At 68.6% G+C, this 56,095-nt stretch carries 56 protein-coding genes, 1 tRNA gene and 1 pseudogene (1 of these 58 cut by a window edge); 27 read left to right on the top strand and 31 right to left on the bottom strand.

Annotated elements, in window-relative coordinates; genetic code table 11:
• The 3 genes from ACWDNU_RS09635 to ACWDNU_RS09625 all read right to left on the bottom strand — a co-directional run.
• Positions 1–567, bottom strand: the 5' portion of a protein-coding gene (locus ACWDNU_RS09635) for a TMEM175 family protein (RefSeq protein ID WP_449668475.1). The gene continues 129 nt to the left of window position 1, outside the view; only the first 567 of its 696 coding nucleotides appear in the window; the start codon lies at positions 565–567; its stop codon lies off the left edge, out of view.
• A 150-nt stretch (positions 568–717) separates the two neighbouring features.
• On the bottom strand, positions 718–1,671 hold the full coding sequence (locus ACWDNU_RS09630; RefSeq protein WP_449668474.1) for a hypothetical protein: 954 nt from the start codon (positions 1,669–1,671) through the stop codon (positions 718–720).
• Positions 1,668–1,802 (bottom strand): hypothetical protein, encoded by a 135-nt coding sequence (locus ACWDNU_RS09625; RefSeq protein ID WP_370935787.1) that lies wholly within the window; start codon positions 1,800–1,802, stop codon positions 1,668–1,670. The genes ACWDNU_RS09630 and ACWDNU_RS09625 overlap by 4 nt, the downstream gene beginning before the upstream one ends.
• A gap of 234 nt (positions 1,803–2,036) precedes the next feature.
• Between ACWDNU_RS09625 and ACWDNU_RS09620 the strand changes: the two genes are divergently transcribed.
• The 4 genes from ACWDNU_RS09620 (at position 2,037) to ACWDNU_RS09605 (ending at position 5,787) form a co-directional block, all read left to right on the top strand.
• Positions 2,037–2,243, top strand: coding sequence for a hypothetical protein (locus ACWDNU_RS09620; protein ID WP_449668473.1), 207 nt, complete (start codon positions 2,037–2,039; stop codon positions 2,241–2,243).
• A gap of 5 nt (positions 2,244–2,248) precedes the next feature.
• Positions 2,249–3,313, top strand: coding sequence for a serine hydrolase domain-containing protein (locus ACWDNU_RS09615; protein ID WP_449668472.1), 1,065 nt, complete (start codon positions 2,249–2,251; stop codon positions 3,311–3,313).
• 25 nt (positions 3,314–3,338) lie between these two features.
• Positions 3,339–4,400, top strand: a complete 1,062-nt coding sequence (locus tag ACWDNU_RS09610) for a serine hydrolase domain-containing protein (RefSeq protein WP_449668471.1) — start codon at positions 3,339–3,341, stop codon at positions 4,398–4,400.
• Between the two features lie 181 nt (positions 4,401–4,581).
• Positions 4,582–5,787, top strand: coding sequence for an LppP/LprE family lipoprotein (locus ACWDNU_RS09605; RefSeq protein WP_449668470.1), 1,206 nt, complete (start codon positions 4,582–4,584; stop codon positions 5,785–5,787).
• A 31-nt stretch (positions 5,788–5,818) separates the two neighbouring features.
• Here ACWDNU_RS09605 and ACWDNU_RS09600 read toward each other — a convergent pair whose 3' ends face one another.
• The 6 genes from ACWDNU_RS09600 to ACWDNU_RS09575 form a co-directional block, all read right to left on the bottom strand.
• Positions 5,819–6,454 (bottom strand): hypothetical protein, encoded by a 636-nt coding sequence (locus tag ACWDNU_RS09600; protein WP_449668469.1) that lies wholly within the window; start codon positions 6,452–6,454, stop codon positions 5,819–5,821.
• Positions 6,455–6,500: 46 nt separating this feature from the next.
• Complete coding sequence (locus tag ACWDNU_RS09595; protein ID WP_449668468.1) at positions 6,501–7,142, bottom strand: cupredoxin domain-containing protein; 642 nt, start codon at positions 7,140–7,142, stop codon at positions 6,501–6,503.
• The gene (locus ACWDNU_RS09590) at positions 7,139–7,648 is read right to left on the bottom strand and encodes a hypothetical protein (protein ID WP_449668467.1); all 510 of its coding nucleotides are present in this window, start codon (positions 7,646–7,648) and stop codon (positions 7,139–7,141) included. Before ACWDNU_RS09590 ends, ACWDNU_RS09595 begins: the two co-directional genes overlap by 4 nt.
• A 68-nt stretch (positions 7,649–7,716) precedes the next feature.
• Positions 7,717–8,721 carry a cupredoxin domain-containing protein gene (locus ACWDNU_RS09585; RefSeq protein ID WP_449668466.1) on the bottom strand — a complete coding sequence of 335 codons (1,005 nt, stop codon included), beginning with the start codon at positions 8,719–8,721 and terminating at the stop codon, positions 7,717–7,719.
• A gap of 29 nt (positions 8,722–8,750) precedes the next feature.
• The gene (locus ACWDNU_RS09580) at positions 8,751–9,665 is read right to left on the bottom strand and encodes a copper resistance D family protein (RefSeq protein WP_449668465.1); all 915 of its coding nucleotides are present in this window, start codon (positions 9,663–9,665) and stop codon (positions 8,751–8,753) included.
• A gap of 4 nt (positions 9,666–9,669) precedes the next feature.
• A complete protein-coding gene (locus tag ACWDNU_RS09575; protein ID WP_449668536.1) occupies positions 9,670–10,254 on the bottom strand; it encodes a hypothetical protein in 585 nt (194 codons plus the stop codon).
• Positions 10,255–10,358: 104 nt separating this feature from the next.
• Between ACWDNU_RS09575 and ACWDNU_RS09570 the strand changes: the two genes are divergently transcribed.
• A complete protein-coding gene (locus ACWDNU_RS09570) occupies positions 10,359–11,114 on the top strand; it encodes a copper resistance CopC family protein (RefSeq protein WP_449668464.1) in 756 nt (251 codons plus the stop codon).
• Between the two features lie 155 nt (positions 11,115–11,269).
• Complete coding sequence (locus tag ACWDNU_RS09565) at positions 11,270–12,121, top strand: formate/nitrite transporter family protein (protein WP_449668463.1); 852 nt, start codon at positions 11,270–11,272, stop codon at positions 12,119–12,121.
• Between the two features lie 52 nt (positions 12,122–12,173).
• On the opposite strand, the gene ACWDNU_RS09560 is transcribed toward ACWDNU_RS09565, so the two are convergent.
• Both ACWDNU_RS09560 and ACWDNU_RS09555 read right to left on the bottom strand, forming a co-directional pair.
• On the bottom strand, positions 12,174–13,544 hold the full coding sequence (locus tag ACWDNU_RS09560; RefSeq protein WP_449668462.1) for an MFS transporter: 1,371 nt from the start codon (positions 13,542–13,544) through the stop codon (positions 12,174–12,176).
• 129 nt (positions 13,545–13,673) lie between these two features.
• Positions 13,674–14,333: a TetR/AcrR family transcriptional regulator gene (locus tag ACWDNU_RS09555; RefSeq protein ID WP_370935774.1), complete on the bottom strand. Its 660-nt coding sequence runs from the start codon at positions 14,331–14,333 to the stop codon at positions 13,674–13,676.
• A gap of 121 nt (positions 14,334–14,454) precedes the next feature.
• On the opposite strand from ACWDNU_RS09555, the gene ACWDNU_RS09550 reads away from it, so the two are divergent.
• The gene (locus tag ACWDNU_RS09550; protein ID WP_449668461.1) at positions 14,455–15,354 is read left to right on the top strand and encodes a shikimate dehydrogenase; all 900 of its coding nucleotides are present in this window, start codon (positions 14,455–14,457) and stop codon (positions 15,352–15,354) included.
• Complete coding sequence (locus ACWDNU_RS09545; protein ID WP_449668460.1) at positions 15,344–17,149, top strand: TIM barrel protein; 1,806 nt, start codon at positions 15,344–15,346, stop codon at positions 17,147–17,149. The genes ACWDNU_RS09550 and ACWDNU_RS09545 overlap by 11 nt, the downstream gene beginning before the upstream one ends.
• Before the next feature lie 94 nt (positions 17,150–17,243).
• Here ACWDNU_RS09545 and ACWDNU_RS09540 read toward each other — a convergent pair whose 3' ends face one another.
• Positions 17,244–18,110 (bottom strand): LysR family transcriptional regulator, encoded by an 867-nt coding sequence (locus ACWDNU_RS09540; protein WP_449668459.1) that lies wholly within the window; start codon positions 18,108–18,110, stop codon positions 17,244–17,246.
• Positions 18,111–18,185: 75 nt separating this feature from the next.
• On the opposite strand from ACWDNU_RS09540, the gene ACWDNU_RS09535 reads away from it, so the two are divergent.
• A complete protein-coding gene (locus ACWDNU_RS09535; protein ID WP_449668458.1) occupies positions 18,186–19,364 on the top strand; it encodes an MFS transporter in 1,179 nt (392 codons plus the stop codon).
• 6 nt (positions 19,365–19,370) lie between these two features.
• Here ACWDNU_RS09535 and ACWDNU_RS09530 read toward each other — a convergent pair whose 3' ends face one another.
• The 3 genes from ACWDNU_RS09530 to ACWDNU_RS09520 all read right to left on the bottom strand — a co-directional run bounded on the left by ACWDNU_RS09530 (position 19,371) and on the right by ACWDNU_RS09520 (position 22,890).
• Positions 19,371–20,984, bottom strand: a complete 1,614-nt coding sequence (locus ACWDNU_RS09530) for a DHA2 family efflux MFS transporter permease subunit (protein WP_449668457.1) — start codon at positions 20,982–20,984, stop codon at positions 19,371–19,373.
• A 214-nt stretch (positions 20,985–21,198) separates the two neighbouring features.
• Positions 21,199–22,020 (bottom strand): hydrolase, encoded by an 822-nt coding sequence (locus tag ACWDNU_RS09525; protein WP_449668456.1) that lies wholly within the window; start codon positions 22,018–22,020, stop codon positions 21,199–21,201.
• Between the two features lie 93 nt (positions 22,021–22,113).
• A complete protein-coding gene (locus tag ACWDNU_RS09520; protein WP_449668455.1) occupies positions 22,114–22,890 on the bottom strand; it encodes a hypothetical protein in 777 nt (258 codons plus the stop codon).
• Between the two features lie 121 nt (positions 22,891–23,011).
• Between ACWDNU_RS09520 and ACWDNU_RS09515 the strand changes: the two genes are divergently transcribed.
• Positions 23,012–23,878: an SAM-dependent methyltransferase gene (locus tag ACWDNU_RS09515; protein ID WP_449668454.1), complete on the top strand. Its 867-nt coding sequence runs from the start codon at positions 23,012–23,014 to the stop codon at positions 23,876–23,878.
• Positions 23,879–23,960: 82 nt separating this feature from the next.
• Here the strand turns inward: ACWDNU_RS09515 and ACWDNU_RS09510 are convergent, their stop codons facing one another.
• Complete coding sequence (locus ACWDNU_RS09510) at positions 23,961–24,719, bottom strand: SGNH/GDSL hydrolase family protein (protein ID WP_449668453.1); 759 nt, start codon at positions 24,717–24,719, stop codon at positions 23,961–23,963.
• Entirely contained in the window at positions 24,716–25,105 is a 390-nt protein-coding gene (locus ACWDNU_RS09505; protein WP_370935764.1) for a nuclear transport factor 2 family protein, read from the bottom strand. The genes ACWDNU_RS09510 and ACWDNU_RS09505 overlap by 4 nt, the downstream gene beginning before the upstream one ends.
• Before the next feature lie 68 nt (positions 25,106–25,173).
• Between ACWDNU_RS09505 and ACWDNU_RS09500 the strand changes: the two genes are divergently transcribed.
• From ACWDNU_RS09500 to ACWDNU_RS09490, 3 genes are all read left to right on the top strand, one after another.
• Positions 25,174–25,749, top strand: a complete 576-nt coding sequence (locus ACWDNU_RS09500) for a PadR family transcriptional regulator (protein ID WP_449668452.1) — start codon at positions 25,174–25,176, stop codon at positions 25,747–25,749.
• A gap of 57 nt (positions 25,750–25,806) precedes the next feature.
• Positions 25,807–26,634, top strand: coding sequence for a DUF1932 domain-containing protein (locus ACWDNU_RS09495; protein WP_449668451.1), 828 nt, complete (start codon positions 25,807–25,809; stop codon positions 26,632–26,634).
• Between the two features lie 633 nt (positions 26,635–27,267).
• Positions 27,268–27,810 (top strand): hypothetical protein, encoded by a 543-nt coding sequence (locus ACWDNU_RS09490; protein WP_449668450.1) that lies wholly within the window; start codon positions 27,268–27,270, stop codon positions 27,808–27,810.
• Between the two features lie 217 nt (positions 27,811–28,027).
• Here the strand turns inward: ACWDNU_RS09490 and ACWDNU_RS09485 are convergent, their stop codons facing one another.
• Entirely contained in the window at positions 28,028–28,864 is an 837-nt protein-coding gene (locus tag ACWDNU_RS09485) for a helix-turn-helix transcriptional regulator (RefSeq protein ID WP_449668449.1), read from the bottom strand.
• A gap of 101 nt (positions 28,865–28,965) precedes the next feature.
• Here ACWDNU_RS09485 and ACWDNU_RS09480 point away from each other — a divergent pair, with 101 nt between their 5' ends.
• Entirely contained in the window at positions 28,966–29,841 is an 876-nt protein-coding gene (locus tag ACWDNU_RS09480) for an alpha/beta hydrolase (RefSeq protein WP_449668448.1), read from the top strand.
• 33 nt (positions 29,842–29,874) lie between these two features.
• Here ACWDNU_RS09480 and ACWDNU_RS09475 read toward each other — a convergent pair whose 3' ends face one another.
• On the bottom strand, positions 29,875–30,336 hold the full coding sequence (locus tag ACWDNU_RS09475; RefSeq protein WP_370935758.1) for an Lrp/AsnC family transcriptional regulator: 462 nt from the start codon (positions 30,334–30,336) through the stop codon (positions 29,875–29,877).
• Positions 30,337–30,405: 69 nt separating this feature from the next.
• Here ACWDNU_RS09475 and ACWDNU_RS09470 point away from each other — a divergent pair, with 69 nt between their 5' ends.
• On the top strand, positions 30,406–31,302 hold the full coding sequence (locus tag ACWDNU_RS09470; protein ID WP_449668447.1) for an SMP-30/gluconolactonase/LRE family protein: 897 nt from the start codon (positions 30,406–30,408) through the stop codon (positions 31,300–31,302).
• Positions 31,303–31,487: 185 nt separating this feature from the next.
• On the opposite strand, the gene ACWDNU_RS09465 is transcribed toward ACWDNU_RS09470, so the two are convergent.
• The 4 genes from ACWDNU_RS09465 to ACWDNU_RS09450 form a co-directional block, all read right to left on the bottom strand.
• Entirely contained in the window at positions 31,488–32,351 is an 864-nt protein-coding gene (locus ACWDNU_RS09465) for a hypothetical protein (protein ID WP_449668446.1), read from the bottom strand.
• 269 nt (positions 32,352–32,620) lie between these two features.
• Positions 32,621–32,691: transfer RNA gene (locus tag ACWDNU_RS09460), tRNA-Met, on the bottom strand.
• A 328-nt stretch (positions 32,692–33,019) separates the two neighbouring features.
• Positions 33,020–33,946 carry a hypothetical protein gene (locus ACWDNU_RS09455; RefSeq protein WP_449668445.1) on the bottom strand — a complete coding sequence of 309 codons (927 nt, stop codon included), beginning with the start codon at positions 33,944–33,946 and terminating at the stop codon, positions 33,020–33,022.
• A 222-nt stretch (positions 33,947–34,168) separates the two neighbouring features.
• Complete coding sequence (locus tag ACWDNU_RS09450; RefSeq protein WP_449668444.1) at positions 34,169–34,369, bottom strand: hypothetical protein; 201 nt, start codon at positions 34,367–34,369, stop codon at positions 34,169–34,171.
• 148 nt (positions 34,370–34,517) lie between these two features.
• Here ACWDNU_RS09450 and ACWDNU_RS09445 point away from each other — a divergent pair, with 148 nt between their 5' ends.
• From ACWDNU_RS09445 to ACWDNU_RS09405, 9 genes and pseudogenes are all read left to right on the top strand, one after another.
• Complete coding sequence (locus ACWDNU_RS09445; RefSeq protein ID WP_449668443.1) at positions 34,518–35,267, top strand: hypothetical protein; 750 nt, start codon at positions 34,518–34,520, stop codon at positions 35,265–35,267.
• Positions 35,268–35,674: 407 nt separating this feature from the next.
• Positions 35,675–36,973, top strand: a complete 1,299-nt coding sequence (locus ACWDNU_RS09440; protein ID WP_449668442.1) for a DUF4041 domain-containing protein — start codon at positions 35,675–35,677, stop codon at positions 36,971–36,973.
• A 1,154-nt stretch (positions 36,974–38,127) separates the two neighbouring features.
• A pseudogene (locus tag ACWDNU_RS09435) lies at positions 38,128–38,343 on the top strand (ribosomal protein bL12); the annotation flags it as partial.
• Positions 38,344–38,411: 68 nt separating this feature from the next.
• The gene (locus tag ACWDNU_RS09430; protein WP_449668441.1) at positions 38,412–40,151 is read left to right on the top strand and encodes a DUF4209 domain-containing protein; all 1,740 of its coding nucleotides are present in this window, start codon (positions 38,412–38,414) and stop codon (positions 40,149–40,151) included.
• A 689-nt stretch (positions 40,152–40,840) separates the two neighbouring features.
• Positions 40,841–41,299 carry a hypothetical protein gene (locus tag ACWDNU_RS09425; protein ID WP_449668440.1) on the top strand — a complete coding sequence of 153 codons (459 nt, stop codon included), beginning with the start codon at positions 40,841–40,843 and terminating at the stop codon, positions 41,297–41,299.
• Positions 41,299–41,937: a DUF3558 domain-containing protein gene (locus ACWDNU_RS09420; RefSeq protein ID WP_449668439.1), complete on the top strand. Its 639-nt coding sequence runs from the start codon at positions 41,299–41,301 to the stop codon at positions 41,935–41,937. Before ACWDNU_RS09425 ends, ACWDNU_RS09420 begins: the two co-directional genes overlap by 1 nt.
• Positions 41,937–43,316, top strand: a complete 1,380-nt coding sequence (locus ACWDNU_RS09415) for a hypothetical protein (protein WP_449668438.1) — start codon at positions 41,937–41,939, stop codon at positions 43,314–43,316. The genes ACWDNU_RS09420 and ACWDNU_RS09415 overlap by 1 nt, the downstream gene beginning before the upstream one ends.
• Positions 43,317–43,325: 9 nt before the next feature.
• A complete protein-coding gene (locus tag ACWDNU_RS09410) occupies positions 43,326–44,078 on the top strand; it encodes an ESX secretion-associated protein EspG (protein ID WP_449668437.1) in 753 nt (250 codons plus the stop codon).
• Between the two features lie 499 nt (positions 44,079–44,577).
• A complete protein-coding gene (locus tag ACWDNU_RS09405; protein ID WP_449668436.1) occupies positions 44,578–45,066 on the top strand; it encodes a hypothetical protein in 489 nt (162 codons plus the stop codon).
• A gap of 58 nt (positions 45,067–45,124) precedes the next feature.
• Here the strand turns inward: ACWDNU_RS09405 and ACWDNU_RS09400 are convergent, their stop codons facing one another.
• The 3 genes from ACWDNU_RS09400 to ACWDNU_RS09390 form a co-directional block, all read right to left on the bottom strand.
• Positions 45,125–45,274, bottom strand: coding sequence for a hypothetical protein (locus ACWDNU_RS09400; protein ID WP_449668435.1), 150 nt, complete (start codon positions 45,272–45,274; stop codon positions 45,125–45,127).
• Positions 45,275–45,772: 498 nt separating this feature from the next.
• The gene (locus tag ACWDNU_RS09395) at positions 45,773–46,531 is read right to left on the bottom strand and encodes a LytR/AlgR family response regulator transcription factor (RefSeq protein WP_449668434.1); all 759 of its coding nucleotides are present in this window, start codon (positions 46,529–46,531) and stop codon (positions 45,773–45,775) included.
• Positions 46,528–47,709, bottom strand: a complete 1,182-nt coding sequence (locus ACWDNU_RS09390; RefSeq protein ID WP_449668433.1) for a histidine kinase — start codon at positions 47,707–47,709, stop codon at positions 46,528–46,530. Before ACWDNU_RS09390 ends, ACWDNU_RS09395 begins: the two co-directional genes overlap by 4 nt.
• 253 nt (positions 47,710–47,962) lie before the next feature.
• Here ACWDNU_RS09390 and ACWDNU_RS09385 point away from each other — a divergent pair, with 253 nt between their 5' ends.
• Complete coding sequence (locus ACWDNU_RS09385) at positions 47,963–48,658, top strand: GntR family transcriptional regulator (RefSeq protein ID WP_449668432.1); 696 nt, start codon at positions 47,963–47,965, stop codon at positions 48,656–48,658.
• 1 nt (position 48,659) lies between these two features.
• Here the strand turns inward: ACWDNU_RS09385 and ACWDNU_RS09380 are convergent, their stop codons facing one another.
• Genes ACWDNU_RS09380 through ACWDNU_RS09360 form a run of 5 tightly spaced genes read right to left on the bottom strand, consistent with a single transcriptional unit; the run spans position 48,660 to position 54,423 of the window.
• Positions 48,660–49,790 carry an ABC transporter ATP-binding protein gene (locus ACWDNU_RS09380; RefSeq protein ID WP_449668535.1) on the bottom strand — a complete coding sequence of 377 codons (1,131 nt, stop codon included), beginning with the start codon at positions 49,788–49,790 and terminating at the stop codon, positions 48,660–48,662.
• Positions 49,791–49,802: 12 nt separating this feature from the next.
• Positions 49,803–51,557, bottom strand: coding sequence for an ABC transporter permease (locus ACWDNU_RS09375; protein ID WP_449668431.1), 1,755 nt, complete (start codon positions 51,555–51,557; stop codon positions 49,803–49,805).
• A gap of 22 nt (positions 51,558–51,579) precedes the next feature.
• Complete coding sequence (locus ACWDNU_RS09370; RefSeq protein ID WP_449668430.1) at positions 51,580–52,644, bottom strand: ABC transporter substrate-binding protein; 1,065 nt, start codon at positions 52,642–52,644, stop codon at positions 51,580–51,582.
• Positions 52,645–52,649: 5 nt separating this feature from the next.
• Positions 52,650–53,513, bottom strand: coding sequence for an amidohydrolase family protein (locus ACWDNU_RS09365; protein WP_449668429.1), 864 nt, complete (start codon positions 53,511–53,513; stop codon positions 52,650–52,652).
• Positions 53,514–53,532: 19 nt separating this feature from the next.
• Positions 53,533–54,423 carry a hypothetical protein gene (locus ACWDNU_RS09360; protein ID WP_449668428.1) on the bottom strand — a complete coding sequence of 297 codons (891 nt, stop codon included), beginning with the start codon at positions 54,421–54,423 and terminating at the stop codon, positions 53,533–53,535.
• 400 nt (positions 54,424–54,823) lie between these two features.
• Between ACWDNU_RS09360 and ACWDNU_RS09355 the strand changes: the two genes are divergently transcribed.
• Positions 54,824–55,396, top strand: coding sequence for an SRPBCC family protein (locus ACWDNU_RS09355; RefSeq protein ID WP_449668427.1), 573 nt, complete (start codon positions 54,824–54,826; stop codon positions 55,394–55,396).
• 1 nt (position 55,397) lies between these two features.
• Positions 55,398–56,095: HpcH/HpaI aldolase family protein (locus ACWDNU_RS09350; protein WP_449668426.1), on the top strand; the 698-nt coding region annotated here is incomplete at its 3' end.

Here is a 56,095-nt window from a genome sequence, read left to right as displayed (position 1 = left end):
GACATTGAGGTAGCTCTCCTGGTAGAGCTCCTGGAGCGCCTCCGGATCCCGATCGTCCTCGTCCATCAGCTCCGGCGCGGATTTCAGGATCCGCAGCATCCCGAACCGGCACACCATGCCCGCCAGGAGCGTGGCGTAGTAGAACACCGCCACGAACCGGTCGCGGCCGAAGGCGCCGATCATCTCCGTCGGGAGGGGAAGCACGACGACCGACAGCAGCCACCCCATGTTCCACATCGTGAAGGGGCGGGTGACCGTCGCGACCGAGGAGAACGTCCGGTGATGCTCGCGCCAGATGTTCGCGATGACCGCGAAACTCAGCAGGAAACTCCAGATCTGATCGAAGTGACCGGTGATCACCTCGCTGGCGTGTTCGTGGGCGGAGGCGACCTCGGGGACGAGGTCGACCAGCGGCAGGATCAGCAAGGTGATGGAAATCGCCGTCACCGCGTCGGTGAACAGCACCAGCCGCTCCCCGGAGGCGCCGCCTTTGCTTCGGCCCGGCGCGGAAACCGGCGGGCCGGGCCTTCCCGCGCCGGTTTCGTCGGCGGCGTCGCTGGCACTCATCCGTGTCGCACCTTTCCTCTGTCCGGGCTCCCGCGGAGACTGTCACCGCTGGCTGCGAAGATCGCGCCGCGACACGCACGCCTTGCCGCAACTGCCCGGAAGTCCGTTCCCCAGTGGACGAACGGATCCGGAATCACTTCCCGGGGAGGATCACCGCTCCGCGCCGATCCGGCGATAGTCGCGGATTCCGACGACAGTCAGCGCCACCACGATCGCCCCGGCACAGCAGACCTGCGCGAGCACCGTCGCGCCGAACGGAATGATCCCGTTCTTCAGCACCAGGTTCTGGGCCACCGCCAGCGCAATGCACAGAGCCAGCGCCAGCGTCCACCCCGGGCGCGGCTCGATGCGGTGCCGCAACACCAGGCATCCGGCTCCGGCGAGCGCACAAAGCCAGACAAGCGGGGACAAACCGGTGATCCGCTCCGGATCGCCCGGGAGTCCGAATCTGAGCGCGAGGGCGGGAGCGAAGACCAGGCTCCCGCCGATGACCCACCACCACAGCCGCGACGGCGGCAGCGGAGCGTCGACGTGGAAGGCCGCCAGCAACAGCACCAGCGGAAGCCACTGCGGAGCGAAGTACAAGACCGATTCGGGACCGAGGTCGGACGAATGCCTGGCGAGGAACCAGATCCCGCCCGCCGCCAGTATCGTCCCGGCGGCGATTCGTGCCATGCGGCGCCACCCGTCCACCAGCAGCACGAGCGGGATCAGCGAGGCTGCCAGCCGGATGAGCTCCGCGGTCAGACCGGACGTCAGCGTCGCGCGGAAGTTCCCGGGGAAGGGCCCGGAGAAGGAGAAGAGCACCCAGAGCGTCTCGCCGGCTTTGCTCGCGGACCTGAGCACGCCCCAGACCAGGCCGAGGAGCGCGACCTGGCGCACCAAATCCCCGAGGGCGACCGTGCGAGCGGGCGCCGCCCTGCCCGCCAGCCGGGTCCGCATCCCCAGGGCCAGCAACGCCCACACTTCGCTCCACAGCGCCGCACGGTCCCGCTCGCCGTGCAGATCGAGCAGGGTGCCGACCATCTCGTCGCCGCGTTCGGCGCGATACCAGGCCGGGAGCACGCGCACCAACGCGCGGTACTGCGCCTCCGTGCCGATCATGCGCGCACTTCCGCTGAGCGAGACCAGCCGTCGGCGACCAGCCGGTCCAGCACGCCGTCGAAAGTGCTTGCCCGCAGCCGCGCCCCGCGTTCGGACGGCTTCCTCTGGACGACTCCGCCTCGCTCAGCCATGGTCCACATATATCCTAAGACGATATATAGCGGCGTCCGTTGCTTCGTGGTCCGCGAAACTTCCCGAAGCGACCGCGGGGCCGGGTCGGGCGTGCACTTCAGCCGCACCGCCGGAGCACTGCCCGCACCCGGCGGGGCTGACCCAGCCGAACGGCGAAGGTAGCGCAGACACCACCGTGAAGTTGGGGGCTTAAGGCCTGTTGGCGAGCGCCAGCGGTTTTTAGTGTCGTCGGCATGGAAATGGAAGCTTCCCCCAGCCGCCAAGCAGGCGGCCCGGCCGTCACCACTCTGCTCTTCCTGTTCTTCGTCGCCGGTGCCGCGACGAACTCGATCGGCGCTTTCACTGGTCTGGACACCATGTTCCGGATGACCGCGGGCGGGATCGCCGTGGCGTGCCTGCTGATCCTGATCGTGCGCTTCGTCGCGCGCCGCAAGGGCTGACGCCGGTGTTGAACGCCGTGCCCTTGGTGCTGGCCGCGTCGTTGCTCCCGCCCGCGGCGCCGTCCGCTGCGCCGGACCCGGTTCGGGCGGTCGCACAGGACATCGTCTCGTCCGGCGCGACCGGCGTGCAGATCCGGACAGTCCACAACGGACACTCTCGTACCGTCACCGCCGGAGTGTCCGAACTGGACTCCCGAAAGCCGGTCTCGCCCCACGGACGCTTCCGGATCGGCAGCGCCACCAAGATGTTCACGTCCGCTGTGGTCCTTCAACTCGTCGCCGAACACCGCATCCAGCTCGACACCCCGGTCGAGCAGTACCTGCCCGGACTGCTCCCGCACGGCAACGAGATCACCGTGCGCATGCTCCTGCAGCACACCAGCGGGCTCTACGACTACACCGAGTCCCTCCCGCTGCTCGGGGCCGGCTTTGAGAAGATCCGGTTCCAGCACCCTTCGCCGGAGTCGATGGTCGCGGTCTCGACCGCCAAGCCGCTGCACTTCCCGCCCGGCAGCAAACATTCCTATTCCAACACCAACTTCATCGTGCTCGGCATGCTCATCGAGCGGACCACCGGACACGCGTGGGGCGACGAAGCGGCACGGCGCATCCTGCGGCCGCTCGGACTGCATCACACGTCGGTTCCCGGGGACCGGACCGGGATTCCGGGTCCGCACGCGCACGGGTACCAGGAGATGAACGGGAAGCTGGTCGACGTCACCGAACTGAACCCGAGCATGGCCTGGTCGGCAGGCGAGATCATTTCCACCACCGCGGACCTGGACAGGTTCGTCCGGGCACTCGCGGCGGGGCGAGTGGTGCCGCCGGACCTGCTGGCGCAGATGACCGCCCCGCGTTCCGCGACCGAGGAGTACGGGCTCGGCTTGCGCACCCCGGCCACCGCGTGCGGAGCGCGCGTATTCGGGCATACCGGCGGGATTCCCGGGTTCCAGACCGTCGCGTTCACCAGCCCGGACGGGAAACAGCGCGTCGAGGCTTCGGTGACGTTGGGCCGGGGCCCGGACTTCGACTGGACTCGCGCCGTGCTCGACAAGGTTTTTTGCAACTGAGTGCCAACACTGAACAAGGAAACCCATGCTCACTGCTGTGCCCTTTATCCTGACCGCTTCCCTGCTCGCGCCCGCCGCCCCGGCCGCGGCTGACCCCATTCGGACGGTGGCGCAAGAAACGGTCGCGGCCGGCGCGACCGGCGTGCAGATCCGGACAGTCCACAACGGACACTCTCGTACCGTCACCGCCGGAGTGTCCGAACTCGACTCCCGAAAGCCGGTCTCGCCCCACGGACGCTTCCGGATCGGCAGCACGACCAAATCGTTCGTGGCCACCGTGGTGCTGCAACTCGTCGCCGAGCACCGGATCGGGCTGGACACCCCGGTCGAGCGGTACCTGCCCGGACTGCTGCCACACGGCAACGAGATCACCGTGCGGATGCTCCTGCAGCACACCAGCGGCCTCTACAACTACCTCCGCACGATCTCGCTCGCGGGCACCGATCTGGAGAAAGTCCGCTACCAGCACTTTTCGCCGGAGCAACTGGTCGCCATCGCGACCGCGCAGCCGCTCGACTTCCCGCCGGGCAGCGCGTATTCGTACTCCAACACCAACTACACCGTGCTCGGCATGCTCATCGAACGGACCACCGGGCACGCCTGGGGCGACGAGGCGGCCAAGCGGATCCTGCGCCCGCTCGGCATGCACCACACGGTGATTCCCGGCGACCGCACCAAGATTCCGGGCCGGCACGCGCACGGCTACCAGGAGGTGAACGGGAAGCTGGTCGACGTCACCGAGCTGAACCCGAGCGTCGCCGGCGCCGCGGGCGAGATCGTCTCCACCACCGCGGACCTGGACACATTCGTCCAAGCGCTCGCGGCGGGGCGGCTCGTCCCGCGGACGCTGCTGGGGCAGATGACCACCCCGCGATCGGCGACCGAGAAGTACGGCCTGGGGTTGGAGACCCGGACCACGCCGTGCGGGATTCCGGTTTTCGGGCACACCGGCGGAATTCCCGGCTACGGGACGATCGCGTTCACCAGCGCGGACGGGAAGCGCCGGGTGGAGGCCTCGCTGACGTTCGGGCGCGGACCCGGCAACGCCGCCTTCTACTCGTTGATCGACAAGGTGATCTGCGCCTGACCGAGGTACGGCCGGAGACCCGGGCCGTCGCCACGAGCACCGCGGCTCGACGGCCTCGGCCCGGGTCGCGTTCGGACTCGTCCGCGCCGGAGAAGCGATCGAACGGCACGAGTTTTTCACTGCTCAGTAACGCGATCCGGCGCCCCTGCGTCTGTCTTGGTACAGACGAGGAGCTCAAGCGATGACCGATTCCCATTCCGGCGGCCCCGCACCGCGGCCGAGCGCTCCGCCCGCCGCGTTCCCGTGTCCGTACTGCGCGCAACCCGTCCAGGCGGGCGCGGTGCGGTGCTGGCGATGCGGCAACCGGCTGGTTCTCGCGGCCGCTCCGGGCGAGAGCGTTCGGCGGTTCGCCGCCGCGGCGGGGCTGGCCGCGGGCGGCGTGCTGGTCGGGGTGTCGCCGGTCCTGCCCTGGTTTCAGGTGGTGCTGCTGGGGAACGCGAGCCTGTTCGACGTCGCTCGCCTGGCGAGCAGCCGGACCGTGCCGCTCGTCTTTCTTCCCGTGGCTCTGGCGGTCTGCGGGGCCGCCGCGATCGTCGCGGCGGTCGTGCTGCGGGAGGGCGTCGCTGCCCGGGCGACCGGCTTCGTCCTGTTCGGCGTCGCCGGAGTCCTGGGCGGGTTGCTCCTCGTCAGTCTGCTGAGCGGTCTCGCCGACGCCGGCGGCCTCCTGCGCATCGGACTGGGGCCCTGGGTCGCCGTCGCTGGTGCGCTCTTCATGCTCGTCGGCGCGGTGGTGCCGCAGCCCGCCCACCGACCGCCGCGTGCCTCCGGCCGTGCCGTCTTCTCCAGCGTCGCGTGCACGGTCGTCATCGTGGTCGCCGTGCTGGGATTGACGTCCGCCGTCGGCATCGACCGAGCGACTCGCACCGCCGCGGGCAGCACGACAGCCACGCCGGAGCCAACACCGGTCATCCCCTCGTCGCCGGAACCCGTTCTCCCGCCGGTGTCCACCAGCGTCCCGACCGCCACCTCGACCTCGACCGAGGAACCGTCGACTGTCCCGCGCAACCCCCTCGCCGACGCCGAAGCGGTCGTCCAAGGGAAGGGATACCGCCCTTACCCAGGCACCTCGTGGGAATCGTCCGATGGCCTGCAGGTCATCCTCGCCACCATCGCCGAGTCGGCCGACGGCTACGCGAACCGGGCCTTCTTCTTCCACGACGGCAAGTACCTCGGCACCGACACCTCGGCCGACAGCGCCGGAATCCAAGAGGCGTGGTCCACCGACACCACCATCGCCCTCTCCTACGAGCTCTACAACGCCGAAGACCCGCAGTGCTGCCCCACCGGCAACGCGGCGACGGTCCGCTATCACTGGACCGGGACCCGCCTCGTCCCCCTCGACGCGATACCTCCCGCCGACCCCACCGCGAACCCGAGCCGACGCTGAGCCGTTGAGCTCAGCCATGATGAACACAGGCTCAGAGACGGCCTTCGGCCCGGTCGCGCACGCGTTGCCGCAGCCACTCCAGCAGCCTCGGATCGGCGCGTTTCAGGAGGAGATCCTCGATCATCGCCTCCAGCACCTCAGGATTCCCGTCGTCCGCCCGGAGGATCACCTGGCTGAACTTCAGACCGTAACCGCCCACGACCGCGAAGTCGCGACTCGGCCCGCCGTGAGCCGCCATGAGCAGGCCCGCCGGATCCAGGAAACTCGTCCACCGCGGGATCGCCACCGCCCGGAGGTAGTCCTGTACCTGAGGACCGTACTCGTCCATGGTGTCCGGAAGAAAATCCCAGACATAGCCGCCGAGATGCGAACCCGGGCCGCGATCGGGCGGCGACGCCTGCCTCGTCCGGACGAATCCCCAGTCGAACTTCGGCGGTTTCGCCGCCGAGCCGCCTTCGTAGTACTCCCGCAGCACTCGCGGGATCCCGGAGGCTTCCACGTGAAACGCGATCCTCGGATCCATCGGATAGGCGCGGAACTGCACGAAGGCAGCGTTCCCGCCCGGCGAGGACAGCCACCATCGGCGGATCCGGAGCCGTTTGAAGCCCGCTTCCTTCATCAGCGGATCGACATAGCGTTTCGCGAACTCGTCGAGCAGCTCGTCCATCCGCACCCCCGTTTCCGGCTCTTCGCAGAGTAGCCCAGGCTCGTATTCACGCTTTCCGCGAGCTCACGAGCAGGAGGCAGCCGATCGCGACCGCGGTCACGAGACCGGCGACGAGCAGCTTGGGATCGAGACTCGTGGTCGAGGCGGCCTGGGCGACCGGCGGCGCAGCGGCTGACGTCGGAGGGGCGGCCGCCGCACCCTGCTGGCTCGGTGCCGCGGAAGTGGCCACTGTGGACGGTGACGTCGTAGCAGTGGGCACTACTGGAGGCGCTGCCACGGCAGTACGGCTGGGAGCGGCACGCAAAGCTGGTGCGGCAGAAGGGGTTCGAGGGGGCGGCGGCTGGGTGGCGGCCGCCGGTTGGACGATGACCTGCGCTCGCATGTCCGGGTGCACCGAACAGTAATAAGAGTAGGTGCCGGGGGTGCGAAAGGTGTAGTTCCAGCTCTGCCCCTGCGACAGCTGCGGGCTGCGGAACGCGACAGGCGCGCTGGTGGTGACCACGTCGTGCGGAGCGGTGTCGTGCTGAATCCAGGTCACCGTGTCGCCGACGTGCACGGTGAGCGACGCGGGCGAGTAGGCGTAGTCCTGCATCATCACGGTCTGAGTCGCGGCGGCGGCCGGTGCCGTCACCGGAGCAGTGAGCGTGAGCAGCACCGCGGCGGCCAGGAGGGCGAGAAAGCGTTTCACTGAACGAACTCCCCGGCGAACTCGACGCGAATCGGCAGGCGGGCGAGCAGTCGCGCAACCCGGCCGACGGTCTGAAGTGGACGGCGCGGCGGCGGCAATGTCCCGCGCAGCCACAGGATGACGCGATCCGGTCCGGCGTCGCGAAGTTCGCCGCCGAACACCAGATCGCGTGACGAGTCGCCGAAATCGAGCCGTCCGGCGAACTCGACCGGCGGGCGTTCGGCGATTTCCTCGGCGGCGAAGTGCACCTCGCCCAGTTCCCGGGTGACCATTGAGGACGGAAGCAGGAAGACGGACCGGAATGACGAACCGTCGAGTTCGGCGGTGAGGCTGCTGCCTTCCGGGACGCGGGTGAACGTCGCCCGGCGGACGGTCAATCGTCCGCGCAGCACGGGAATCCCGAGCAGCCGCTGCGTCAGCTCCAGAACGCAGCGGTCGGGCCGGATCCGGTGCACGGCATGGTCAGCGGCGGCGGCCGAGGGCAGGAACCGGGTGTCAGTGGGCACGAAGTCCTCCGGGGATCGAGGAGGTCCGGGGCGGGCGCGGCGGCCCGCCCCGGACCGGGTCGGCACGCTCAGCAGGACGCCTGGTTCAGCAGCGGCGTCAGGACGCTTTCGAGCCAGACAGTGTGCGTTTTGATGTACTGGTCCAGATTCAGCAGGTCAGTGACCTGCTGGCCGGGCGACTCCTCGAGATGCGCGGCCTTGATGTGCGCGATGATCGGCGCGAGCGTGTCGGTGACGACCTTGTCGGCCGAACCGTCGAGCACGGGCTTGAGCACGCTTTCCAGCCAGACCGTGTGCGTCTTGATGTACTGATCCAGATTCAGCAGATCGGTGACCTGCTGGCCGGGCGACTCCTCCAGGTGCGCGGCCTTGACGTGGTCGAGGATCGGCTGCAGCACGCCCTTGGGCACGCAGTTTCCGGGCGGCGGGTCGATCGGCATCGGCATCGTGTGCGTCGGGCTGGACGGCGCGGTCGGTGTCGAGGACGAAGACGGCGGGGCGGTCGGCGAAGAAGGCGGCGGGGCGGGAGCGCCTTGGACCGTCACGGTCGCCTTCATGTCCGGATGAATCGAACAGTAGTAGGAGTAGGTGCCCGCCTTGGTGAAGGTGTGCGAGAAGGTGCCGCCGGTCTGCATGGTCGGCGACGTGAATTTCTCCGGGCCGTCGGTGACGACGACGTTGTGCGGCGCGGAATCGTGATTGGTCCAGGTCACCGTGTCGCCCGCGGAGATGGTCAAGCTGGCCGGCGAAAACTTGTACCCGCTCATCTCGACCGACTTGGCCGAGCCAGCCGCCGCGGCGGGAGCGGCGCCTCCTTGCTGCTGCGCGATTCCTTGGTAAAGCGGCACGGCGAGCGGGCTCTGCTTGGCCAGCGCCGCGAGGTCGACCTGCGGCGAGGCAGGCGCGGCGACCGGGGCGGTCTGCTGTCCCGTGCGCAGGGTGGTGAGACTGACCAGGGCCAGCGCCAGTGCGACGACCGCGACCGCGATCGGCCACCGGCGCCGGCGAGCCGCCTCGGGCGGGGCTTCCGGCCGCGTTCCGGCGGCGGCAGAGGTGGGTTCCGGGTTGTCCATCAAGGAGATTCCTTTCCGGGGTGGGACGTTCACCGGCCGGGACTGGCGGTGACGAGGAGGCTCGCCGCGAACAGCACCACCACGACGAGCGTGGCTTCCGCGGCGACGGAATAGACGAAGGGACGGACCGCGCCGGCGTCTCCGCGCAGCACCACCGCGAAGTCGAGCCGCCGCGCGACCCAGCTCTTGCTCGCCTGGGCGAAGAGCAGCACCACCGCGAGCGCCGCGAGTTTCGTCAGCAGGATCCGGCCGTAGCCGGAGGTGAACAGCCGTCCCGGATCGCCGAGCGTCCCGATCGCGAGCACGGCCCCCGCGACGATCACCAGGAGCACCGCCGTCAGGGCGAGTTTTGAATAACGGGGCACGACGTCGGCGAGTTCGCCGGGATCGCGCCGGGACAGCACGCCGAACAACAGCATCGCGAGCCCGCCGATCCACGCGCAGATTCCCGCCAGGTGCCCGAAATCCGCGAGCTGGCTCAGCAGCGGATGCGCGCTCTCCGCGGAATGCCCGGTCAGGCCGGTCGTGCGCAGCAGCCCGGCGGCGACCACCCCCGCGCCGACCCGCCACGCCACCGAACCCGCGGCACGACGGCCGCGTTGCAGCACGTCGGCGAGCACCACTCCGGCGAGCACCCACACGAGCGCCTTGGCGAACCAGATCCGGCCGAACTGGCTGTCGAGGACCTGGCCGAGCAGATCCGGGTCGACCAGATCCGCCGGGGACCGCTGTGCCACCCACGTGCCCTGCAAGCCGAGCCCGGCCACTGTCCCGGCGAATCCGAGGACCCAGCCGGTCACCAGCACGCCGCGCGCCCGGCGGCGGTCCGCTCCCGCCGGCCACAGCAGCGCGAGAAAGAACAATCCGCCGACGAACAAGGCGAGCCCGGAGTAGTCGACGCAGCGCGCGAGGACGTACCAGAATTTCGCGGAACCGAGGTCCATGGGCTCAGCCGCCGCTCGACGGGATCGCCGCGGGTTGCACCGGCGGGCAGGAGCCGAGGATCGTCGAGAGGAGCCCGTCCGGTCCGGTCACGCCGATCCCGGTCGTGAGACCGCCGATCAGCGGCAGCCCGCTTACCGTGTCGAGCACCGGCTGGACCGCGCCGGGCTGGCACGTCGGCGTCCCGCTCGGCGGAGGAGTTCCCGTCGGGGTCTGCGGCGGTGTTTCCGGCGGGGCGGGCGGCATCGGATCACCGGGCGGCTGCGGGATTTCCCCGGTCGGCGGCGGGACTTCGCCGGACGGCGCGTCGGCCACCGGAGCCGCGGGCGGAGGCGTGTCGACCGGCGGGATCCCGCCGCCGGGCACCGGCGGCATCGGCTGCACGGCGCCCGGAGGAGGCAGTTCGCCGTTGGGCAGAACCGGTTGCGGTGCGGGCGCCGCCTGCGCCGGAGCCTGATCCGAAGCGACCGGACCGCTCGCCGCAGTCGTCTTCAAGCCGATTCCCGAGGCGTACCCCACCACGACCACGACCGCGCCCGCCAGACAGGCCGCGACCACCTGTTCCCGCCCCACTGAAGCCACCACAAGCATTTCCTTCCCCGACGCCTGCCGCCGACCCGGCCGGATCACGACGGGGAGCACCACATCAAACCGCGCGTTTCTCCAGCCGACTCAATCATGACGGGAACGTAAAATTGATCTCCGAACAACAACCGGAAAACAGTGAATTCGACACTGCCGCCGACAGTGAGAACTATTTAACCTTCCCGTTTCGCGTTCGACCCGCCGCCGACAACGCGGTACCGAAACCATCTCGTTCCGGCACCTGTCCCCTTAGCGAAGCAGGGTTCATGCGACCATCTGCCGGGATTTCCGTCCCCGTCCGCCGCCAACCGAGCCGGGGCGCGCTTCTCGTGCGCGTCCTCGCGGTTATCGCGTTCAGTCTCTTGGCAACATTTTTCCCCACCTCGGCAGCCGAGGCGCACAGCTTTCTGGAATCGAGCACGCCTGCGAAGGATTCCGAACTTTCCGTCGCGCCCGCGAAAATAGTGCTCACCTTCAACGAACCACTGGACCGCGGTTTCACCGAATTGGCGGTACTAGGACCGGACGGTGCGACACATTGGGAGTCGGCGGCCGCCACAGTCACCGGCCCGGCCCTTTCCGCACCCGTGAAACCGCTCGGCCCGGCTGGGAAATACACCGTGCAATACAGGGTCGTGTCAGCCGACGGGCATCCCGTGTCCGGCGCCTATTCCTTCACCCTCACCAAGGCAGGCACCGGCGCCGCACCAGCCGCCGCTCCCCCGTCCGCGACGCAAGCCGCGCACGCCGCCAGTGACGCGAGCAGTGGAATCCCGGTCTGGGTGTGGATCGCCGCCGCGGCTGTGCTGCTGATCGCGGGCGGAATCGTCGCGGCCCGGATCAGCCGCGTTCCCGCACAAGACTGAGCGACTGTCCGAAATAGTCCTCGGCGCCGCAATTCACCCGCGCGGGCCGCGGCCTGTGCGCACTCGGATACCCGTTGCTGATCACCGCGCTACCGGAGCGAAGAATCCGCGCGGTCGAATGCCCGGGTACCTGACCTCACCGGAAGGCTTGTCCCATGCCGATTCCCGTGTCCGATGCCCTCGACCTGCAAGCAGACGTCGCCGACGGGAAGATCGACGACCTCCGCCGCCCCGGCCGCTACCTGGTGAGCTCGATGCTCGCCGGGGCCTTCATCGGGGTGGCGGTCGTACTGCTGCTTTCCGCGACCGGACCGCTCAACGCGGCGAGTTCCCCCTGGACCAAAGTGGTGCAGGGGCTGGTGTTCGGGATCGCCCTGACCGCCGTCGTGTTCGCCGGCGCGGAACTGTCCACCGGCAACATGATGACCATGGTCCAGGGCGTCCTGGTCCGGCGGCGCGGGGTCGGCGCGGCGGCCGCGGTCATCGTGGTGTCGTTCGTCGGCAACCTGCTCGGTTCGATCGTGTTCGCGTGGCTGGTCCACGAAGGCGGGGTGCTGTCGATCGGCGGTGCCGGCGGCCACGCCGGGCCTGGAGCGGCCTTGCTCGCGAGCCTGGTCAAGGCGAAAGCCGCGGAGTCCGCCAGCGCGCTGTTCTTCCGCGGCGTGCTGTGCAACTTCCTGGTGTGCCTCGCCGTGTGGATGGCCGCGCGCACGAAGTCGGACGGGGCCAAGCTGGCGCTGATCTTCTGGTGCCTGCTGGCCTTCATCAGCTCCGGATTCGAGCACGTGGTCGCCAACATGACGACGTTCTCGCTCGGCCTGCTGGACGGCGTCCCCGGCGCGACCGTCGGCGAATTCGGCCGCAACCTGCTGTTCGTGGGCCTGGGCAACCTGGTCGGCGGCGGTCTCCTGGTCGGCGCCGCCTACGCCCTGCTGGGCAAGCGCTCCCGCCCGGAACGCGCCGCCGCGACACCCGCTCCGGAAGAACTCGTCACGGCCGCAAGCTGATCGAGTCAACGCCGACGCTGCGGCAGATGTCGCAGCGTCGGCGTTTTCCGCGTCAGGCCGCCACAATCCGGCTTTCGTCCGCCGCACGCGGCGCTCGCTGGCCCAATTCTTCAAGCGGCGTCCGGTAAGTCTCGCGCATCGTCAGCACCGCGAGCCCCGCCACCACGGCCGCTCCGGCGGTCAGACCGGCGACCGGCAGCCAGTTCTTCAGGTCCGCTCCGGCAAGCGCCGCGGCGATGGACGGCGCGAAGCCACCGAGGGCGAAGCCCAATTGCGTGCCGACAGCGACCCCGGACATCCGCACCTTCGTGCCGAATTGCTCGGTCCACAAGGCATACCCGACCCCGCCGTACGCGCTGTACACGACTCCCGACAGCAGGATCCCGAACACGAACACCAGCACGACGTTCGCCTGGCTGATCGACCAGATGAACGGCCAGATCAGCACCGCGACGCCCAGCGAGGCGACAGCGAAGACGGGTTTGCGGCCGAACCGGTCGCCTGCCTTGCCCCACAACGGAATGGCGGCCAGCGCGACCACGTTGCTCAGCATGATCATCCACAGCATCGAACTGCGGGAAAGGCCGATCGTGGTCGCTCCGTAGGTGAGCGAATAGATGCTGACGATCGTGCTGGTGACCGAAATCAGCGCGCTCACCACGATCTTGAGCACATCGGGCGTGTGGTGCCGCAAAAGCACCAGCAGCGGCGCCTTGGGGACGGTGTTCTGCTTGCGCGCCGCGGCGAATTCGGGGCTTTCTTGCAGCGAACGCCGGATCCACCACCCGGCGACGGTGACCAATGCGCTGAGCAGGAACGGGATCCGCCAGCCCCACGACAGCAGCGCGGAGGTCGGCATCGAGGACAGCGGGAGGAACACCGCGGTCGCCAGGATCAGGCCGAATTGCGTGCCCGCCAAGGTAAAACTGGTGAAGTAAGCGCGCTTGCCCGGCGGCGCGTGTTCCAGCGTCGCGGATCCGGCGCTGGACTGTTCGCCCGCGACCGCGAGCCCTTGGACGAGCCGCAGCGCGACCAGCAGGATCGGGGCGGCGACGCCGATCGTGCCGTAACCGGGCAGGACGCCGATCAGAAACGTCGCGGCGCCCATGCCGAGCAGGGTCAGCAGCAGCACGCGTTTGCGGCCCAGCGTGTCGCCGAGATGCCCGAGGACGAACGACCCGACGGGACGGGCGACATAGGCGACGCCGAACGTGGCGAGCGAGGCGATCGTCGCGGTCGCGGCGTTGCCTGCCGGGAAGAACACCTTCGGGAAGATCAGCGCCGCGGCGGTGCCGTAGATGAAGAAGTCGTAGTACTCCAGCGCGCTGCCGATCCACGAGGACACGGCGGCCTGGCGTGGGGTGCGGCGGGCGGCGCCGGGCGATGCGGGGTCGTGCTCCTGGCGCGGGACAGCGTCGTCCACGTCAGCCTCCTTGATGACCGCGGCGGCGGTCGACGGGTCCGTCCGGCCGGAAGGGACCGGCTGTTTATGTACCGGATAGTGAGTTAGCCGCCGCTGGTGTGTCAAGACCTCGGCGCGAATCCGGTCCGGTCAGGCCCGCCCGACGTGCGCGGTCAGGTACTCGAGAACCAGATCCCCCAGCATGCGCCGGTAGTGGTCGCGACGGGAAGGATCCAGCAGGTCGCGGTCGAAAATGACCTGGAAGGTGTGCTGGTTCGCGGTCCGGAACACGCAGAACGCGCTGATCATCATGTGCACGTCGAGCGCGTCGACGTCGTCGCGGAACAGGCCGGCGGCGCGGCCGCGCTCGAGGATGCCGGCGAGCACGTCGACCGCCGGCGCGGCGAGCCCGGACAGGATCGGCGAGGTCCGCAGGTGCCGCGCGTGGTGGATGTTCTCGATGCCGACCAGCCGGATGAACGCGGGATGCGATTCGTGGTGGTCGAAGGTCAGCTCGGCCAGCGCCCGCATGGCGCGCGCGGGGTCGAGATGGTCGACGTCGAGCTGCTGTTCCAGGGCGCGGATCCCCTGGTAGGCGCGCTCCAGAACGGCGACGTACAGCCCTTCTTTGCTGCCGAAGTAGTAGTAGAGCATCCGCTTGGTGGTCCTGGTGCGCGCGGCGATCTCGTCGACGCGGGCGCCGTCGTAGCCGCGGTCGGCGAACTCGCCGGTCGCGACGTCGAGGATCTCGGCGCGGGTGCGCTCCGCGTCCCGCTGCCGCTCCGGCGCGTCGGAGGATTCGGCGCTCACGGGATCGTCCTCGCTGCTCGGCTCATCTCGCCGAGGATATCCGGCCGCCGCTTCCCTTTCGCGTTCGGACACGGTACAAGTAACTAACTAGTACATTCATTGACTGCGAGGAGTCGTGCGCATGTCCCCCGACCGCACCGTGCCCGGCCGGCTGCTGACCGGCCTCGTCGGGACCGGGATCGGCCCGTCGCTCTCCCCCGCGCTGCACGAGCGCGAGGCGCGCGAACTCGGCATCGAGTGCACCTACACCCGGTTCGACCTCGACGTGCTCGGCGTTCCGGCCGAAGCCGTCGGCGAGCTGATCGCCCAGGCGCGCGCGGAAGGCCTGGCCGGGGTCAACGTCACGCATCCGTGCAAGCAGCTGGTGATCCCGCACCTGGACGAGCTGTCGCCGGACGCGGCGGCGATCGGCGCGGTCAACACCGTCGTCTTCGAGGACGGTCGAACGATCGGGCACAACACCGACTGGTCCGGATTCCGCGACGGCTTCGTCGCCGGTCTGCCCGACGCGCCGCTCCGTCATGTCGTACTGCTGGGCGCGGGCGGTGCGGGCGCGGCCGCCGCGCACGCGCTACTAAGCCTCGGCGCTGAATCGCTCGCCGTGCTCGACACTGACACCGCCCGCGCGGCCCGGCTCGCCGACGATCTCACCGCGAGGTTCGGAACCGGCCGGGTGCGGACCGGGCACGGTCTTGAGCAAGAACTCTCCGAAGCCGACGGCTTGGTGCACGCGACCCCCGTAGGCATGGCCGACCACCCTGGCCTGCCGCTGCCGATGTCGTTGCTGCACAAGGAACTCTGGGTCGCCGAGATCGTCTACCGTCCGTTGGAGACCCCGCTGCTGCGCGCCGCCCGCACGCTCGGCTGCCGCACTCTCGACGGCGGCCGGATGGCGGTGCACCAAGCCGCCGCGGCGCTGAAACTGTTCTGCGGCCGCGAACCCGATCCGGCGCGGATGCTGCGTCACCTCACCGAACTGGCCGGCACCGAAACCCCAGGAGGCACCAGCCGTGTCGCGTGAACCCCGCACCGGAATCGCCACCGTCTGCCTCTCCGGGACGCTCGACGACAAGCTTTCCGCCGCCGCGGCAGCCGGATTCGACGGCGTCGAGATCTTCGAGCCCGACCTCGTCGCCTCCCCCATGCCGCCCGGCGAAGTACGGCTGCGCTGCGCGGACCTCGGCTTGTCGATCGACCTGTACCAGCCCTTCCGCGACCTGGACTCCACCGACCCGGACCGGTTCGCGGCGAACCTGCGCCGCGCGGAACGCAAGTTCGATCTCATGGAAGAACTCGGCGCCGACACCATCCTGGTCTGCTCCTCCGTGGCCGACGACGCGGTCGCCGACCTCGACCGCCTCGCCGAGCAACTGCACACGCTCGGCGAACGAGCCGGCGCGCGCGGGCTGCGGATCGCTTACGAGGCACTGGCTTGGGGCAAGGAAGTGTCCACTTACGACCGTTCCTGGGAGGCCGTGCGCCGCGCTGATCATCCGGCGCTGGGCCTGTGCCTGGACAGCTTCCACATCCTCTCGCGCGGCTCGGATCCCGCCGCCATCGCCGACATCCCCGGCGACAAGCTGTTCTTCCTCCAGCTCGCCGACGCGCCGCACCTGTCGATGGACGTGTTGCAGTGGAGCCGCCACCACCGGCTCTTCCCCGGGCAAGGCGCGTTCGACCTGCCCGGCTTCCTCGCTCCTGTGCTCGCCGCCGGATACACCGGACCGCTGTCGCTCGAAGTGTTCAACGACGTCTTCCGCCAAGCCGATCCCGACCGTGCCGCGATCGACGCGCACCGGTCCCTGCTCGCGCTCGCCGAAGCCACGAACCCCGTTGCGCAACCCGCACCAGAAGTCCGCGGACCGGCCTTCGTCGAACTCTCCGCCGACGACTCGCTGGCCCCCGTCCTGTCCGCGCTCGGCTTCGCGCGCACCGGAATCCACCGCACCAAACCCGTGGAACGCTGGGAACAAGGCACCGCGCGGATCCTCGTCAACCGCTCCGGCGGTCCGGCAGCCGTCGCCGCCCTCGCCGTCGAATCCGCCGACCCCGCTGCCGCCGCCCGCCGCGCCGTCCGGCTCGACGCGACCCGCCTGCCGCGAGACCGAGGCCCCGCCGAAGCGGACCTCGCCGCCGTCACCGCGCCGGACGGAACAGCGTTGTTCTTCTGCCGCACCGGAAACGACGACGACTGGACCGGAGATTTCGTTCCCACCGGCGAAACCGCCGACGGCATCGGGATCACCGGCATCGACCACATCGGACTGGCGCAGCCCTTCGACCACTTCGACGAAGCCGCCCTCTTCTACCGCACCGTGCTTGGCCTGAAACCCGCCGCGACCGGCGAGTTCGCCGCGCCTTTCGGCCTGGTCCGCAGCCGAGCCGTCGCCGACCCGCACCGCCGGATCCGGCTCGCACTCACGGTTTCCCTGCTGCGGCGCGGCGAATGGGCGCCCGGGGTGTCCGAACCGCAGTACATCGCCCTCGCCGTCGACGACATCCTCGCCGCGACTCAGGCCGCCCGCGCCGCCGGCGCTCCCCTGCTGGCCATCCCGGACAACTACTACGCCGACCTCGACGCCCGCCTGGACCTGCCCGCGGACCGGCTCGCCGCCTACCGGGACCTCGGCATCTTGCACGAACACACCCCGGAAGGCGACTACCTGCAAGCCTGCACCGAAGTCCTCGGCGGCCGGGTGTTCCTCGCGCTGGTCCAACGCCTCGGCGACCACGACGGCTACGGCTGGACCGATGCTCCGGTCCGCATGGCCGCACACCGCCGCCGCCGGATCGCCCGGGCGCACGTACCGGCCTGAACTGCGCTTTCGCGCCGGACGTGCCGGTGACGAAAATGCCTGCCCTGCCGCCTATTCCTGTCTCTTAATTCCACAGTAGACAGTCCGGCCAGAGTCACCCGCGAGGAAGCAGGGCGAGAAACGCGGCCGCGGCCGGAGTCGGCGGCCGAGTGGCCGCGTGGACCGCGACCACTTCGCGCTCGATGCTCGGGTCAGTGGCCAGAGTGCGGACTTCCGGATGGTGCCGCACCGTTTCCGGCGGAACGAGCGCGATGCCGATTCCTTCGCCGACGACGTCCAGGAGGTCGTGGACGGAGTCGACCTCGCAGATGCTGCGCCGGGACAGTCCGATGTGGTCGCAGGCGGCGTCGATCCGGGTGCGCAGGGCCGAATCCGCGCGGTATTCGACGAAGTCGCGATCGGACAGTTCCGCGAGGGCGACGCGATCGCGTTCAGCGAGCGGATCGGTGGCCTTCACCGCCAGCACCAGCGATTGGGCGGCCAGCGCGCGGTGCTCGACGTGCCGGGTGTCGAAGGGGCGGTCCACGAAGGCGAGGTCGAGTTCGCCGTCCACGACGTCGCGGATCAGCCGGGGCACGGAATCGTGGCGCAGGTGGAGGTGCACTGCCGGGTGGCGGGCGTGGAAGCGGGCCAACAGACCGGGCAACGGAACGCCGCCCATCGCTTGGATGGCGCCGACCCGCACCCGGCCGCGCAGCACCCCGCGGACGGCGGCGACCGCGTCCTTGCCTTCTTCGGCCGCGGCCACCGCTCGGCGCGCGGACGGCAGCAGGGCGCGGCCGGCTTCGGTCAGCTCCACCTTGCGCCGGGAGCGGGTGAACAGTTCGGCGCCGACTTCGCGTTCCAGCGCGGCGATCGAACTGGACAGGCTCGACTGCACCAGGTGCACGCGGGCCGCGGCGCGGGTGAAATGCAGTTCGTCGGCGAGCACGAGGAAGTGTTCGAGCTGGCGCAACTCCATGGATCGACTGTATCGATCGATGGCACCGGAAGCATCTGTTGGACTGGTCGTGGCAGCCGGGCGACGCTGGTCTGCATGAAAGTTCAGCAGGCAGTGGGTTTCTGGGGCGTGGCGTTCGCCTTCGGCGTGACAATGGCGGGTACGACGTTGCCGACGCCGCTGTATCCGTTGCTGCAGCGGGAGTTCGGGTTCGGCGAGCTCGCGAGCACGCTGCTTTACGCCGTCTACGCGGGCGGGGTGATCGCGGCGCTGGTGCTGTTCGGCCGTGCCTCGGACGTGCTCGGCCGACGGCGGGTGCTGCTCGCCGGAGCGGCCTGCGCCGCGTTGTCGGCAGCCGCTTTCCTGAGCGGAGCCGGGATCGCCGCGCTGCTGGCCGGTCGCGTGCTCTCCGGGTTCTCGGCCGGCCTGGTCACCGGCACGGCGACCGCGGCGCTCGGCGAACTGCACCCGCGCGGGAACCAGGCACACGCCGGGCTGGTCGCGACCGTCGCCAACATGCTCGGCCTCGGATGCGGGCCGCTGCTCAGCGGGGTGCTGGCCGCGGTCGCGCCCGCGCCGCTGCAACTGTCCTTTCTGGTGCACCTCGCGCTGCTGGCGACCGCCGCCGGCGTCGTGTGGCGAACGCGCGAACCGCGGCCCGCCGAGGCCGGGTCCCGGTTCCGGATCGTGCGGCCGGTGCTGCCCGCCGAGGTCCGGCCGGTGTTCCTGCCCGCGGCCACCGCGATGTTCGCCGCGTTCGCGGTGTTCGGTCTCGTCGCCGCCGTCGAGCCCTCGATGCTGGTGCGGCTGCTGGACGTGCACAGTCCGGTGGCGCCGGGACTGGTCGTGTTCGCGATGTTCGCCGCGTCGGCCGGCGGCCAGATCGTCTCCCGGCGCGTCCCCGCCGCCCGCGCGTTGCCGATCGGCTGCGCGGTGGTGCTGGCGGGGGTCGCCGGGCTGGCCGCCGCGATCGGCCTGGAATCCGCGGTCGTGCTGGCGGCCGCGACGATCGTGATCGGCGCCGGGCAGGGAGTGGCGTTCCGCGGCGCGGTGGCCGCGGTCGGCTCGCGCACCCCCGATGACCAGCGAGCCGGGACGATGTCCAGCTTCTTCCTGGTGGTCTACCTCGGCATCTCGGTCCCGGTGGTGCTGGCCGGCGCCGCGTCCGCCCAGTGGGGCCTGCGTGCTTCCGCGCTGGCCTTCGCCGGGGTCGTCGCCGTCCTTCTCGTCGTTGCGCTGCTCGCGACGGGTTCCCGCGCCCGCAGTGCGGCTTGAAGTGCTTCATCCGGCCGCGGACGTGCCAAGATCGGCTGGTTCCCGCACTTGATCGGACCTGCGGCTTCGGACCAAAAGGCACGAGACGGCGCCGATCGCGATCACCGCGACCGGCAGCGCGAGAGTCGGCCGCATCGCGTCGACCACTCCCTGCCCGAACACCGAGGCGGCGGCCTGCTGAACGTCGTGGACCACCGCGGCCGGCGTCCCGGACGGCAGCGGGACCGCGGCGCCGGACTGCCCGGTGCCGATGTCCGTCCCGCTCCGGGCCGCGTGCTCGAACGCCGCGGTGAACCGGTCGCGGACGGTCTCCGGAAGAGCGGCGGCGCGCGCGGCCGCCTCCTCCCGGAGCGAGACGGCGAGCCGGTTTTGCAGCACCGCGCCGACCGCCGCGCTGCCGATGACCGTGCCGATCTGCCGGATCGAGTTCAGCACGCCGGAAGCGGCTCCGGCCATCGCGGGCTCGACGCGGTACATCGCGACCGTGACCATCGGGCCGAACAGTCCGCCGATGCCCACCCCGACGACGAGCAGCGCGGGCTGGAACTCCCACCACGCACGCCCGACGTCGGCCGCGACTGCCAGCCACGCCATTCCGGCCGCGAACAGCGCCAGGCCGGTCATCAGGACGTACTTGCCGCCGAGCCGGTCGGCCAGCCTGCCCGCGACCGGGGACAGCACCGCCGAGACCACCATCGCCGGAGCCATCACCAGCCCGGCCTCGACCGCGCTGAAGCGCAGCACCGACTGCAGGTAGATCATCACCGGCAGGAACAGGCCGATCATTCCCACTTGGACGGTCGCGGACACGAAACTCATCACCGCGAAACCGCGGTCGCGGAACAGCACGAACGGCAGCAGCGGATCGTTTCGCTGCCGGTTCCGTTGCTGCACAAGGAATACCGCCAGCAGCAGCACGCCCGCGCCCAGCATGGACCAGATCGTCGCGTTCCACTCGTACCGCTGCCCCTCGGTGAGCGCGAACGTCAGGCACGCGAGCGCGGCCGCGGCGAACACGACGCCGGGAACGTCCACCCGACGGCGGGCGCCGTGCCGCAGGTCCGGCACCAGCAGCACGGCCAGCACGAGCACGAGCAGGCCGATCGGGACGTTGACGACGAAGATCCACCGCCACCCGGCCGAACTGACCAGCAGCCCGCCCAAAGTCGGCCCCGCGATCGTGGCCACCCCGGCCACCGCTCCCCACACGCCGAGCGCCGTGCCACGGCGGGCAGGCGGGAACGTGCCGATGATGATCGTCATCGTCTGCGGCGCCAGCGCGGCGGCCCCGAGCCCCTGCACTGCCCGGGCCGCGATGAGCTGCGCCGGATCCCGCGACAGCCCGCACAGGACGGATGCCGCCGTGAACACCGCGGTGCCCGCGACGAACATGGCGCGCGGCCCGAACACGTCCCCCAGCCTGCCGAAGGCGATCAGCAGCGCGGCGAGGACGAGGATGTAAACGTTGATCACCCACAAGACCTCGTCCAGCGAGGCGCCCATGGTTTCGATCATGCTGGGGATCGCGACGTTGACCGCCGTCAAATCCAGCAGGGTCAGGAAAAATCCCAGGCTGAGCGTCACCAGGACCGCCCAGGGATTGCCGCGCCAACGCTTCATTCGCATTCCTCCCAGACCTCCGCACCCCGCCTGAGCCGCCCGGCGGAAACCGGTCGCCGGGAGCCGACTCAGGTCGTCTCGCTAGAATGCTAGCATCCTAACAAGCTAACCATCCTCGGAGACGAGAGCGCGAGATCCGGCGGCAGAGCGGCCGACCGGATCGGAGAGGACGGCGGCGCGCAGCTGGCGACCGCGCGCCACCCTCTGGTACCGGTCAGGTCAGATGGTCGAATTCGCCGCTGACCCAACGGATGTGCGCCTCGGCGGAGCGCTGCACGACGGCTTTGGCGTCCGCGTCGACGGTGTCGCCGCCGAGCGTGTACAACCGGTCGTAGGACCAGCCGTCAAGCCGGTCGACGATCCGCCGGACCACCGCGGCGGACAGCGGGATGTGCTTCGGGAAATTGCGCTGGAACGACACCCAGTTCGGAGCCAGGCCGCCGCTGATCGAGTCGCCGGACAAGAGCGAGCCGTCCGGGGTGCGCAGCACGGCGCTGCCCAGCATGTGGCCGCCGACCTGGATCAGCTCGACCCCGGGCACCGGCTCGGCGTGCTCCGTCCAGAACTCGAGCACCGGGTCGGTGCGGCCCAGCCATTCCCGGCCCGCGGCGTTGACCAGCACCGGAATCCGCCCGAACGCGTGGCTCCAGCTGACCTGGGCAGCGAACATGTGCGGGTGACTGGTCGCCACCGCGACGACCTCGCCGAGCGCCCGAACCGCGGCGAGCGTGTCCGGCTCAATGGAAGTCGGCGGATCCCACAGCACGTTCCCCCGCGCGGTCCGCACGACGAACGACCACTGCCCGATGCCCACCACCGGTTCCCGCCGCAGGCTGTGCACCCCGCGACCGTGATCCCGCTGCCGCACCTCATGCGGTTCGGCGGCAAGCTGTTCGTGAGTACGCCAACTCCCCAAGTGCGGGCCCAAATCCCCGCGCTCCTCGATGCCGACCTCGCCGCGGTCCAGCACACAATGCGGGGGCTCCGGGGAGCCGGGCTGTTCGATGCCGCATCGGTCGCAGATCCAAAGTGTCATGATCGCGATTCTCGAACCTCGATATTGCTAGAGGTCAATCAATCGTCCAGTCTCGCAATCCGGCGAGACCAGCACGCGCGGAGCAGCAGCTCATCAGAGATCTGTGCCGAAACGGGAATCGGTACGCGCGGAAAGATCGATGACCAACCTGCCCTCGGTCCAAGCTTCGACGACCGAAGCGAGTTCGCTCCACTGCCCGCCGTTCAACTGCCGAGAGTCCGCCAAGTGCTGTTTGCGCTTGCCCTGACTCGTGGTCGCGTACAGGGCAACGGCGGAATCGTACCCACCTGACGTGAAATACACCTTTTCGATTTCTCTCCACCCGAGTTCGACGTGACAAGTCCATGAGCTGCCCTGTTGCCGGTACACCGCCAGTCCGCGCCCGCTCGCCGCTATCCGCACCCGAACCCCGGCCAGTTCCGCGGCCTGCGGCACCGGTCGTCGATTCTCCGGAGGAGGTGCAGGCCGCTCAGCAGGACGACGCTTTGCGGCGGGCAGGGGTTCCGCACGTGTCTGCCGAGAAATGTCGTGCACGTTCCCGCGCTGCCGGTGCCGGCCGAGCAGCAGCGCCGCCACCACCAGCGCGACCCCGACTCCGACGGAAAACGCCGCCAGCCACATGGACGCCATGCAGCACAGCATGGCCGCCCCGGCCGGAATCGGAATCGCTTCGCTCGCCAAACACTCGAATGGCGCAAACCTCACTGCACACTGGGCGTCAAACCGTCCGTCGAGCAGCAGAAATAGCTGAAGGCGCGGGATCGCTGGGGAATTCGGCGGACCGAGCGCTTCGCCCGAGCCCACGGACAGATCCGCGCGATCCGCCGATGGCGGCGCACCCTCCTTGGCGGCGTCGTCGAACGCGCTCACCAGGACGGCAAGCTCGCGGTCTCCGCCTCGGCCGGGCGGCTGAACGCGTATCGTGGCCCGCGGTGTGCCGGAAAGACTGGCCCGCAACGGAATCTTCGTTGACCTGACCGAGGAGCGCCTCATGGGAACCGGAGCCGACCGGACCGCGGTCGGGCCGATGGTTATCGTCGCCGCCGACCAGCACGAAGCCCGGCCGCTGATCGACGACCCGTGGGCCAGCCGCCTCCTGCCCGCCGCCGGGCGGTTCGCCGTCGCGCTGACGAGATACCGGCCGATCCGGCGAGCGTTGATCGCCGCTGCGGAGAAGAAGATCCCCGGCCTGTGGGCGAGCATGCTGTGCCGCAAACGCTATGTCGACGACGCCCTCCGCGAGGCTATCGACGACGGCGGGATCGAGGCGGTGGTCATCCTCGGCGCGGGCTTCGACACACGCGCCTGCCGCCTGCCCGCCCTCGCGAAGATCCCGGTCTACGAGGTCGACCTGCCCGCCAACATCGACCGCAAACGTGCCGCGCTCACGAAGGCGCTCGGCCGCGTCCCCGACAACGTGAAGCTGGTGCCGGTCGACTTCGAAACCCAGAACCTCGCCGACGCCCTCGCCCGGCACGGCTACTCCGCCCGGCGTACTTTCTTCGTCTGGGAAGCGGTCACCCAGTACCTCACCGAGGACGGCGTCCACCGCACGTTCGACTTCCTAGCCGCCGCACCCGCGGGCAGCCGCCTGGTTTTCACCTACGTCCGCAAGGATTTCCTCGACGGCACCACGCTTTACGGCGCCGACGCCGCCTACTCCGACTTCGTTCTCAAGCAGCGGCTTTGGCGCTTCGGCCTGACGCCCGGCCGCGTCGAAGCCTTCCTCGCCGAATACGGCTGGAGCGAACGAGAACAAGCCGGGCCCGAGGAATTCACCACCCGCTATCTGCGCCCTGCCGGACGAAACCTGCCGGTGTCGGAGATCGAACGCTCGGTGCTGGCCGAAGCGAAGTAATCACGGCGTACGCGAGTTCGCGAGCGTCGGCGGACTCGTGATCGTCGAGCGGGCCAGGCCAGCCGGTCCCGCCAACGTGCGCTCACACCGGCAGCAGCAACGGACGTTTCGCGGTGCGGCCGTCTCCGGAAGACCTGCCCAGCAGTCGCCGGACCAGCCAGGGACCGAGAAACTCGGCGAGCCACCGGACTTCCGTGCCCGCAGTGCGCCACGCTGGCGGGCGGGCGACGGGCGGCAGCGGGTCGGTCCAGCTGTCGTCGCTGCCGGGGAGGCCGAGGCTGTGCGCGACGGCGGCCGCGATCCGCGCGTGCCCGATCGGGTTGGCGTGCAAGCGATCCGCGCACCAGAGCCGCGGATCGCCGGCGACCTCGTGCCGGTCGGTGCCGACGACTGTCACCCCGTATCGGGCCGCCGCGGAACGGATCCGGCGGTTGAGATCGGCGACTCGCGGACGCAACGGTGCCGCGATCGGCGCGATCTTCCCGATGTCGGGGAAGGCGAGGGTGACCACGTCGGCGCCAGCGGCAGTGAGCGCGGCGAACATGGCGGTCAGGTGATCCCCCACCGCGCCGGCGTCGTAGCCCGGGCGGAGCAGGTCGTTCATTCCGGCGACCACAGTGGCCAGCGTCGGACGCAACGCCAGCGCCGGGGCGAGCTGTTCGGCACACACCTGACCGGCGAGGCGTCCCCGGACGGCGAGGTTGGCGTACTCCACCGGCTCGCCGGTGGCGGCGAGATGATCGGCGAACCGGTCCGCCCAGCCTCGGTAGCCCGTGGCCTCGTCGCCGTCGCCGATGCCCTCGGTCTGGCTGTCGCCCAAGGCCACGTAACGAACGGTCACGCACCGGCCTCCTGCTTGATCTGCTCGAACCGGGCGGCCATCGCTTCGCCGAGCGCTGTCGCCGCGGAGAGCGGGCGCACCATCACCGTGAAGTCGTCGATCAGCCCGTTTTCGTTGGTGTGCAGGAAATCGCAGCCGTTGATCTCCTTGTCCCCCACCCGCGCGGTGAAGATCAGCGCGTGGTCGCGGCCGTCGGCACTGGAGATCTCCCGGACGTAGCGGAAATCGGCGAAGACCCCGCTCACGGCGCGCAGGATGGCCGCAGTGATCGGCTTGCCGGGGTACGGCCGGTAAGCGACCGGACTGGTGAAGGTCACGTCGTCGGCAAGCAGGGCTTCGACGGCCGCGTGGTCGTTGTTCTCGACTGCCTCTCGGAGCGGGTGCACGCAGCCTCCTAGTAACTTTGTTGATTAGGTGCAGATGAGATTAATCGCCTCGATGCTACGGTGTCCAGATGTCCTTGAAGTTCGCGATCCTCGCGGCCCTGCTGGAGGGCGAGTTTTCCGGCTACGACCTGGCCAAGTCGTTCGACGCGTCGGTCGCCAACTTCTGGCAGACGACCCCGCAGCAGCTCTACCGCGAACTCGAACGGCTCTCGGCCGACGGCATGATCACCGCGCGCGTCGTCGAACAGGAACGCCGGCCCAACAAGCGGATGTTCAGCCTCGCTCCCGCCGGACGGCGCGCCCTGCACGAATTCACCGCGACGCCGGTCCAGCCCACCACGATCCGGGACGACCTCCTGGTCAAGGTGCAGGGCAGCGACGCGGGCGACGCCGAAGCGGTGATCGCCGCCGTCGAGGAACGCATGGAATGGAGCCGCGCCAAGCTCGCCCGCTTCGAACGGCTGCGCGAGCGCATGCTGGACGGCCGGACGGAAAGCGATTACCTGCGCGACAACGACCGGGTCGGGCCCTACCTGACTCTGCTGCGCGGCATCTCGTTCGAGCAGGAGAACCTGCGGTGGGGCGAGCACGCCGCGCGGATCCTCCGGCAGCGCGCCGAATCGAGCGTTTCCAAGCCTGCCTAGCGCGGTGACGGTCGGCCGAGGTGGCGGAACCGTCCTGGCTGACGTATACCCCTTGCTGTGGCGGCTTCGACGGTAGGACTGTTGCATCCGGGCCGGATGGGCTCGGCCATCGCGAGGCAATTGATCGCGGGCGGGCACCAGGTGCTGTGGTGCCCGGCCGGACGGTCGGCGGGAACAGCGCGCCGAGCCGCGGAGACCGGGCTGACCGCGGTGGAGACGATTCCCCTTCTCCTCGAGCGGAGCGCGGTCGTGTTCTCGATCTGCCCGCCCGCCGCGGCCGAGGAGGTCGCCGCGGACATCGGGGATTACCGCGGGATCTACGTCGAGGCGAACGCGATCAGTCCACAAAGGATGATCGCGATCGCCGGCCGGCTCCGCGCGACCGTGGTGGACGGATCGATCATCGGGCCGCCCCCGGACGGGCATTCGACCGCGCGGCTCTACCTGTCCGGTCCGGAGAACGCCGTCGAACTGGTACGGGGGCTGCTGGCCGCCGGCAACGCCGAACCGGTGCCGCTGGCAAACCGCGTCGGCTCGGCGAGCGCGTTGAAGATGGCCTACGGATCGTTCCAAAAGACTTCGCGGGTGCTGGCCGCGCTCAGCCATGCGATCGCCGACGACTACAGCGTCGGCGAACACCTGCTCAGGGAAGCGAACGCCTTCGGCGGCAACGCGCTGGCGGACCCGGACGGGCTGCCGTCCGCAGCCGCGCGCGCTTGGCGCTGGGCGCCGGAAATGCTGGAGGTCGCGGAAACCGCGCGGGAGCTCGGCCTTCCGGACGCCCTCGCCACCGGCTCGACCGAGGTGCTGTCGCGCTGGGCGGACGACAAGGACGACTTCGACCTCGACCTTCCGGCCACGCTGCGCCACCTGCATCGCGAATAGCGGCCACGGGATCATGCCGTCACGGCGTCTCCGAAGCAGGGTCTCGCCGGGGTTTGCTTCACCGGATCCACCGGTTGAGCGGCCATGCAAGCTCAGCTCGGCGACGGCGGCCCGCACATGATCGCCGCCGACGTTGTCGAAGCACACGTCGACACCGACCGGTCGCGCCCTTGCCGAGCACGACCCGCGCGCACCTCTCCGAACCGGACGAGAAGACGAATGGCCCGAGGAAATTGGCACCGCGAGCCGGCCACGCCTCGTACGGGCGAGCCTCTTGGCGTCATCACCAGGCCGCGCTGCCGATTCGGATCATGACCGCAGCGAGAGCACGACGCGCTCGTCGCTGATCCGCCACCGTGCTCGCAAGGTGGCGTGGGCATTTCAGGCGCCCGATCCCGGAAGGCGGGACCGAAAGGTCCTCGTCGTCGAAGCAGCGACCGATCGCGGAACCGGCGCGATTCTTGGCGCCCAAGCGCGTTCTCCAGCCGGTGCCCGGCCGCTCGAAGCCACCTCGCGCACCTCAGCAGCGGTCAAGAAACGCTGCCTCCGCCGGGACTCGGCTCAGGTCGTCGACACGGCGCAACCGGTATCGTGTGGTGGCGAGCAGTCTTCGAGAGTTGCCGGAAGGATGCTGTGGCGAGCCTGGTGTCGTCGTTGGACGACTTCGCGGATGTGGAGTGGGGCAAGTTCGGCCTCATCGACGACGAGCGGGTGCCGCCGGGCGAGCCGGGCTGGCTGGCGCTCGGATCCCCGGACACCTTGCTGACCGGCAAGAACGGAGCCGTCTTCCGCAGCGGCGGCACCGCCCATCGCGCGGGCGTGCGGCTGGAGTTCTGGGACGGTGTCCCGCCCGCGGCCGCCGACCGCTGGGACACCGCGTGGGAGGACCGGATCCCGATGACCTCCGGGGTGGTCCGGCTGGCGTTCGTCGCGTCCGGGGTCTCGGAGCGGACCCTGTCTCTGGACGGTCCCGGGGTCTACGGCATCCGGGCGCTGTGCCGGGGCCGGCAGGAGGCCCGGCGAGCAGGCGACCTGCCCTGCACCGGCGAGGTGGTCGAGCACTGGGTGCTGCAGTTCTGCTCGTACAGTGCCACCCCATCCCCGCCAGCGCCGAGGACACCGAGACCGGGTTCCTCGTCGTCGAGATCCCGCCCAGCCTACTCGCCCCGCACATGATCGAAGGCAAGTACCGCGGCCGAGGCGACAAGACAAACACGCTCTCTCGGACGCCGAAGTCGAACGGCTCCACGCCATCCGGACCGCGCGCGGCTCGCGCCATGTCGCGGACGAATCGCCCCGATTCGGCCGGATTTCATGAATGCAAAGGGCGGGACCACGTTACGCCGGATTCCGTGCTGACCGTGTTCTAGCCCGGGAGAACCGGCACCGCGTTTCAGCGGGCTCGTTCGGGAGACCACTGCAGCAGGAACCGCAGCGCCTCCTCGCTCGGCGAACCCGGTTCCGCGGTATAGGCGACCAGCAGCTGCTCCGGATGAGTGTCCACTGTGAACTGCTGGACGTCGAGTTCGAGCTTCCCCGCCACCGGATGCCGGTAGGCCTTCGACAGCGCCCGCGGCCCGCGCACCTGGTGATCAGCCCACCACCGCCGGAAATCCGGGTCCCGCACACTCAGCTCTCCGACCAGCGCGCTCAACGCCGGATCGTGCGGCGTCCGGCCGGCTTCCATCCGCAGCACCGAAACGCACTCGCGCGCGGCCCGCGGCCAGTCCGCGTACAACGACCGGAACGATTCGTCCACAAAGGTCAGCCGGATCAGGTTTCGTTCGGCCGCTGGCAGTTTCCCGAAATCGGTGAGCAACGCGGCGCTCCCGCGGTTCCAGGCCAGCACGTCCATCCGGCGGTGCAGCACCATCGCCGGAACGTCGCGCATCGTGTCCAGCAACTGCCGCAGCCGGGGCGCGACCTCGGGCCGGGCCGGTTGCCGCGGGGAGACTGGCGCGACGTCGGCGACCGTGAAGAGGTACGCGCGTTCGTCCGGCGCGAGCTGCAGGGCATCGGCCAGCGCGTCGAGCACTGACCGGGAAACGCGATTCGTGCGGCCCTGTTCGAGACGCACGATGTAGTCGATGCTGAGGTGTGCGAGCTGAGCCAGCTCCTCGCGGCGCAACCCGGGGACACGCCGCCGCCGTCCGTCGTCCGGGTACCCGGCCTGTCGCGGGTCGAGCGCCGCCCGGCGGGCGCGCAGGAAGTCGCCCAGTTCGCTTGCCATGCCACCAGTGTGCCGGGCGGGTCGGGCTGCTTGCCTGGTACTGGGGTGCATAGGCAGCACTGTCCCTGGTCGCGGCTCCGGACCGCGCCGAAGCTGGAGACATGCAAAACGACGTCTCCTTCCTCAGCAACAACCTCCGCATCGCCGCCCATCTCTATCTCCCGGACACCCCCGGTCCGCATCCCGCGTTGGTCGTCGGGCACCCGGGCACCGGTGTCAAGGAGCAGACTGCCGGCTCGTACGCCGAACTGATGGCCGCACACGGCTACGCCGCTCTCGCCTTCGACGCCGCTTACCAGGGCGAAAGCGAGGGCCTGCCGCGCGGACTCGAAGACCCCGCGCAGCGAGTCGAGGACTTCAAAGCCGCCGTCAGCTACCTGACGAGCCGCGAGGACATCGACCCCGCCGGAATCGGTTTGCTCGGCATCTGCGCGTCCGGCGGCTACTCGCTGACCGCCGCCTCCACCGACCGCCGAGTGCGCGCCGTCGCCACGGTCAGCGCCGCCGACGTCTCCCGCCAGCTGCGCCTCGGCGCCGACGGAACCCAGGACCCGGCGGTGTTCGACGCGATGCTGACCGCTTCCCGCACCGCTGCCGGCGGCCTGCCGGTCTTCCCCGCGAACGAGCAGGAAGCCCGTGTCGCCGGCCAGCATGCCTACGAGGGCTGGGAGTACTACTGCACCCCGCGCGGCGCGCACCCCCGATCTGCCAAGACGCTGACCTGGGACAGCATCGACCGGCTCGCGTTCTTCGACGCTTTCGCGCCGCTCTCGCTGCTCGGTCCGCGACCGCTGCTGACGATCGTGGGCGACCGCGCCGAGACCGCGTGGATGAGCATCGAGGCTTTCCAGCGAGCCACCGGCCCGAAGGAGATGTTCCGCGTCCCCGGAGCGTCCCATGTGGACCTTTACGACCGGCCGGCGGCGGTCGGCGCGGCGGCGGAGAAGCTGGCGGAGTTCTTCGGCAAGCACCTGTGATCGCTGGGCGGCACGGTCCTGCGCGCCGCGGGTTTACTGTCCGGCGATCCCGGAAGCAGTGTCGAGCGGACGTTCGAAGAAGGTCTCCAGGACGACGATCGCCTGGGTGCTCGTAACTCCATCGATCGCGTAGAGGCGGCGAAGCGATGCCTGAAGCTCCTCCGTAGTCGACGTACGGATCTTCACCAGCAGGGCCGCCGGGCCCGCGATGACATGCGCCTCGACGACCTCGGGGAGCGCCTCGATCGCTTCGCTCGTCGGCGAGTCGCCCATCCAGGCGTTGGCCTCCACCAGCACGAACGCCGCCACGCCCCGGCCGACCGACGACGGATCGACGTCGACGGTGGTCCGCCGGATGACGCCCTGTTCGCGCAGCTTCCGCACTCGCTCGTGCGCGGCGCCCGCGGACAGTCCCACGGCCTGCCCCAGCGCGGCGTAGGCCTGGGTGGCGTCGCGCTGCAGCTCGGCGAGAAGTCCGCGATCCAAGTCATCCACAGCTTGACGATATCAGGTTCGGCAAGACAAGCTGGCTGCGAGATGACATTCAGGGACTGGGGGTAGTCAGTGGACGCGATCAAGACTGAGTTCGCGGTGCTGGACGAGAGGTTCGCGCGCTGCAACGGCGACGAGTGGATGCGGCGGCTGCACACCGGGTGCCGCTGGACCGAGGGGCCGGTCTACTTCCCGGCCGGCCGGTACCTCGTGTTCAGCGACATCCCGAACGACCGGACCTTGCGCTGGGACGAGACCACCGGCCAGGTCGGCGTGTTCCGGCAGCCTTCGGGCTACGCCAACGGCCACACCAGGGACCGCGCGGGGCGGCTGATCAGCTGCGAGCAGGGCCACCGGCGCGTGACGCGCACCGAGCCGGACGGCAGCGTGACCGTGCTCGCGGAGCGTTATCGCGGCCGGCGGCTCAACAGCCCCAACGACGTCGTCGAACGGTCCGACGGGTCCATCTGGTTCACCGACCCGAGCTACGGCATCGACAGCGACTACGAGGGCCACCAAGCGGAAAGCGAGATCGGCGCCTGCCACGTCTACCGGGTCGACCCGGCGGACGGAGAGGTCCGGATCGTGGCGGACGACTTCGAACGGCCCAACGGACTGGCCTTCTCCGCCGACGAGAGCAAGCTCTACATCGCGGACACGCGGCAGAATCCCAGCCACATCAGGGTTTTCGACGTCACCGACGACGGCAAGCTCACCGGCGGCGAGGTGTTCGGCACCTGCGACAACGGCGCCTTCGACGGGCTCCGAGCGGACACCGCCGGACGAGTCTGGGCAGCCGCCCACGACGGCCTGCACTGTTTCGCACCGGACGGCACCCGCATCGGCAAACTGCTGATGCCCGAGATCTGCTCGAACCTGACCTTCGGCGGACCGCGCCGCAACGAACTGTTCATCACCGCGTCCAGTTCGGTCTACACCCTGCGCGTCAACTTCAACGGGGTTCGCTGACCGGAGCCCGCCCGGGCAGCGGCCGATCACTGCCGCGGAACTCTGGCGCCAGCAGGGTCAACGACCGCGCTGATCGCGTTCAGCTGTCTCGAGACGATTCCGGCGGCGGGGACGGGAGCGGTCGAGTTTCGGAACATCCCGCCCGGCTCACTCCGAGTGTTGGCGCATGAGTGCGGGCAATCGAACTACGGCCACCCCGGGCTTTCCCACTGCGCCCTGTTCACCCCGTCCGAGTCCGGCACCACGGCGCACCAATCGCCCATCACTCTGTCCGCCAGCATGAGGGAGAAACCCGCACCCGTAACCGCAGAAAGCGTATCGGCGCCACCGGGGTAGGCCCGATAGGACAACTCACCGGGCAGCAATGGGGCTACGAAGGCCGTGAAGTCGTCCTCCACTAGCTCAGGCCTGGGTTGCAATGCCGGATCGCTTATCACGCAAACCAGTGAACGCGGTCGCATGAGTCGGGCCACCTCGGCTGCGTTCTCCCGGCTTACGCGGAACCATCGGCACCCGGAGGCACCGTACGCCCAGCGCTCGCACAACAACGTGAAGCGCTCGGAGACCTTCGCCACCGTCTCCCAAAAGTTCTCGTCCGCTACGGCACCAACAGGATTCAAGATCGCTGTGGGCTCAGGAGCTGCGTCGCGCCACTGGAGAATCGCGTCCTGGCAACGGAGTCTCGCCAGATCAGCGGCAACCGCTCGCGTCATGGAGAGGTGTATCGCCCCGTCCCATCCCGACTCGATCTGAAGCCGCCCCGAGACGGAAAGCCGACAATACGGTCCGCGCCCCGCTGCCATTCCCTCGACAAGGTCAATCGCCTGCGGGAAATGGACCTCCGCGCCGTTGCGAAGGCCGAGGTGCCTGTCCAGAAGGGGTTCATTCACCAGCAACTCGCCGACCTCCAGAAAGCCAGTGCCGCTCTTCGCAATCACCGCTCCGAGCACCTGGCGCAGTGCTGCCGCGTACGAACTCCAGGCACCTGCGTCGGCCAACTCCGCTCTCACTCGCCCACTGCGAGGGCTGATGATCAACTCCTTGCTCATTTCGCCAGTTTCGCAGTGGCCCGCAGTGCCTTCAACGTCGGAATACCGCTCCAGCTCCCGCCGTCGATCTCCGGAGTCAGCATCGAGATGCCATCGGGCTCGAGCGCCTCCACAGACGCCTCAACGGCGGTCAGGAAAACCGGCTTGTTCGAACAATCCCTTGGGTTGCCAGCGCCGAACTCGTCTCCGGCGCTCCCGCGAGACCTCGGTTCAAGATCGTTCACGAGACCGTTTCAGCAGGTCACACCCTAAGCAAAGGGAAGGCAGAGTGGGCCGGGTCGGGCTCGAACCGACGGCCAAGGGATTATGAGTCCTCCTGGGCCGAGCGGTGTGCTGACCTGCGAAAACACAGGTCGACGGCGAGCATTGGCGGCAAAATCCCTTGGGTTTGGCAAGATCCCCCGAATCGGGGATCGCAACCGGCGTCCAGTTTACCTGCCCGGCAGCCACCCACCGAGCAGTGAACGGGCCGCAGCACCTGTGAGCGTCCCCGAGACGGGGCCTTGACCGCTGTTGCTCCTGACTCGACCGGCGCGTTGCGAAATGAGGCGTCAGCAGCTCGCTCCGACGCGAAGCACACAGCAGTTTGGCCAAACCAGTTGTCGCGGCACGAACATGCGACTCGATACCACATCCCCTAACCACAGACGCTCACGCAGAGCAGCAAGCTAGTCACTTCTCCGGTACTCGAGATACTTCACTGCTGCCTGAAGGGCCGTCCCCATTCCCGCAGCCGCGAGCCCGATCGAGGTAGACGAGTTCGCCAGCTTGGCCAGGACGAAAGCGAGAACAGGCACCGCAAGGACGGACAGCAGCGTAGGTGTCGTGAGCGAATACCAGCGCCAGGACCAAGTCTTCAACGGCTCAGAGCCTGGCGCGCAGGTTGCCGGAAAACCGCGCAACGCTATCTCCAATTTCTCGTGAGGATCGGCAGTGAGTACGGCTTGAGAGAGAGCCGCCAGCAGCTTTCGCAGATCGTCACGAGCGGAAACCTTCGCCGGTCGCGGCGCATCGGTCAAAGCCCGAAGCAGGCCGCTCTTCACCCGGTCACCCACGAGGGAATCGCCCCGTTGCTGACCTCGCCCGCTCAGGCACGTGATCTCCCGCGGGAGGCTGGCGGCTGCCTTGCGGAGAAGACTGCGAAGAGTCCGAATCCTGCGCTGCTGCAACCGAGCAGGATTGCCGACCCGGCAGCCAGTCGACGGGCTGGTGGCGACTTCGTCCACTTCGCGGGTCGCCGACAGAAGTTTGGCGATCTGGAGCTGAATTCGGTCGTGTGCATATCGAGCACCCCACGCCCTCAGGCACAAAGTACCGATCGGCACGACCAGCAAGACAGCCAGAGCAGGCATGACCAGATGCTGGGCCTCGATCGACAGACGCTCCAGCCACACCCTCGCCAAGGCAATCAAGGAGGTAGTTGTCCCGACGATGTAAAAGGCTCCGTATTCCGCACGATAAGCGCTCCACCGTGCACGCCTGGCTTCGGCATCCGTACACAGGCCTCGCTCCGCGAACGCGATGAACACGCCCAGCCGGTCCGGTGCGAACAACCAGCCCAGAGCCGCGCTGACCAGCTTCAGCGATCCGCCCACAAGAGGCCACGCACGTCGGCAACCGCGCAACGCTGGCGAGTCTGGGACGTCTGGCGTGCTACCTACAGCGCTCCCAACGCCGGTGCGCTCAGATGCGGTCGTCACATCTCCTCCTCGTGTCTGCATCGGCCCGCGAGGTTAGCGCCGACCCCCGACAAAAAGCCGAAGCACTGTATCCGTGGTTGGTGCACTGTTCACCAGGCCAGCCAGACCGGGCAGCCATCAGGCGGGCCGCGGTGCCTCCTGTACCGGCAACGCAGTGCTTATGCACAACTTGCTCCGTCTGAGTGAATATTCGCCCTGTTCTGCGCCCACAAAGCCCAGTTCGCCGACGGCGCGCTCCAGTCCGGCCACGGCGGCGTCGGGGGCGGTGGCCGACAGCGTGGCGAACGCGGTGAAGCAGTCGGGATGGTCCTCGACCATGCGGTGCAGTTGTTCGTTGACCTTGGCAGCTAAGGGCTTTGCGGATCAACGAAACGGGCGAGGAGCCAACCCGGGTCCGCTCCTCGCGGGTAAACGCCGACACCGCAACCACATTGAACCGACAACGCGACAGCGGTAAGACCGAAACATGGCACCCTCACCCGCCGACAGCGTGGATTCAGGACAGCTGCTCGATCAACTCGAATTCCTGGAACTACGGTTCGACAGCCACGCGCACCTCGCGGGCAGCGACCTGACCGACCCCGGAACATCAGACTGGTGGGCCACCGCCGGGATGACGGTGTCGCCGGACGAAGACGACCCTGCCGATCAATGGTATTTCTCCGAGAACGCCACCCTCTCGGCGAAACCCGACCCGCAAGGCTACGTCGACGTCAGCATTCTCGAAGCCAGCGGCCTGACCGTCGACCTGCAGCACGTCGACGGAATCTTCGACGCCCTGGACGCGCGCAGCCCCGACTACGCCAAGTTCATCCCGCTGTTCGGCAACCGCGACGAGTACGGGTTCCTCGGTCTCGACGACCGCCTCCAGAGCACACCCCACGCCTTCGGCACCCACGTCGTCATCGTCGACCGGGTACGTCTCGCGCCCGCCTGGCGCGGTCTCGGCGGCATCGGACGCTTGCTTACTGCCCGTGTCCTCCGCTGGATCTGCAGCGACCCGCGCCTCATCGCCGTCCAGCCCTTCCCGATCGACCTCGACCGCAGCCTCCTCCGACACGCCAGCGTCTTCGAACCGGCTCTCGACAAGGTCCGCCGCACCTGGGCGTCGCTGGGGTTCGTCCCGGCATTCGGGGGCACCTGGGTCGCGGACCCGGGCCGTTCCGCCTACAGCAACGCCGTCGAAGCCCTGGAAAGAAAATTCGGCCTTCGGTAGGGGCTCCTCGGCTTCGAGGCAAGCGGGGTCTGACGATGTAACATGATCTCGCGGAGTCGCGACTCCTGCTGTGATCGTGAACAGCGGAGGGCAGCGGTATGGGATATCGGTTCAATCCGCCACCGAACTGGCCGGCCGTCCCCGTCGGCTGGACGCCTCCGCCTGGCTGGCAGCCGCCAGCCGACTGGCCCGCGCCGCCGAAGTTCTGGCAGCTGTGGACGCTCGAAGCCGACCCGCAATCTGAAACGGAACCGCCCCAGGCAGGTCCCGCTCCCGCATCGGGCAAGCCCGGGTTGTTCGGCTCCCGGAAACGGGCTCGGGAACTCGAAGCCGAACTGGCCGCGGAGACCGCCAAGTTCCACCAAGCCGTCTCACAAGTCCGTGAACTCAGCGCACACAACGCTTCATTGAACGCGGAACTGACGGACCTCAAGACCAAATACGCACAACTCCGCGGCCGGGACGCCCTGGAGGCCGAGCGAGAAATCCGGCAGATGCGCCAGACTCTCGCCGAACTCGAGCAAGAGGCGCAGAAGCAGCGAGACACACAGGTACAGGACCGGGACGGCGCGAAAGCCCACCTTGCCTCGATCCAGCGGCAGATCGACGAGGCATCCGCAAAGCTCGCGTCGGTCCGCGGCGAAATCGTCGAGACCGAGGAGATCGCGCTGCTCCAGGAGGCCGGAATCTACGAGTTCCGGCACCGGCTCGCCGACGCCGTCGCCTACAAAGCAGCGCTGCAGCGGCTGAAGGACTCCATCAAAGTCTCCGCGAAGAACAACCACGCGATCACCGCCAGCACCGACTGGACGGTCAACGGCTCCGCTGTCCAAGGCCAGCGCATGGTCCGCGACTTCTCCAAACTGATGCTGCGCGCCTACAACGCCGAAGCCGACAACTGCGTGCGATCCATGCGCCCCTATCGGCTCGACTCCGCCAAGGACCGGTTGAGCAAGACCCGCGAGATCATCTCGCGCCTCGGCAAGACCATGAACATCAACATCTCCCCCAGCTATCACCGGCTGCGGCTCGAAGAACTCGAACTCACCGCCGACCACCTCGCCAAGGTCGAAGAAGAAAAGGAACGCATCCGCGCCGAACGGGAACGCCAACGGGACGAACAGCAGGCTCAGCGAGAGTTCGAGCGCGAAAAAGCCAGGCTGGCGAAGGAAGAAGCGCACTGGCGTAACGTCCTGCAGAAGTGGGCCGAGTCCGGCGACGACCAGCAAGCCGAAGCAGCACAGGCCAAACTGGACGAGATCGGCGACGCCATCAGAGGCGTCGAGGAACGCGAGGCGAACATCCGCACCGGCTGGGTCTACGTGATCTCCAACGTCGGCTCCTTCGGCGACGGTGTCGTCAAGATCGGCTTGACCCGGCGGCTCGATCCGCTCGAACGCGTCCGCGAACTCGGCGACGCCTCGGTCCCGTTCAGGTTCGACGTCCACGCCAAGATCTTCGACGCCGACGCGGTGAGCCTCGAAACACGGCTGCACCAGCACCTCGCCGACCGCCGCGTCAACCGGGTCAACCTTCGGCGCGAGTTCTTCTACGCTACTCCATCCGAGATCCTCGCGATCCTCGAAGACCTGGGGCTGAAGGACAACCTCGTCGACTACGTCGAGGAGCCCGAAGCGCAGGAATGGCGCACCAGCAGGCAGTTGGCCCGCGGCAACGACGAGTTATCTGTCCCTGCGGCGTCGTAGCAGGCAACCGCACAGGCAGGGAGGTACTGGAGATGGGCTTCTCAGTGAAGTTGGCTCCGGGCGTGCGCGTCAGGGCATCCAGCCGAGGGCTGCGGGCCAGCGTCGGGCCACGAGCCGCCCGGGTCCACGTCGGCGGCGGTCGTGCGAGCATCTCGACGGGCGTCGGCCCGGTGGGGTTCTCCACGTCACTCGGCGGCAGCCGGCGAACGCCTGCCCGCAGAACCTCCACCGCGACGTCGTCCAGGTCGCTCGCGGCTGCGGTCAAGGCCCAGCAGGCCGAAGCACTGGCCTCGGCGTTGCAAGCCATCCTCACCCTGCATCGACCGGCCTTCCCCGAAGCTCGACGCCCCGTCGCCGCGGAGCCAGCCGACCCGGACGAGCGCGAGATCTTCGAGCGGCATCGGAAATCCAGCTTGTCCGGCATCGGCGTATTCGCACGCCAAGCACGCAAGCAGGCGAAGGCCGCCGGCGAGCAAGCAGCGCAGGCCGAATTGGCCGCTCTTCGCGAGGAGCATCGCAGGCTCCGCGACCAGCAGCAGGCCGAACTCGACGGGCTGTGGCAACGGTTGCTCGACAACGATCCGGACGTCGTCATGGGCACGCTCGCCGAAGCCTTCGAGGACAACGATGCCGCCGCCGCACCGATCGGCGTCGAGGACGGCGAAGCGTCCATCGCGGTCCTGGTTCCGAGCCCCTCCGCGCTCCCCGAACGTTGTCCCACAACGACGGCGGCGGGGAACCTCTCGTTGAAGAAGCTGACCAAGCGCGAACTCGCCGACCTCTACACGCTGATGGTCTGCGGCTACGTCCTGACGACAGCGAGAGAAGCGTTCGCCGTCGCACCCGGACTGCTCAGCCAGCGCATCATCGCGCTGCGCACCACCGCACCCGACGCCTACGGGCACGTGCGCGCCGAAGCGATCCTCGCCGCTCGATTCACCAGGGAAGCGCTGAACGGCATCCAATGGGACATCGCCGACGCGGCCACGATCGTCAACGACGCCAGCGACGAACTCCGGCTCAGGACGACCGGTCCGAGTCAGCAGCTCGCAGCCCTGTCCACATCCGACGAGCCAGACCTCGCAGCCCTCATCGACGCCGTCGACCTCGACGAACTCCCGGCACAGCACAACCCGATCAACCGCACCGGCCGCTTCGACGTCGTCCTCGCCGACCCAGGTGACAGAAAAATCCAGGTGATCAAGGTCGTCCGCGAGTGCGTGAACGGACTGGGGCTCAAGGAAGCAAAAGAGCTCGTCGAATCGGCACCATGTCCGCTGCTCACTCGCGTCAACTGGGAGCAAGCGGACAATGTCAAGGTCACGCTCGAGCGTGCTGGCGCGGATATCGTCGTAGTAAACAGTAACTAGAAACCCGGACACGGAAACGCGGCCTAAAAAATGCCACGACAGTCTGGTATGCGAGGGGCAGAATCCGCGTGACGTCGAATACGCCGCAGGAAGATCCAGAATTCGATCTATCCTCGAAAAGGATCGTGCAACTCGCCGGCCTCGCGGACGCCGCGGGCGCGGGCGCTAAGCGCGGCTGGTACGAAATCTCCTCCGCGCTCACGGACAAGCGGGAAACCGCGGACGTCGACACCGTCGCAGTCGCCTTCGACTACCGGCTGCAGGATCGCGTCGACGGAAACAGCAACCCCGTGTTCCACACCGCGCACTTGATGCCCCTCGCCCAACTGCCGCCGACCGTGGCCGACCTCTGGGCGAGCGTCGCAGCAGTCGCCACGACGGCTTCAGTTCGTGCGCGCCTGCACGATCTTCTTTTCACTCTCGGCCGACAACCCAAGCACAAGCACGCCGAGCAGGCCTGTTCCGCATACCTCGAGCTAGGCGGCGCAAACTGGGACTCGCTCTACCGTGCACGGGCGGTGATCCGCGCACTGGACATCGCCCGGCAGATGAAGCTCGAAAGCCTCGCAGACGATGCGGTGAAGCAGACCATCTCCAACATCCGCGAATGCCTCGGCAGCAATGAACGCAAGCCCGGAGTGACACTGCGTCTGCTCGGCCGTCTCGTTGAGGAAAAGAATCCTCCGGCAGACGTCGACGAACTTTTGAAGGCAGCTCGAACCCGCTACGCCGGAGACCCGTACATCGAAGTCGACGCAGCGATGTTGCAGCGCCGCCGCGCGAAGGGCGACAAAGACGCTCTGCAGGTACTCGACCGCGAGATCGTCGGCATTTGGACCACGGCTGCGGACGCGTCGTCCGGACTTCAGAAGCTCGGCCATCTCACCAAGGCGGTCGACTACGCCAGAGACCACGGGCAGACCGACCTGCTCGCCGCAGCCACAACAGCTATGCAAGCAATCGGCATCGAAGACCTGGAGATGCAGAGCTTCAGTGTGCCCATCGAGGTTTCCGACGAGGAGATCAGGAAGTGGGTCGGCTACTTCACCCAGGGTGACGACTGGCGCGCCTGCCTCGTGCGCTTCGCGAACGGCGAGCAAGGAGCACCTCCGAGCGGGCACACCGACGACAACCGCATACAGGTGGAGAACCTCAAGAAAGAGGCCCCGCTGTACTCGATGCTCCCGCACGCCAAAATCGGCGGAGACGGATTGCCGCGTTGGGAGCCACAGAGCGAAGACGATCAGGAACTACAGCGTCTAACCGATGTGGAACTCTTCCGGATACAAGTGGTCGCGCCGCTCTACGCCAAAGCGCTGCAGGAGATCGGGACGCTCCACCGCCCGATCCGCGAGGAGGTCGAGGAGTTCTTCGCCGAACATGCCTCGCTGACGCCAGACCTGCCTCGGGTACTGGCGGACAGCCTGACCAGATACTGGCACCAGGACTACGAACCCTGCGCCTACCTTCTCGCGCCAAAGATCGAGACAATGCTGCGGTCTCTCGCCAGGACCGTCGACGAGCCGGTCTACCTGACCCAACGGAAAAACACGCCCGGCAAGTACGTCGGACTCGGAACCCTGCTGCCGATACTCGGCAAGCACGGCCTCGCCGAATCCTGGAACAGATACCTCACCGCGCTCCTGGCCGGACCGACAGGATTGAACCTGCGGAACGAACTGGCACACGGATTCGTCGACGAAGTTTCTGCCCCGATCGCCGCCATGATGGTCCAAGCAGCGATGTACGTTGCGACTCTCACACCGCGCCGGAAGGATGGCTCGGTGCCGGGTGTCGTCGAGGCCTAGGAACCCGAACTCGTCGTTGGCTCAGGTTCTTGCCCACATCAAACCGGGCTCCGGTTCCATGCCCTCCGGGCACGACCGGAACACCACCTCCGCGAGCGTCTGTCGCAGCGCATTCCCGACTCGGTAACGCGCTCGCTACAAATGGATCGCCATGAAACGTCACAGCACCGACGGTCGAGACCTCACTTGAAGCAACAGAAGTTCGATCATGAGTGGAGCCTCTCGCCGTTGCCGTGCGGGCAACAGATTTCTCCAGGACACGTCTACGCTTGCGCTTGAATGCTGGCTCGTCCCGAGCCACCCGTGCTCTCCTAATTCCCCGCGGGGAAAGAGATCGAGCGGGCCAAACCGGACGACTAGGCCCGTTTCAACTGACCCGTCACCGGCAGGCCTGCACCCCCGATTCTCCTGTCCGGTGCTCGACGACAGCCGGGCACCTGTCGCGCCAACAGTCGGCATCCGCGCCGTGAGCGTGTGTCGAACGCTTCTCCGGTCCAAGCCCTTAGCTCCGCCAACCTGCATCTGACCACCGCCATCGACTGTCTTTCCGCCGCAGCGATCTGCTGGTCAGCGATGAAGTAGGCGGTTTTCGCACCTTGGCGTTACTGATCGATTACAGTAACGGTCGGGGTGGTCTTGCGCAGATTGCCCCACCGTGGTGGTGACTTGTCGCTTGAGGGGTGCGCATCGTGGGTCAACCTGCGTCGAAAGCAGGCAGCTGGCTTGACGGCCTGATGTTCAACATCGGGGACCCGCCGGGTGGCGGAGGCGGGGCTGCCGCGGGCGGCGGTCCGGGTTCGAGCGGGCAGGGTTTCAGCCTCAGCCATGATGAGGCGATGAGCATGCTGAACCTGGCGCGCGGCATCCGCGACGATCTGGCGAAGATGATCCCCAAGGCAGAACGTCTCACGCATCTGAACCCGCCTGCCGAGGACCCTGCCAGCAAGGGCTATAACGCGCTTCTTTCCGGATCAGGCTCGGGTGCCAGCGCGTTCGGCCACGGCTTGGGGCACATTCAGCGCGAACGCGACTACGTCTCGACGCTGATCGAACGGCTGGAGAAGGCCCTGCACATCACCCAGGGCGGCGATGACGCAGCGGCGGGAGCGGTGCAGAACGCCGCGAACTCGGGCGGAGGACTCGCCTGATGGCTTCGCGCACGCTCGTGCAGTCAGCTGGACTGGTCGTGCTCGCCGCAGTCGCGGCCGGCTGCAGTTCGCCCGGCAATTCCGGTTCCGGCCTCCCGACGTCCGCAGGCCCGTCGGCGAGCACGTCCGCGTCGGCTGCCCTGCCGCACAGCGGCGCGCCGAAGGTCGCGAACCCGCTGCCGTCGACGATCCTGGACGGTTCGCCCTGCGACGGCGGCCTCACCGGGGACCAGTTGAACGAGATCATCGGCCAGGCCCCGCAAGGCTCGCCCGACACCAAATCCAGCCTGGGACCCAGTTGCACGTGGATCAACAGCGTCAAGGGTTCCTACGTCGACGTCGCCTACGACACCAAAAGCGACGACGGGCTCAGCTCGTGGTACGCGAACACCAAGCCGAAGTCGTTGGTGTGGAAGGAATCCGAGGTGCTCGGGTTCCCGTCGGTCGCGCACGTGACGCAGAGCAGCGACTCCCCCGACGAGTTCTGCCAGGTCACCATCGGGATCAACGACCAGCGGACCGTGGACGTCTCCATCGGCCTCAGCGCAGCGAAGAAGGGAACCGTCGACCCCTGCTACGTGGCGAACGTCGCCGCCCAGCGGGTGATGACGAATCTGAAGCACAAAGCGGGCTCGTGATGTCGATCTTCGATGTCCTGGGCGACGCTGCGAAAGCCGTCGGGCACGCCGTCGAAGGCGCCGTCGAGTGGGTCGGGGACCGGGCCGGCGACGTGGGCGGATGGTTCGGGGATCTGTTCGAGGGCAACCTCGGCGAGCAGGCCGTGCCCCAGTCGGAACTGGTCAAGCAGATCATGGCGAGCAAGGGCGCGCCGGACTGGCACGGCGGTGCCGACCAGGCCGCGGAACTGGCCGAGCAGCACGCGCAGGTCAGCGGCCGCGTGCAGCAGCTGATGTCGGGCATGGAATCGTCCTGGACCGGCGGCGGCGCGGACGCCGCGCAGGCGCGGATCAAGCCGCTGGCGGACGTGTCGCAGGCCGCGTCGCAGACCTTCACCGCGAACTCGCAGAACGCCAGCGGCCTGGCGCACGGGTTCGACCAGCTGAAGGCGTCGCTGCGGCCGATGCCCGAGACTCCGCCGCACCGGACGTTCCTGGACGAGGCACAGTTCTGGCGGACCACCGACACCGAAGCGAAAATCAACCAGTACAACGAGATCGCGCAACAGAATCTCGACAAGTACAACACCTACGCGGACACCGCGAAGTCCGCGGGCCAAGGCTTGAAGATCGACTACGGGCAGCTGCAGGACTTCGGCGACGGCAACGTCGACATCAGCTCGCAACCCAAGGAGCCGGTGGACCATAGGGCAGGCCCGGACAATCCTCACCCGCGCAGCGGCGGCCACCAGCCGCCCGTGGCAGCGCCTGGCACCAGCGGGCCTGCGCAATCGTTCACTCCCGCTCCGCCGCCGGCTCCGGTGCAGTACCAGCCACCGACCAGAGACGCGGCGGGGCTGCCGCACTATCAGGCTGGAGGCGGACCTGACGACGGGACGACCACAGCCGGATGGACACCGCCGGCATACGAGCGCCCGAACAGCCCAGGCTGGGTGCCTCCCACGCTGCCGAACACCGGCACCGGCGCCAACGGCGGCAACCCGCCGCCGGGGTTCGCCGCGGGCTTCGGACCCGCGGGTGGCTTCGGGCCCACCGGCGGATTGCCGGGGACCGGCCCAGGCAGTCCTGGCGGGAGCACGGGCGGCCGAGCCGGCGGGTCCGCCGGACCGGGCGCGGGTTCCGGTGCCGCGGAAGAGCCGGTGGCCCGCGGCGGCGCGAACTCGACCGCGGCCCGAGGCGCGGCCGGCGCCAAGGGAACGCCCGGGATGGGTGGCATGGCCGGCGGCGGCAAGGGCGGGAAAGGCGAGGAAGACAAGGAACACCAGCGCAAGTACGGGCTGGACGACGATTCCGCGTTCGACCTCACCGACGACGAAGACGGTCGGCTGCGCGACCCGCGCACCGGCCTGCCGCCGACCCCGCCCACCATCGGAGGCTGACCCGCACCGATGACGATCATCGACAGACCGGTCCGGATGCCGCGACCGGCGTTCTTCGCCGCCTGGAACTACACCGGCCTGACCAGCCTCCCCATCGTGGTGACCCCAGAACACGCCTACATGACCGCCGAATTCGCCGCCGAACGAGAGCGGCGCGCGATGGACCGGTTCACCGCCCTCGGACTCGCCACACCGGACCACCGGCTGACCCCGCAATTCCGGGCCACCCTGGAACTGCTCGCCGCACCCGCCCGCGAGTGCTACTCCTGGACCGCGTTCACCCACCGCCCGCACGACGACGGCGCGTTCTTCGTCGCCGCGGCCGGACGCGACGCCGTCCGGCTGATCACCGACCACCAGTCGATCCAGCTCGACCCGATCCCGCCCCGCAACCTCGCCACCGCACTGGTCGAGGCCCTGCCGGAACACCCACCAGCCCGGATAGCAACCCTGCGAATCCCCACGACCTACCTCGACGACACCGACGTCGACCCGCTCTCGGAAATGTCCGGCCACGCCGACAACATGCGCCACCTCCTGCGAAGCGAACGCACCGCCGTGCACAAGCTCCACGCCGCGGTCGGACACGGCGCCGACCGGATCCACAGCACAGCGCTGACCGTCTACGACCGCACCCGCGCAGGCCGCGTGCTCGCCTTCACCAGCGACACCCCGTACGGCGGGCTGGAAGCCACCGTATGCAGCGGCAACCGCACCAACCTCGTCGACGCGCTCAACCTCACCCTCAACGGACTCGCCTGACGCCGTCGATCCACGGCAGCCTCCGTAGACGCGAGCCGGTGCGACTGCCAGACGGACGGCGGTCCTGCCGCAGACACCCGCGATCGTACCTTCCGCGCTCAGCACCGGCTCGGGCACGTTGGGGGCGTCACCGTCGGGCCGATCAGCATGGGGCCGGCAACACCGGGCAAATGGAATCCGAGTGCAATCCTCGGCGAACCTTGTTCTCGATCTTAGCCGGTGCTGCCGACCGGGCACTGGCTGCTCAAGGAACTTGGTCAAGCTCGCCGTCGATACCCGGAAGAAAAGCAACCAGACTCAGCTGACGCTATAGCAACCTTGTCGGAGCCCAGCAGGCGAAGTCCGAGGGCATGGCGCTTGCGATTCCCGCCGTACACCTTCTCCCCCGACGTTCGTGCGCTGTAACAGACTGCGGCGACTAGTTCGATTTACTGGACATCGAACCCAACCTTCATCACTTGGCAGAAGGCCTCCTCACGGAGGCACGAAAGGCACTCGCATGCTCTACCGAATCTGCCCGCCGACTGCTGTGACCTGGTGCGATATCCCCGGTGGTCGCACGCTTGATCTGGCCCGTGAACGTCCCGAGGCTGACCTTGAGAATCTGCCATGGCTGCCGGCCGAGGCTCGCGGCTTCAGCAACGACCTCCTGCGGATCGCGGTCCGTCACGGCGTGCCGACGCGCGCTGGGATCGTTCTCGATGTCGTTCACACCCTGGATCTAGGGCGCGCGGACGAGCTGCGAAGCAGCCAGATCAGGCTCGACGACGCTCAAGCAAAGCTTCGAGCAAGCACCAGCATGCAGATGATCGAGCGAATGCTCCCCGGATCGATCGAGTCAGGCGAACGACTCGACGAAGATGTGCGAAAAGCTACGGAAAAAGTCGCTCGGGAAGCCGAGCAAGACCTCGCTGAGGTTCTGGCGGCACCAGTGCAACCGGACCTGGTCGCGCACTGGCGGCGGCTCGGCGGCCACTATCCGGACTAACCGCCTCATCGCACCTGTGGCCAACACCGGGCCACACCGAGGATTCCGCTCGGCAGGCTCACCGCGCGGTCTGCCGCAGGTGGCGCTCGGCGGTTCGACGACGAGCTGGGCCGCGAAGCGACGCATACGCACGGAACGCGTCCACCAGCGTCAGTGCCATGATCGAGGGAATCGCGACGGCACGCTCCGCATGTCTGGCAGACCGCATCCGCTCTCCCCGACCCGATCGGAGCAGTACAGGCGATGTCTCGTATCCAGCCTCCACCCTGGGCGCGGAGGTCCGCAAACCCGAGCACCGCGACAGGCGAGGATCCGAACGCCCCCTTTACTACGGTAATACGTCTTTGCGAATCCCTGCGGTATTAGAGTTCTTCCTTGCGCTGATCGAAGATTGACCGGTGCCTTACGACTTCTGTGCCTTATCTCTCTGAATGTTGTCGGGGCTGGACTCGAGTCGGAAGCCGAGGACAGCGAGGCGCAGCGTTCGCCGGGACTTCGCACAAATGTGCAGCGCAGCGAGGAAGGACAGCAGAACCATCGCCACGAGGATGACGTACACCATTGTGAGTTCTTTTCTGGCTCGGGATTGCCGGTGAACAACACCAGGCTAGAAAACCTGCTGCGTGCTCCGCACCTCAGACCGATTTCTGCCCTGGCCGGGACGACGAGCGGTCAACCAGCGGTACGAACGGGCTCACGAGTGGCATCAGTGCTCGGGTTCGTCCGTCCGCGCGGCCTCGAACAGCCGCTCGCGCACGGCCCGGGCGTGCCGTCGGCTGACCGGGACGTCGCCGAGTTCGGTGTGGGCGACCAGGCCGCCGACGGGGTCGCTGCGCAGTTCGGTGATCGCCGCGACGGCGGCGAGGTAGCTGCGGTGGGTGCGGACGAAACCGACCTCCTCCCAGGACTCGGCCAGCTGAGAAAGCGGCATCCGCACGGTGTGGACACCGGAGGAGGTGTGCAGTTTGACCGTGTCCCGGCAGGCCTCGACGAAGAGGACCTCGCGTCGCTTGACGTAACGAGTCCGGCCCCGCGCTTCGACAGGCAGCGCCGCGAACGCGTCCGGAACCGGTTTCGGCGCCACCTCGGCCGACGGCAGCATCTTGAGCACCCGGTTCACCGCGGTGGCCAGCCGATCGGCACTGACCGGCTTCCGGATGTAGTCGACCGCGCCGAGGTCGTAGGCGTCCGCAGCGTGTTCCTCGTACCCGGTGACGAACACGATCAGAGGGGGCGCGGCCAGCCTCGCCAGGACCCGGCCGAGGTCGAGGCCGCTCAGCCCGGGCATCTGGATGTCGATGAAGGCCACGTCGAGAGGCACGCCCATGACCAGCTTCAGCGCCTCGCTGGCATCGTCGGCCGCGCTGACCTCGGCAACGCGAGGGTTCTCGCGAAGCAGCCGACTGAGCCGCTCCAGCGCGAGCGGGGAGTCGTCCACCGCGAGCGCCCGCAAGCCCGGGCTCACGGTTCGTCCGGCAGGTTGAGGCGCGGGCGCGCTCCGAGGTTGAACTTCGGCACCCGCAGGGTGACCTTCGTGCCCGCGCCGGGCGCGGTCTCTACTGTCAAGGCGTGGTTTTCGCCGAATATGCTCCGCATCCGGTGATTGACGTTGCCGAGACCGACGTGGCTGCCGGCTTTGAGATGGCGGGTGACCTCCTGGAGTTGCCGAGGGTCCATCCCGACGCCGTCGTCCTCGACGCTCACGACCGCCTCCGCACCGGCGTCTTCGGCGATAATCGTGACCGTGCCGCCCCGCGGCCGCCGGGAAAGCCCGTGCCGAATCGCGTTCTCGACCAGCGGCTGAACGGTCAGGTAAGGCACCACGACGCCGAGCACCTCAGGCGCGACCTTCATCCGCACCGTGAGCTTTCCGCCGCGCACTGCATTCTCGATGGTCAGATACCGGTCGATGTTGCGGAATTCCTCCGCCAACGTGGTGTATGTCCCGGGAGCGCGGAACGAATACCTGCAGAAGTCGGCGAAATCCATCAGCAGCTCTCTCGCCTCGTCCGGATCCTTTCGGATGAGTTCGGCGATTGCCGTCAATGCGTTGAAGACGAAGTGCGGGGACATCTGCGCGCGCAGAGCGCTGGTCTCCGCCCTCGCCCGTTCTGTCTTGGCCTCTTCCAGCCCCGCCAGCTCGAGCTGGACGCCGACGATCCGTGCGACCGCCTCCGCGTGCACGATCGCTTGCCGGCTGTGGCTGTCGACCACCACGATCAGCGCGGCAGCGGTCTCCCCGTCGACAACCAGCGGAACGACCACGGCCGCCCGCATTCCGCACGAGCGGCCATCCGGACACGGCAATTGGCTGTGCGCCACCAACCGCCGGTGTCCGGTGCGGCATGCGGCATCGAGGTCGAAGGCCAGGTCGGCATAGTGCTGAGCGGCACCGCCTTCCCAACTCAGCAATGCCCCGTCGGCGTCGGCGAGGCCGACCGCGACGCAGCCAAGCACGTCGTGGAGTCGCTGAGCGACCCGACCGGCCGCGTCCGCCGTCAAGCCTTCCTGCAGGATCGGTGCTGCGTGCAGCAACTTGTACACGGCTTCCGGGGATACCTCATTCCGACGTCGGCCACGAAGGTAGAACCAGACCGCGGCAGCGGTCGACACCGCCGACAGCACAGCGAGCGCGACAACCACGGCACCTCCCTGCGGCCAAGCGTAACGAAGAGGCGCCTCGACGCAGAATGCTTCATGAGCAACCGCGGCGGCTATCCGGTAACCGCCGACAGCCCGGCCAGGTTTCCGCTGGAACCCGACAAGCCCGAGACCTTGCCGACGCCCTCCAGAGCGTCCGGAACGTCTCGGCCGCGATCTCCTGCCAAACGGGCACGACCGCGAACAGAGACCGCACGTCGTAGGATCTTGCGATCGGACGGACGGAGACGGAGGGATGCCTGCCATGACGGCGGACAGCGCACAGGACCCGCGCGCGGACGGCGCGGATCCGGGCGCCACCCGGACCGCGCGGGCCTACCGTGATCTTCGCGAGCTGATTCTTTCCGGGCAGTACGCGCCCGACGCGCGGTTGACCGAGTCCGAGCTGACCAGCCGGCTCGAGGTTTCGCGGGGCACTATCCGGTCGGTGCTGGCCCGGCTCGCGCAGGAGGGTTACGTCACCGCGGAGGCGAACCGCAGTGCGCGGACGCGGTCGTTTTCCGAGGACGAGGCGATCGAGATCCTCGAGACGCGCGAGATCCTGGAGGCGGCGCTCGCGGCGAAGGCCGCCGAGCGGGCCACTGACGAGGACATCGCCGCGATGACCGCGACCTGCGAGCGGATGTGGGCGGGCCGGGAATCCGACGGCCGGGACGAGTACTCCGCGCTCAACCGTTCATTCCACGAGCAGGTGCGCGAGGCGGCACGGCAGTCGACGCTCACCCGGTTCGTCGACAGCCTGCTGTATCCGCTGGTGCTGCGGCAGTACCGCGACATGGACCGCTCGCGGCCGCGGGCGACGGTCGTCCACGAGCACGAAGCGATCCTCGCCGCGGTGGTCACGCACAACCCGGAGGCGGCGGCCGCGGCGATGCGCCATCACCTGTCCGCGGTCCGCCGCGCTCTCCAGCTGACGTTCTCGGGCGAGTAGGTCAGGACCAGAGCGCCACTGTCCACTCGGGATCCAGTATCACGCCGACGTCGTCGCCAGGGCGGATCCGCAGGTGCGCGTCGGTGTGGGCGCGGAATTCGACGTCTCCTACGGCGGCGACCACTTCGCGCCGGTCGCCGAGGTATTCGGTGGCGGTGACGCGCGCCGGGAATCGGTTGGCCTCGCCGGTGTCCGGGGTCGCGGGGACGATCCGGACGTGCTCGGGGCGGATGCACACGTGCACGTCCCCGGTCTGCGCGGGCGGCGTCGCGAACCGCGCACAGCGCAGGACTCCGAGGGCGGTTTTCACTTCCACCATCCGGTCTCCGGCACGCGGCGTGCTGGCGACGACTCCGGGGACGAGGTTCGCGCTGCCGACGAAATCGGCCACGAACCGCGAGGCGGGCGAGTCGTAGATTTCGTCGGGCGTGCCGATCTGCTCGACGCGGCCGCGATTCATCACCACGATCGTGTCCGACATGGCGAGTGCTTCGCCCTGGTCGTGCGTGACGTAGATGGTCGTGACGCCGAACTTCTGCTGGAACGACCGCAACTCGGCGCGCAGCTGGGCACGGAGCTTGGCGTCCAGATTGGACAGTGGCTCGTCCAGCAGCAGGACTTCCGGTTCGCACAGCAGGGCGCGCGCCAGTGCCAGGCGCTGCTGCTGCCCGCCGCTCAGCTGCGTCGACCAGCGGTCCGCGTATTCGGACAGGCCCACCTGCTCGAGCATCGCCAGCACGCGGGTCCGCGCCTCGCCGCGCGAGCAGGTCTTGCGGCCGTAGCGGAGCGGGAAAGCCGCGTTGTCGAATACCTTCATGTGCGGCCAGATCCCGTACGACTGCGGCACCATCGCGATCGGACGGTCCTCGGGCGCGACGTCGCAGCGGGCCGCCGAGGAGAAGACGGCCTTGCCGTTCATGGAGATTTCGCCGCGGTCGGCGCTTTCCAGGCCGGCGAGGCAGCGCAGGGTGGTGGTCTTGCCGCAGCCGCTCGGGCCGAGCATCGTGAAGAAGCCGCCGCGGGGCACGGTGAAACCGACGTTGTCGACGGCGAGGCTCACCTCGTCGGACTGCTTCCGGGCGAACCGCTTTTCGAGGCCGGAGATCGCCACGGCGTGCTCGGTGTTCTGCATGGTCACGACACCTCAGATGTGTTGTTGGAAGCCGCGGCGGTTGACCCACCACACGGAACCGGCGGAAACGGCGAGCAGGAGCACGGCCAGCGCGCTGGCCTCGGGGTAGTTCGCGCTCTCGCCGATCATGTCCCACAGCAGCACGACGACAGTGCGGTTGTCCGAATTGGACAGCAGCAGCGCGATCGGGAGTTCTCCCAGCGCGTTCGCGAAAACCCAGAGCCAGGTGCGCGTCACCGACGGCGCGACGAGCGGGAGCACCACCCGGCGCAGCACGGTGCCGTGGCGTGCGCCGGAAACCCGGCCCACCTCTTCGAGCCCGCCGTCGAGTTGCAGCAGGGAGGTCTGCAGCATCCGCGACGCGCGCGGGATGTAGCGCGTGGTGAGCGCGATGACGATGATCCAGATCGTGCCGTAGACCGGGATCGGCAGGAACAGGTAGAGGAACAGCACCGCGACGCCGAGCACGACGCTCGGCACCGCGAACACGAGGAACGACAGGTCGAACAGCGCCCTTCCGGCGCGACCGCCCCGCGACGACGCCAACGCCAGCCACAGGCCGAAGGCGGCGGTGAGCGTCGCCGTGACGAGGCTGATGACCAGAGTGTTGACCACGGCGTGGGTCAGGTTCGGGTCGGTGAAGATCGTTCCGTAGTTCGCGAAGCCGAGACTGCCGAGACTGTGCAGGCTGATCGGCTGCAGGAACGGCGTGAGGCTCGTCCACACGAGAGTGAGGATCGGGACGACGATCGCGACGAGCACGTAGAGCGCCACGATCGCGGCCGCCGGGTAGCGCCAGCGGCCCAGCCGCACCGGAGCTGACCGGTATCCCTTGCCGGTGACCACCTTGAAGCGGTGCGATTCCCGCGTCTGGCGCCGGTAGAGCGCGATCATCACCAGGGACAGCAGCACCAGCAGGATGCCGTAGGCGCTCGCCAGCCCGTAATCCGACATGCCCGACGGCGGTTGCAGCGCCGACTGCACGAGACTGCTGAACACGAAGATCTGGTGCGGCGTGCCGAGAATCGACGGGATCGCGAACTCTTCGAGCGCGATGACCGCCAGGAGCATCGCGGCCGCGCTCATCCCCGGCAGCGTGAGCGGGAGAACGATCTTGCGGGTGCGGGTCAGCCAGCCGGCTCCCGAAGTCGCCGCGGCCTCCTCGAATTCGAGGTTGAGGCGGGCGAAGGTCGGCGCGAGCATCAGGTACATGCTGGGGACGCCGAAGATCCCGGCCACCAGGATCATGCCGGGCAGCGAGTAGATGTCGACCGAGAGCCCGAACACGCGCTCGACGAGCAGCGCGAGCGGGCCGTTGGCGGGGTTGGCCGCGAGCACCCACGCCACCGCCAGCACGGTGGCGGGCACGCCCATCGGCGCCAGCGCGCTCGGTGCCAGGACGCGGCGGCCCGGCATGTCGGTGCGTTCGAAGAGATAGGCCAGGCTGACACTGATCGCGAGCGCCACCGCGACGGTGCCGACCACGAAGATCGCCGAGTTGAGGGCGACTTCGAGCACGCGCGGCGAGGAGAAGATCTTGACGAAGTTGTCGAACGTGAACCCGGGGATGTCGAAGGGCAGCTTCAGTTCGCTGCTCTTGAGGCTGCTGTAGACCAGCATGCCGAGCGGGAACACCACGAGGTAGGCGAGGAACACGCCGACGGCGATGTTGACGCAGGTGCGGACGCGGCCGCGGCGGCGCGGGCGGACGGGATCGGCTGGCGGGCGCGGGGGTGCGGCGGGGGCGGCCCTGGTGGCGGACTGCATCGTCGGAGTCTCCAAGGGGATTTCAGTGCACGTCGGTGCCCAGGGCCTTCTCGACCTGGGGGAAGAAATCGGCGAACCGCTGGTACTGCTGGACATCGGTCTCGCTGCGCCACTGGACCCCGGCGGCGCAGAGCGCGCGGACGACGCGGTTGGCGGTGGCCGTCTTCGAGCAGTCGGTTTCGGTCGGGATGATCGAGTTGTAGCTGCCGGCGAGCGCCTTCTGCCCTTCGGCGGAGGCGAGGAAAGCCGTGAGCAGCCGTCCGGCCGCCGGGTGCGGCGAACCCTCGGGCACGAACAGGTAGGCCTTGTTGGCGTTGGTCGGCCCGATCGGGGCGACCGCGACCGGTGCGCCCTTGGCCTTGTCGGCCAGCACGAGGTTGATCAGATCGGTGCCGAGCGGGGTCTGCCCGGACACGATGTTCGTGTGCGCCTGCGTCGTGTTGTCGGTGTAGTGCGGGCTCTGCTTGGCCAGCTTCGCGGAGAACGCCAGCCCGGGACCGGTGCCGAGCGCCTTGTCCTGCGCCCACACTGTCATGAACGAACCGCGCGACTCGATCGTCAGCTTGCCGCCGCCCCACCTCGGGTCAAGCACGTCATTCCAGCTGTGCGGGGCGGCGGCGGCTGGCACCGCGGTCGTGTTGTACGCCCAGACCTTCGGCACGGCCCACACGTAGACGAAGTTCCCGTCGAAGATCTGGTTCCCCGGCACGCGGTACTGCGCCCAGTCGACCTTCGCGGCCATGTCCACCGAGGGCAGCACAGTGAGCCCGCCCGCGTTGGACACGTCGAAGCTGACGCGTCGCGCGGCCTGTTCGACGTTGAGCTGGGTGACGAGGTCGGGGGCTTTCTTGTTGGTGTATTTGACCGTGATGCCGGGATACTTTTTCTCGAACGCCTTGATCGCGGGCCGCATCTGGGCTTCCGGTTTCGGCGCGAACCAGATGACCTGGCCCTCTTTCTTCGCCGCCTGGTAAAGGTCGGCGAGGTTGTGCGCGTCCGGCGCGGGCGGCGGTTTGCTGCACGCCGCGCCGAGCAGCGTGAGCACGGCCGCCAAGGCGGCCAGCACGGGTTTCCGACGGGTACGCACGGTTCTCACTCTCCCCCCGCCGCGGCCGTCACGCCGTACAACCGGGCGGCGGTACCGCCCGTGACCAGGGCTTGCTGTGCGTCGTCGAGCGCTGGAAGCTGCGCCAGCACGAGGTCCGCCAGCTCGCCGAGCGAGCCCGCCGAGGCAGGAAAATTCGACCCCCACAGGACGTGGTCGGCACCGAATTCCTCCACGAGCGCGCGGATGACCGGCGCGGCGGACCCGGCCTCGCGCTGGGCGCGCAGGACGGCGGGCGGAGTGAGCTTCACGAAGACCCGTCCGCTGTCGCGCAGCCGCGCGAGCGCCGGATACGGCGGTGTCGCGTCGCCGAGGTCGGGGCGGGCAGCGTGGTCGAGCACGACGGTCAGGCCCGGGTACTGGTCGAGCAGTCCGGCCAGGATCGGGGTGTGCTTGGCGTGCATCTGGACGCAGACCGGGACGCGGCGGTCGGAGAGGAACTGCCACACCGGCGTCATCCGCTCGTCGTCGAGGCCGCGGCCGGGGGTCGGCACGGCTGTCGTCCCGTCGGCGGCCCGGATGCGGACGCCGGAGAAACCGCGTTCGTCGATCCAGTGCGAGAGGTCGTCGACAGCCTTGGGCGAGAGGAAGTCGACCGAGCAGACGCCGCTGAGCCGGTCGGGGTGCTGGGCCAACTGGTCGGCGACGTAGCTGTTGTCGAAGCCGTAGACCGTCGAGGCCTGCACGACCACGAGGTGCTCCACCCCGGCGGCGTCCGCCTCGCGCAGCAGGCCGTCGATGTCGGCCGGGCGTTCGCGGGACCAGTCGGAGCGGTGCCCGCCGAGCGGCGCGGCGGGGTACGCGGCGGGGTCCGGAGAAATGATGTGCGTATGCGTGTCGACGCGGAACATGGCTCTGCTTTCGGTCGGCTCAAGCGAGGCGGGAGAAGTCGTCGAGGAGTTCGGCGACCGTCACCGGGGTGCGGATGACGTTCTGCTGCAGCGCGTAGTCGATCGCGACCTGCAGCCCGGCGACGAGTTCGTCGGTGACGCCGAAACGCAACGCCCGCACGCGCGGGCCGGGATCGGGGTCCGCGACCTTGCGCTCCGCGATCCGGGCGCCGAACGCCTCGTAGAGTTCGGCGACGGTGCCGGGCTCGGCTTCGAGCAGATCTCGGCGGACGGTGAGCAGGTGGTTGATCGGCACCGTCCCATGCCGGGCGCCCCAGGCTTCTTCGGCCGCGCGCCAGTCCGGAATGACCGGCACCAGCGGGCCTTCCGCGCCGTCGAGCGCGGGCGGGCCGAGGACGGCGGCGGAGACCTCGCCGCGGCGCAGGACGTCGAGCACCTTTCCTTCGGTCCGCTCGACGTTCGCCGGCTCGGCGTACTCGGCGACGTGCGGGCCCTCGGTGGTCACCCAGGTGACGTCCTTGGCGTCGACGCCGTACTCCTCGTGCAGGATGCCGCGCACCCACAGGCCGGTCGTCTGGCTGTAGGCGCGGACCCCGACCCGCTTCCCGGCCAGGTCGGCGGGGGCGAATTCGGCCGAGCCGGGCCAGCGGGTCAGCGAGTGGTGGTGGAAGTCGCCGCTGAGCACGACGGGAAGCAGAGCGATCGGCACGCCCGCTTCGCGCGCCTGCAGGAACGTGGCGAGGGCGAGTTCGCTGACGTCGTAACGGAGTTCCCGCACCATCGGCGCGAACGCCCGGTAGATCGGATTGACGTGCGAGACCTCGACGGGACGGCCGCCGGCGGCGAATCCGGAGGCGAGGAACTCCGTGTGCGGGTAGGCCTTCACCGCGACGGACAAGGTCCTGGACATGGGGGACGACTCCTTTGGCGCGCTGGAGCGGAAGGGTGCCGGCGGCGGGCGCAGCGACCGGGCGGACACCCGAAATGTCGAACAGTGTCAGCGACCGTACGCGCCGAACCTCGGTGTTTCAACCTCTCCGGACTCAAATCGTCTAACAATCCGGCCTGCCTCGTGATGCACTGACTCCACCCGGCTCGCCGCGATCATGCCTTCCACCTGCGGAAGGCTCGGTTTCGACTCTTGTCCTACAAGATTATCCAGAGCTTTCCAGATTGCTGAGCAAGATCCTTGTACAACAATGACTTCTTGCAGTCTGTCGCGACCGCCTGCTACGGTCCGCCGCAAAGTTGTTAAACAATCTGGTGGCCGCCTCCCGTGCGGGACGGAGCCGCCGAGCGAGGGCAGAGCTGTGATCGAGATCGACGAGGAGATCCCCGTTCCCGCACCGCCGGAGCGGGTGTGGGCGGTCGTGTCCGACCCCGAAGCGGTGGTGTCGTGCATCAACGGAGCCGAACTCGGCGCCTCGCACGAGGACGGATCGTTCGACGGGACGCTGGTCGTCAAGTTCGGCGCGGTGCGCGTGCGGTTCGGTGCCCGCGTCGCGCTGGACCTGGACGAACCCGAGCGGGAGGGACGGCTGACCGCGAAAGGCCGTGACGGGCAGGGGGCCACCCGCTTCTCCGCGAACGCGACCTTCCGGGTCGTCCCGGATCCGGCCGCGGGCGGTTCGCGCGTCCGCGTGACCGGCCAGGTGAGCCTCGCGGGGAAGCTGGCGTCGCTCATCGAGGCAGGGGCCGGCGCGGTGGTTTCCCGGATGACCAAAGACTTTTCCGCCGAGCTGGTGCGCAAGTGCACGGGCGGGACCGCGACCGAACCGCCCGCCCGTCCCTCGCTGTGGGCCCGGCTGCGGGATTGGTGGCAGCGGATTGTCCACAAGCGACAGAACGAGCGGAGCGAGGTGCGCAGTGGCCAGGCTGAATAGCGTGATCGGAGCCCTGGAGTCGGGGAAACCCGCCTTCGCGGCGTTCGCCCCGCCGGAGCCGTCGGCGGCGCTCGACTTCGCCGGCTCGGCCTACGACGGACTGGTCTTCGAGGCCGAGCACAAACCGTGGGACGCCGTGAACCTGCGCGACAGCCTGCAGTACCTACTCGACCGGCGGCGCATCTTCGAGTCCGGCACCCTCGCCCCGTCACCGACCCCGTTCGTCCGGGTGCCGGTCAACGGCGCGGAACAGGGCCAGTGGCACGCGAAACAGGCGCTCGACCTGGGCGCGTACGGCATCGTCTGGCCGCATGTCTCCCGCGTCGAGGAAGCCCGCAACGCGGTGGCGGCCTGCCGCTACCCGAGCCTGCCCGGAACCGAACGCTTCGAACCGGCGGGTTTGCGCGGCGACGCGCCGGCCGCCGCCGCGCGCTACTGGGGACTGTCCACGCAGGACTACTACGCGAAGGCCGGCGTCTGGCCGCTCGACCCGGACGGCGAGATCCTCGTCGTGATCCAGATCGAGGACCAGCTCGGCATCGAGAACCTGCCCGCGATTCTCGGCGAGGTGCCCGGGATCGGGCTCGTGCTCATCGGCGAGGGCGACCTCAGCCAGGAACTCGGCGTGCCGCGGCAGCTGGAGCACCCGCTGATGGTCGAGGCCCGGCAGCGGATCGTCGCGATCTGCCGGGAGCACGA

The organism is Amycolatopsis sp. NPDC003676 (genome assembly GCF_053587275.1).
Note: the sequence above shows the minus strand (reverse complement) of the source record. Positions and strands in the feature narration are given on the sequence as shown.

Excerpts from the sequence above, each read along its gene's own strand:
- ACWDNU_RS09630 (WP_449668474.1), bottom strand. The coding sequence starts at position 1,671 with ATGATCGGCACGGAGGCGCAGTACCGCGCGTTGGTGCGCGTGCTCCCG.
- ACWDNU_RS09550 (WP_449668461.1), top strand. The coding sequence starts at position 14,455 with ATGTCCCCCGACCGCACCGTGCCCGGCCGGCTGCTGACCGGCCTCGTC.
- ACWDNU_RS09535 (WP_449668458.1), top strand. The coding sequence starts at position 18,186 with ATGAAAGTTCAGCAGGCAGTGGGTTTCTGGGGCGTGGCGTTCGCCTTC.
- ACWDNU_RS09360 (WP_449668428.1), bottom strand. The coding sequence starts at position 54,423 with ATGTCCAGGACCTTGTCCGTCGCGGTGAAGGCCTACCCGCACACGGAG.
- ACWDNU_RS09525 (WP_449668456.1), bottom strand. The coding sequence starts at position 22,020 with ATGACACTTTGGATCTGCGACCGATGCGGCATCGAACAGCCCGGCTCC.
- ACWDNU_RS09400 (WP_449668435.1), bottom strand. The coding sequence starts at position 45,274 with ATGCGGTCTGCCAGACATGCGGAGCGTGCCGTCGCGATTCCCTCGATC.
- ACWDNU_RS09605 (WP_449668470.1), top strand. The coding sequence starts at position 4,582 with ATGACCGATTCCCATTCCGGCGGCCCCGCACCGCGGCCGAGCGCTCCG.
- ACWDNU_RS09420 (WP_449668439.1), top strand. The coding sequence starts at position 41,299 with ATGGCTTCGCGCACGCTCGTGCAGTCAGCTGGACTGGTCGTGCTCGCC.
- ACWDNU_RS09465 (WP_449668446.1), bottom strand. The coding sequence starts at position 32,351 with ATGAGCAAGGAGTTGATCATCAGCCCTCGCAGTGGGCGAGTGAGAGCG.
- ACWDNU_RS09575 (WP_449668536.1), bottom strand. The coding sequence starts at position 10,254 with ATGCTTGTGGTGGCTTCAGTGGGGCGGGAACAGGTGGTCGCGGCCTGT.
- ACWDNU_RS09445 (WP_449668443.1), top strand. The coding sequence starts at position 34,518 with ATGGCACCCTCACCCGCCGACAGCGTGGATTCAGGACAGCTGCTCGAT.
- ACWDNU_RS09480 (WP_449668448.1), top strand. The coding sequence starts at position 28,966 with ATGCAAAACGACGTCTCCTTCCTCAGCAACAACCTCCGCATCGCCGCC.
- ACWDNU_RS09410 (WP_449668437.1), top strand. The coding sequence starts at position 43,326 with ATGACGATCATCGACAGACCGGTCCGGATGCCGCGACCGGCGTTCTTC.
- ACWDNU_RS09610 (WP_449668471.1), top strand. The coding sequence starts at position 3,339 with ATGCTCACTGCTGTGCCCTTTATCCTGACCGCTTCCCTGCTCGCGCCC.
- ACWDNU_RS09380 (WP_449668535.1), bottom strand. The coding sequence starts at position 49,790 with ATGCAGAACACCGAGCACGCCGTGGCGATCTCCGGCCTCGAAAAGCGG.
- ACWDNU_RS09530 (WP_449668457.1), bottom strand. The coding sequence starts at position 20,984 with ATGAAGCGTTGGCGCGGCAATCCCTGGGCGGTCCTGGTGACGCTCAGC.
- ACWDNU_RS09585 (WP_449668466.1), bottom strand. The coding sequence starts at position 8,721 with ATGGACAACCCGGAACCCACCTCTGCCGCCGCCGGAACGCGGCCGGAA.
- ACWDNU_RS09450 (WP_449668444.1), bottom strand. The coding sequence starts at position 34,369 with ATGGTCGAGGACCATCCCGACTGCTTCACCGCGTTCGCCACGCTGTCG.
- ACWDNU_RS09600 (WP_449668469.1), bottom strand. The coding sequence starts at position 6,454 with ATGGACGAGCTGCTCGACGAGTTCGCGAAACGCTATGTCGATCCGCTG.
- ACWDNU_RS09625 (WP_370935787.1), bottom strand. The coding sequence starts at position 1,802 with ATGGCTGAGCGAGGCGGAGTCGTCCAGAGGAAGCCGTCCGAACGCGGG.
- ACWDNU_RS09580 (WP_449668465.1), bottom strand. The coding sequence starts at position 9,665 with ATGGACCTCGGTTCCGCGAAATTCTGGTACGTCCTCGCGCGCTGCGTC.
- ACWDNU_RS09500 (WP_449668452.1), top strand. The coding sequence starts at position 25,174 with ATGTCCTTGAAGTTCGCGATCCTCGCGGCCCTGCTGGAGGGCGAGTTT.
- ACWDNU_RS09620 (WP_449668473.1), top strand. The coding sequence starts at position 2,037 with ATGGAAATGGAAGCTTCCCCCAGCCGCCAAGCAGGCGGCCCGGCCGTC.
- ACWDNU_RS09405 (WP_449668436.1), top strand. The coding sequence starts at position 44,578 with ATGCTCTACCGAATCTGCCCGCCGACTGCTGTGACCTGGTGCGATATC.
- ACWDNU_RS09375 (WP_449668431.1), bottom strand. The coding sequence starts at position 51,557 with ATGCAGTCCGCCACCAGGGCCGCCCCCGCCGCACCCCCGCGCCCGCCA.
- ACWDNU_RS09415 (WP_449668438.1), top strand. The coding sequence starts at position 41,937 with ATGTCGATCTTCGATGTCCTGGGCGACGCTGCGAAAGCCGTCGGGCAC.
- ACWDNU_RS09565 (WP_449668463.1), top strand. The coding sequence starts at position 11,270 with ATGCCGATTCCCGTGTCCGATGCCCTCGACCTGCAAGCAGACGTCGCC.
- ACWDNU_RS09485 (WP_449668449.1), bottom strand. The coding sequence starts at position 28,864 with ATGGCAAGCGAACTGGGCGACTTCCTGCGCGCCCGCCGGGCGGCGCTC.
- ACWDNU_RS09385 (WP_449668432.1), top strand. The coding sequence starts at position 47,963 with ATGCCTGCCATGACGGCGGACAGCGCACAGGACCCGCGCGCGGACGGC.
- ACWDNU_RS09365 (WP_449668429.1), bottom strand. The coding sequence starts at position 53,513 with ATGTTCCGCGTCGACACGCATACGCACATCATTTCTCCGGACCCCGCC.
- ACWDNU_RS09540 (WP_449668459.1), bottom strand. The coding sequence starts at position 18,110 with ATGGAGTTGCGCCAGCTCGAACACTTCCTCGTGCTCGCCGACGAACTG.
- ACWDNU_RS09515 (WP_449668454.1), top strand. The coding sequence starts at position 23,012 with ATGGGAACCGGAGCCGACCGGACCGCGGTCGGGCCGATGGTTATCGTC.